Annotated in this window: 51 protein-coding genes, 2 tRNA genes and 1 pseudogene (2 of these 54 running past the window's edge); 21 read left to right on the top strand and 33 right to left on the bottom strand. The window is 72.7% G+C overall.

Features of this window, described 5'->3' with window-relative positions; all coding sequences use genetic code 11:
- Positions 1–550, top strand: the 3' portion of a protein-coding gene (locus ACOJVX_RS21405; RefSeq protein WP_418155708.1) for a PD-(D/E)XK nuclease family protein. It extends 1,109 nt beyond the left edge of the window; only the last 550 of its 1,659 coding nucleotides appear in the window; the start codon falls outside the window, past its left edge; its stop codon occupies positions 548–550.
- A 242-nt stretch (positions 551–792) separates the two neighbouring features.
- On the opposite strand, the pseudogene ACOJVX_RS21400 reads toward ACOJVX_RS21405, so the two are convergent.
- Together ACOJVX_RS21400 and ACOJVX_RS21395 are read right to left on the bottom strand one after the other, a co-directional pair.
- Positions 793–1,251, bottom strand: a pseudogene (locus tag ACOJVX_RS21400) (TetR/AcrR family transcriptional regulator); the annotation flags it as partial.
- Between the two features lie 127 nt (positions 1,252–1,378).
- Positions 1,379–2,575 (bottom strand): alpha/beta hydrolase, encoded by a 1,197-nt coding sequence (locus ACOJVX_RS21395; protein ID WP_035292200.1) that lies wholly within the window; start codon positions 2,573–2,575, stop codon positions 1,379–1,381.
- Positions 2,576–2,652: 77 nt separating this feature from the next.
- Between ACOJVX_RS21395 and ACOJVX_RS21390 the strand changes: the two genes are divergently transcribed.
- On the top strand, positions 2,653–3,294 hold the full coding sequence (locus ACOJVX_RS21390) for a TetR/AcrR family transcriptional regulator (RefSeq protein ID WP_051314013.1): 642 nt from the start codon (positions 2,653–2,655) through the stop codon (positions 3,292–3,294).
- Positions 3,295–3,373: 79 nt separating this feature from the next.
- Here ACOJVX_RS21390 and ACOJVX_RS21385 read toward each other — a convergent pair whose 3' ends face one another.
- From ACOJVX_RS21385 to ACOJVX_RS21340, 10 genes are all read right to left on the bottom strand, one after another.
- A complete protein-coding gene (locus tag ACOJVX_RS21385; RefSeq protein WP_026419081.1) occupies positions 3,374–4,051 on the bottom strand; it encodes a response regulator in 678 nt (225 codons plus the stop codon).
- Positions 4,048–5,235 (bottom strand): histidine kinase, encoded by a 1,188-nt coding sequence (locus ACOJVX_RS21380; protein ID WP_155886149.1) that lies wholly within the window; start codon positions 5,233–5,235, stop codon positions 4,048–4,050. Before ACOJVX_RS21380 ends, ACOJVX_RS21385 begins: the two co-directional genes overlap by 4 nt.
- 128 nt (positions 5,236–5,363) lie before the next feature.
- Complete coding sequence (locus tag ACOJVX_RS21375; protein ID WP_035292198.1) at positions 5,364–6,326, bottom strand: DUF418 domain-containing protein; 963 nt, start codon at positions 6,324–6,326, stop codon at positions 5,364–5,366.
- A gap of 510 nt (positions 6,327–6,836) precedes the next feature.
- Entirely contained in the window at positions 6,837–7,058 is a 222-nt protein-coding gene (locus ACOJVX_RS21370; protein ID WP_418153708.1) for a ferredoxin, read from the bottom strand.
- 55 nt (positions 7,059–7,113) lie between these two features.
- On the bottom strand, positions 7,114–8,322 hold the full coding sequence (locus tag ACOJVX_RS21365) for a cytochrome P450 (RefSeq protein ID WP_422647055.1): 1,209 nt from the start codon (positions 8,320–8,322) through the stop codon (positions 7,114–7,116).
- 426 nt (positions 8,323–8,748) lie between these two features.
- Positions 8,749–9,690, bottom strand: a complete 942-nt coding sequence (locus tag ACOJVX_RS21360) for a DUF5996 family protein (RefSeq protein WP_026419079.1) — start codon at positions 9,688–9,690, stop codon at positions 8,749–8,751.
- A gap of 389 nt (positions 9,691–10,079) precedes the next feature.
- Positions 10,080–10,709 carry a hypothetical protein gene (locus ACOJVX_RS21355; protein WP_051314011.1) on the bottom strand — a complete coding sequence of 210 codons (630 nt, stop codon included), beginning with the start codon at positions 10,707–10,709 and terminating at the stop codon, positions 10,080–10,082.
- The gene (locus tag ACOJVX_RS21350; RefSeq protein ID WP_422647054.1) at positions 10,706–12,490 is read right to left on the bottom strand and encodes a DEAD/DEAH box helicase; all 1,785 of its coding nucleotides are present in this window, start codon (positions 12,488–12,490) and stop codon (positions 10,706–10,708) included. The genes ACOJVX_RS21355 and ACOJVX_RS21350 overlap by 4 nt, the downstream gene beginning before the upstream one ends.
- Positions 12,487–12,936 (bottom strand): MarR family winged helix-turn-helix transcriptional regulator, encoded by a 450-nt coding sequence (locus ACOJVX_RS21345; protein WP_422647053.1) that lies wholly within the window; start codon positions 12,934–12,936, stop codon positions 12,487–12,489. The genes ACOJVX_RS21350 and ACOJVX_RS21345 overlap by 4 nt, the downstream gene beginning before the upstream one ends.
- A gap of 125 nt (positions 12,937–13,061) precedes the next feature.
- On the bottom strand, positions 13,062–14,873 hold the full coding sequence (locus tag ACOJVX_RS21340) for an NPCBM/NEW2 domain-containing protein (RefSeq protein ID WP_026419078.1): 1,812 nt from the start codon (positions 14,871–14,873) through the stop codon (positions 13,062–13,064).
- Between the two features lie 224 nt (positions 14,874–15,097).
- Here ACOJVX_RS21340 and ACOJVX_RS21335 point away from each other — a divergent pair, with 224 nt between their 5' ends.
- From ACOJVX_RS21335 to ACOJVX_RS21320, 4 genes are all read left to right on the top strand, one after another.
- A complete protein-coding gene (locus tag ACOJVX_RS21335) occupies positions 15,098–15,526 on the top strand; it encodes an MmcQ/YjbR family DNA-binding protein (RefSeq protein ID WP_422647052.1) in 429 nt (142 codons plus the stop codon).
- Positions 15,527–15,759: 233 nt separating this feature from the next.
- The gene (locus tag ACOJVX_RS21330) at positions 15,760–16,791 is read left to right on the top strand and encodes an AraC family transcriptional regulator (protein WP_418153714.1); all 1,032 of its coding nucleotides are present in this window, start codon (positions 15,760–15,762) and stop codon (positions 16,789–16,791) included.
- A 500-nt stretch (positions 16,792–17,291) separates the two neighbouring features.
- Entirely contained in the window at positions 17,292–18,077 is a 786-nt protein-coding gene (locus tag ACOJVX_RS21325; RefSeq protein WP_026419076.1) for an AfsR/SARP family transcriptional regulator, read from the top strand.
- A gap of 372 nt (positions 18,078–18,449) precedes the next feature.
- A complete protein-coding gene (locus ACOJVX_RS21320) occupies positions 18,450–18,746 on the top strand; it encodes a hypothetical protein (RefSeq protein WP_026419075.1) in 297 nt (98 codons plus the stop codon).
- A 573-nt stretch (positions 18,747–19,319) separates the two neighbouring features.
- On the opposite strand, the gene ACOJVX_RS21315 is transcribed toward ACOJVX_RS21320, so the two are convergent.
- Positions 19,320–19,395: transfer RNA gene (locus ACOJVX_RS21315), tRNA-Lys, on the bottom strand.
- A gap of 381 nt (positions 19,396–19,776) precedes the next feature.
- On the opposite strand from ACOJVX_RS21315, the gene ACOJVX_RS21310 reads away from it, so the two are divergent.
- Positions 19,777–21,015 (top strand): L,D-transpeptidase, encoded by a 1,239-nt coding sequence (locus ACOJVX_RS21310; protein ID WP_026419074.1) that lies wholly within the window; start codon positions 19,777–19,779, stop codon positions 21,013–21,015.
- A gap of 118 nt (positions 21,016–21,133) precedes the next feature.
- Here the strand turns inward: ACOJVX_RS21310 and ACOJVX_RS21305 are convergent, their stop codons facing one another.
- A complete protein-coding gene (locus tag ACOJVX_RS21305) occupies positions 21,134–21,583 on the bottom strand; it encodes a MarR family winged helix-turn-helix transcriptional regulator (protein WP_026419073.1) in 450 nt (149 codons plus the stop codon).
- A gap of 767 nt (positions 21,584–22,350) precedes the next feature.
- Between ACOJVX_RS21305 and ACOJVX_RS21300 the strand changes: the two genes are divergently transcribed.
- Positions 22,351–23,316: an ATP-binding cassette domain-containing protein gene (locus tag ACOJVX_RS21300; RefSeq protein WP_026419072.1), complete on the top strand. Its 966-nt coding sequence runs from the start codon at positions 22,351–22,353 to the stop codon at positions 23,314–23,316.
- A 59-nt stretch (positions 23,317–23,375) separates the two neighbouring features.
- Entirely contained in the window at positions 23,376–24,131 is a 756-nt protein-coding gene (locus tag ACOJVX_RS21295) for an ABC transporter permease (RefSeq protein WP_026419071.1), read from the top strand.
- Between the two features lie 115 nt (positions 24,132–24,246).
- Here the strand turns inward: ACOJVX_RS21295 and ACOJVX_RS21290 are convergent.
- From ACOJVX_RS21290 to ACOJVX_RS21260, 7 genes are all read right to left on the bottom strand, one after another.
- A tRNA-His gene (locus ACOJVX_RS21290) sits at positions 24,247–24,322 on the bottom strand.
- Positions 24,323–24,460: 138 nt separating this feature from the next.
- Positions 24,461–25,108 carry an oligoribonuclease gene (gene orn / locus ACOJVX_RS21285; RefSeq protein WP_026419070.1) on the bottom strand — a complete coding sequence of 216 codons (648 nt, stop codon included), beginning with the start codon at positions 25,106–25,108 and terminating at the stop codon, positions 24,461–24,463.
- Positions 25,109–25,118: 10 nt separating this feature from the next.
- Positions 25,119–26,942 (bottom strand): PH domain-containing protein, encoded by a 1,824-nt coding sequence (locus tag ACOJVX_RS21280; RefSeq protein WP_422647051.1) that lies wholly within the window; start codon positions 26,940–26,942, stop codon positions 25,119–25,121.
- A complete protein-coding gene (locus ACOJVX_RS21275; protein ID WP_030105197.1) occupies positions 26,939–27,463 on the bottom strand; it encodes a PH domain-containing protein in 525 nt (174 codons plus the stop codon). Before ACOJVX_RS21275 ends, ACOJVX_RS21280 begins: the two co-directional genes overlap by 4 nt.
- A 193-nt stretch (positions 27,464–27,656) precedes the next feature.
- Positions 27,657–29,426 carry an AMP-binding protein gene (locus ACOJVX_RS21270; protein WP_051713373.1) on the bottom strand — a complete coding sequence of 590 codons (1,770 nt, stop codon included), beginning with the start codon at positions 29,424–29,426 and terminating at the stop codon, positions 27,657–27,659.
- Positions 29,427–29,564: 138 nt separating this feature from the next.
- Complete coding sequence (locus ACOJVX_RS21265) at positions 29,565–29,768, bottom strand: hypothetical protein (RefSeq protein WP_030105195.1); 204 nt, start codon at positions 29,766–29,768, stop codon at positions 29,565–29,567.
- Positions 29,769–30,305: 537 nt separating this feature from the next.
- A complete protein-coding gene (locus ACOJVX_RS21260; RefSeq protein ID WP_035292193.1) occupies positions 30,306–30,821 on the bottom strand; it encodes a GNAT family N-acetyltransferase in 516 nt (171 codons plus the stop codon).
- A gap of 192 nt (positions 30,822–31,013) precedes the next feature.
- On the opposite strand from ACOJVX_RS21260, the gene ACOJVX_RS21255 reads away from it, so the two are divergent.
- Entirely contained in the window at positions 31,014–32,147 is a 1,134-nt protein-coding gene (locus ACOJVX_RS21255) for a hypothetical protein (protein ID WP_422647050.1), read from the top strand.
- A 407-nt stretch (positions 32,148–32,554) separates the two neighbouring features.
- Here ACOJVX_RS21255 and ACOJVX_RS21250 read toward each other — a convergent pair whose 3' ends face one another.
- Complete coding sequence (locus ACOJVX_RS21250) at positions 32,555–34,048, bottom strand: LVIVD repeat-containing protein (protein ID WP_372493021.1); 1,494 nt, start codon at positions 34,046–34,048, stop codon at positions 32,555–32,557.
- A gap of 467 nt (positions 34,049–34,515) precedes the next feature.
- On the opposite strand from ACOJVX_RS21250, the gene ACOJVX_RS21245 reads away from it, so the two are divergent.
- Complete coding sequence (locus ACOJVX_RS21245) at positions 34,516–35,196, top strand: DUF305 domain-containing protein (RefSeq protein WP_155886147.1); 681 nt, start codon at positions 34,516–34,518, stop codon at positions 35,194–35,196.
- A gap of 168 nt (positions 35,197–35,364) precedes the next feature.
- Entirely contained in the window at positions 35,365–36,120 is a 756-nt protein-coding gene (locus tag ACOJVX_RS21240; protein WP_026419066.1) for a S1 family peptidase, read from the top strand.
- A gap of 745 nt (positions 36,121–36,865) precedes the next feature.
- On the opposite strand, the gene ACOJVX_RS21235 is transcribed toward ACOJVX_RS21240, so the two are convergent.
- On the bottom strand, positions 36,866–37,897 hold the full coding sequence (locus ACOJVX_RS21235) for a LacI family DNA-binding transcriptional regulator (protein ID WP_026419064.1): 1,032 nt from the start codon (positions 37,895–37,897) through the stop codon (positions 36,866–36,868).
- Positions 37,898–38,266: 369 nt separating this feature from the next.
- On the opposite strand from ACOJVX_RS21235, the gene ACOJVX_RS21230 reads away from it, so the two are divergent.
- Together ACOJVX_RS21230 and ACOJVX_RS21225 are read left to right on the top strand one after the other, a co-directional pair.
- Positions 38,267–39,589 carry a Gfo/Idh/MocA family protein gene (locus tag ACOJVX_RS21230; protein WP_026419063.1) on the top strand — a complete coding sequence of 441 codons (1,323 nt, stop codon included), beginning with the start codon at positions 38,267–38,269 and terminating at the stop codon, positions 39,587–39,589.
- A gap of 103 nt (positions 39,590–39,692) precedes the next feature.
- The gene (locus ACOJVX_RS21225; protein ID WP_035292191.1) at positions 39,693–41,729 is read left to right on the top strand and encodes a beta-galactosidase; all 2,037 of its coding nucleotides are present in this window, start codon (positions 39,693–39,695) and stop codon (positions 41,727–41,729) included.
- A 38-nt stretch (positions 41,730–41,767) separates the two neighbouring features.
- Here the strand turns inward: ACOJVX_RS21225 and ACOJVX_RS21220 are convergent, their stop codons facing one another.
- Both ACOJVX_RS21220 and ACOJVX_RS21215 read right to left on the bottom strand, forming a co-directional pair.
- Positions 41,768–42,409, bottom strand: a complete 642-nt coding sequence (locus ACOJVX_RS21220; RefSeq protein ID WP_418155719.1) for a DUF3558 family protein — start codon at positions 42,407–42,409, stop codon at positions 41,768–41,770.
- Positions 42,410–42,542: 133 nt separating this feature from the next.
- Entirely contained in the window at positions 42,543–43,664 is a 1,122-nt protein-coding gene (locus tag ACOJVX_RS21215; RefSeq protein WP_026419060.1) for a LacI family DNA-binding transcriptional regulator, read from the bottom strand.
- Between the two features lie 383 nt (positions 43,665–44,047).
- Here ACOJVX_RS21215 and ACOJVX_RS21210 point away from each other — a divergent pair, with 383 nt between their 5' ends.
- The 5 genes from ACOJVX_RS21210 (at position 44,048) to ACOJVX_RS21190 (ending at position 49,883) form a co-directional block, all read left to right on the top strand.
- On the top strand, positions 44,048–44,371 hold the full coding sequence (locus ACOJVX_RS21210; protein WP_026419059.1) for an L-rhamnose mutarotase: 324 nt from the start codon (positions 44,048–44,050) through the stop codon (positions 44,369–44,371).
- An 82-nt stretch (positions 44,372–44,453) separates the two neighbouring features.
- Positions 44,454–45,635, top strand: a complete 1,182-nt coding sequence (rhaI, locus tag ACOJVX_RS21205; protein WP_030105186.1) for an L-rhamnose isomerase — start codon at positions 44,454–44,456, stop codon at positions 45,633–45,635.
- Between the two features lie 95 nt (positions 45,636–45,730).
- Positions 45,731–47,851 carry a bifunctional rhamnulose-1-phosphate aldolase/short-chain dehydrogenase gene (locus tag ACOJVX_RS21200; protein ID WP_051314005.1) on the top strand — a complete coding sequence of 707 codons (2,121 nt, stop codon included), beginning with the start codon at positions 45,731–45,733 and terminating at the stop codon, positions 47,849–47,851.
- Between the two features lie 64 nt (positions 47,852–47,915).
- The gene (locus ACOJVX_RS21195) at positions 47,916–48,191 is read left to right on the top strand and encodes a LuxR C-terminal-related transcriptional regulator (RefSeq protein WP_308208866.1); all 276 of its coding nucleotides are present in this window, start codon (positions 47,916–47,918) and stop codon (positions 48,189–48,191) included.
- 189 nt (positions 48,192–48,380) lie between these two features.
- Positions 48,381–49,883: a rhamnulokinase gene (locus tag ACOJVX_RS21190; protein WP_103057067.1), complete on the top strand. Its 1,503-nt coding sequence runs from the start codon at positions 48,381–48,383 to the stop codon at positions 49,881–49,883.
- 225 nt (positions 49,884–50,108) lie between these two features.
- On the opposite strand, the gene ACOJVX_RS21185 is transcribed toward ACOJVX_RS21190, so the two are convergent.
- From ACOJVX_RS21185 to ACOJVX_RS21155, 7 genes are all read right to left on the bottom strand, one after another.
- Positions 50,109–50,702 carry a DUF3558 family protein gene (locus ACOJVX_RS21185; protein ID WP_418155717.1) on the bottom strand — a complete coding sequence of 198 codons (594 nt, stop codon included), beginning with the start codon at positions 50,700–50,702 and terminating at the stop codon, positions 50,109–50,111.
- Positions 50,699–50,863, bottom strand: coding sequence for a hypothetical protein (locus ACOJVX_RS21180; RefSeq protein WP_418155716.1), 165 nt, complete (start codon positions 50,861–50,863; stop codon positions 50,699–50,701). Before ACOJVX_RS21180 ends, ACOJVX_RS21185 begins: the two co-directional genes overlap by 4 nt.
- 215 nt (positions 50,864–51,078) lie before the next feature.
- Entirely contained in the window at positions 51,079–51,672 is a 594-nt protein-coding gene (locus tag ACOJVX_RS21175) for a DUF3558 family protein (protein ID WP_418155715.1), read from the bottom strand.
- Positions 51,669–52,106, bottom strand: a complete 438-nt coding sequence (locus ACOJVX_RS21170; protein WP_422647049.1) for a hypothetical protein — start codon at positions 52,104–52,106, stop codon at positions 51,669–51,671. Before ACOJVX_RS21170 ends, ACOJVX_RS21175 begins: the two co-directional genes overlap by 4 nt.
- 151 nt (positions 52,107–52,257) lie before the next feature.
- Entirely contained in the window at positions 52,258–53,109 is an 852-nt protein-coding gene (locus ACOJVX_RS21165; protein WP_103056147.1) for a hypothetical protein, read from the bottom strand.
- Between the two features lie 249 nt (positions 53,110–53,358).
- The gene (locus ACOJVX_RS21160; RefSeq protein ID WP_030107623.1) at positions 53,359–53,898 is read right to left on the bottom strand and encodes a hypothetical protein; all 540 of its coding nucleotides are present in this window, start codon (positions 53,896–53,898) and stop codon (positions 53,359–53,361) included.
- 2 nt (positions 53,899–53,900) lie between these two features.
- Positions 53,901–54,554 (bottom strand): hypothetical protein, encoded by a 654-nt coding sequence (locus ACOJVX_RS21155; RefSeq protein WP_418155712.1) that lies wholly within the window; start codon positions 54,552–54,554, stop codon positions 53,901–53,903.
- A 232-nt stretch (positions 54,555–54,786) separates the two neighbouring features.
- Between ACOJVX_RS21155 and ACOJVX_RS21150 the strand changes: the two genes are divergently transcribed.
- Together ACOJVX_RS21150 and ACOJVX_RS21145 are read left to right on the top strand one after the other, a co-directional pair.
- Complete coding sequence (locus tag ACOJVX_RS21150; RefSeq protein WP_035274619.1) at positions 54,787–55,992, top strand: IS110 family transposase; 1,206 nt, start codon at positions 54,787–54,789, stop codon at positions 55,990–55,992.
- 275 nt (positions 55,993–56,267) lie between these two features.
- Positions 56,268–57,539, top strand: coding sequence for an ABC transporter substrate-binding protein (locus tag ACOJVX_RS21145; protein WP_418156084.1), 1,272 nt, complete (start codon positions 56,268–56,270; stop codon positions 57,537–57,539).
- 70 nt (positions 57,540–57,609) lie between these two features.
- On the opposite strand, the gene ACOJVX_RS21140 is transcribed toward ACOJVX_RS21145, so the two are convergent.
- Positions 57,610–57,671 carry the end of a helix-turn-helix transcriptional regulator gene (locus ACOJVX_RS21140; protein ID WP_422647048.1) on the bottom strand. Its footprint extends 3,136 nt past the window's final position, so only the last 62 of its 3,198 coding nucleotides appear in the window; its start codon lies off the right edge, out of view — the gene reads right to left on this strand; the stop codon is at positions 57,610–57,612.

The following is a 57,671-nucleotide window of genomic DNA, read 5'->3' as shown; positions in this document are numbered from 1 at the left end:
CGTTGACCGGTGCCCGCTGCGCGGTGAGGCGGTGGCGTCGGTTCGGGTGGAACCGGTCCACCGGGTCCACGACTCGACGGCGGACGTCGTGGTGGCCGCCAGTCCGGACCTCGTCTACCGGGCGGGTGCGGCACGGCGGTGGCGGGAGACCAAGAGCACCCTCGGGCATCTGCCGGCCGGCGTCGAGGACGCGATGGTCCGTTACCTGGCGCTGGCGGTGGACGTGCTGATGCTGGCGGCGGTGGTGCGGGCCGACGCGCACCAGGGTGGGGCAGCGGTGGAGCTGGAGGTGTTGGGTCGGGAGGAGGCTCGGGTGTACACGGTCGACGTCACCGATGAGGCCCTACTCGCGGCCGCCCGTCGCCGGGTGGCGGACGCGGCGGCGCCCTGGAGCCGTGATCTCGACTTCCGGCCTCGCCCCTCGTCCGCCTGTGGGACCTGCCCGGTCGGCGGGTGGTGCCCGAGCAGGGGGGAACGCCCGGCGGAGGTGGCCTCGGCGTCCCGCGCGAGTGGCGCCGCCGCCGTCGCCGTGGAGGCGCCGCCGTTCTGACCGCGCCGGGGGCGGATCGGGGCTGGCGGGTTCGGGAGCGCGGTCGGTGGGTGCCGCCGCCGCGTGCCAACGGGGACGTCCGAGGGCGGCGAGGCGGCGTCAGGCCGGTCGGAAGGCGGCGCGGACCGCGGTGACCAGCGCGTCCGCGTACTCCGGGCGAGCGGTCCGCTCCGCGGCGGCCCACGATGGTGGACGGGCGCGTACAGCAGGTCGAGCACCAGGTCGAGGTCGGCGTCCGCCGCGAGTTGTCCGGCCCGCCGCGCGGATCGGAGGCGCTCCCGCTTCGCCCGCTCCAGGGGCCCGCCGAGCCGTTCCCCGTAGGAGGCCGCCAGCTCGGGATCGTCGGCGATCTCGGTGTTCAGCGCGCGGCTCGGCGGCTCGAAGGCGGGGGCGGCGAACTCGGCGACGGTCGCCCGCGACACGGCGCGGAGGTCGGCTTCGAGGTCCCCGGTGTCGGGGAGCATGACCTGGTCTTCCTCGTCTGGCGAGCTGAGGGCCAGGATCGAGTGGAGGACGACCGCGCCCTTCGTGGGCCACCACCGGTAGATGGTCGCCTCGCCCACCCCGGCTCGTGCCGCGATCGCCTCGACGGTGACCCCGGGGTAGCCGAGCTCGACGATGAGGTCCCTTGTCGCGGACAGGATCGCCTGGCGGGACCGTTCGCCGTGCCGCCGGGAGTCGGGCGCCTTCCGGGTGCTCATCCGCGCACAGGGCACGGGGAGCGGGACGAGACGAACCGTCCTGCTCCCCGTGGCGTTCACGGCCCCGGAACCGGGCCGTCGGGTGCTCCAGCCGGGTTGGCCGCCTCGGCCGCCCAGCTGAGCGCGCTCACCCGTGGGTGGTCAGGAACTCGCTGATGGCGTGTCGGGCGAGCTGGCTGCCGAAACCGCCCCAGCTGAGGTCGAACTGGTGGTCGGCGTAGGGGATCTCCACCAGGGTGTGGTCGACGCCGGCCTCCTCCAGCAGGTCGGCGAACGCCCGGGTCCGCTCGGCCCGTTGGAGGACGTCCCGCCCGCCCTGGATGAGCAGGGTGGGCGGCAGGTCGGGGCGCAGGTAGCTGCTGGGAGAGGCGGGCACCCAGTCCTCGTCGGCCAGTCGCCAGGTCTCCTCGCTCAGCTGGCGCCACACGCCCTCGCCCAACCTCGGGTGCTTGCTGATCTCCGCTGTCGCGTCCCCGGGCGCGTACCAGGCGATGACGGCGGACACCTCCGCCGGCTCCGCCGGGGCGTCGCAGGTCGGCCCCAGCTCCTCGGTGGTCGTGTACGAGGCGAGCAACCCCAGGTACCCGCCGGCCGACTGGCCCATCACGGTGATGCGGTCCGGGTCCGCCCCGTACCGTTCGGCGTTGGCCGCGATCCAGCCCAGCGCGCACTTGAGGTCGCCGGGCGGCGTCCGCCAGTCGCCGTCGCGGAAGAACCGGTAGTCGACGTCGAAGACCACGTGGTCGAGCTCGGTGAGCCAGACGTCCCACCGGGGGAAGGGGCTCTGCGGGGCGTCCTCGGCTCCACCGTGGACGTTCACGACGACGGGGTGCGGGCGGTCGGGTGCGGGTTCGGTGGTGGGCCGCCACACGTCCAGCATCAGGTCCTCGCCGTCCACCTCCGCGTAGCGGACGGTCGCGTCGGGGCCCCGGTCCGCCTCGCCGCTGAGCCCGTCGAGGTAGCCGCCGAGGGTCAGGGGGGCGCCGAGGTCCCGCGCGGTGGACCAGGCGGACAGGCCGGGTAGGGCCCCCGAGACGACCAGCGCGAGGTTCACCGCGACGACGGCGGTGGCGGTCCAGCGCCTCCCCCGGCCGCTGGCGCGTCGTCCGCCCAGGAGGCCGAGGACCAGGCCCAGGACTCCCGCCGCGCTGACCAGCAGGCTGAACTCCAACACCAGAAGACCCACCGCCCACCATTCGAGGCTCGGCATGGGGAGGAGCGCGGTGGCGGCGGCCGCCGCCCCGGCCAGGCCCGTCGCCGCGCCACCGGTGAGGGCGAGCCACCGGCCGGCTTGGCGTGAGCGGCCGCTCGCGGTGTTGGACATGGAACCTCCCACGTAGGAATACGTTCGTATCGAATACGACTGTATTCCTACGTGGGGGTATGCGCGAGACTGGGGGTATGCCGAGGCACGTCGACCGTGAGGAACGCCGCCACCACGTGGCGGACGCCCTGCTCCGCATCATCGAGCGCGAGGGGTTGGAGGCGGTCAGCGTCCGAACCGTCTCGGCGGAGGCCGGGTGCTCGGTCGGCGCGGTCCAGCGCTACTTCCGCAGCAAGGACGAAATGTTGCGGTTCGCACTGGAGACCGCCATCAGCCGGGCCGCCAGCCGCATGGCGGAGATCCGCCTCGGCCCCGGTCTGATGTCCTTCCCCGACGCGCTCCGGGCGGCCGTCGTCGAGTACCTCCCCCTCGACGACGGCCGGCTCGCCGAGTCCCGGATCTGGGCCGCCTTCTCCGCCCGCGCGGTCGTGGACCCCGCGTTCCGGGCCGTGATCACCGCACTCGACCGCCCGGCCAGGGACCAGCTGGCCCGGGTGTTCGCCTACGCGGAATCCGTGGGCGAACTGCCAGCCGGCCACGACCACGAGGCCCTGGCGTGCCTGGTCATCGCGTTGATGGACGGGCTGATGTGGTCGCTGCTGTTGCGACCCGCACCCGAGGAGCGGGCGGTGCACCTGGCGGCGGTGGACGCGGCGGTCCGGGCGTTGACCACGAAGGTGGGGCGACCCACCACCGGTGGGGACGAGACCGCGCACTGACCCTTCCCCGGCACCCCCGGCACCCCCGGCACCCCCGGCACCCCCGGCACCCCCGGCACCCGACCTGCCCTGTCCCGGGCTAGCCGCCGGGACGGACCAGACCGTGTTCGTAGGCGAGGACGACCGCCTGCACCCGGTCGCGGCAGCCCAGCTTGGCCAGCAGGTTCCCGACGTGCGTCTTCACCGTGGACTGCCCCACGACCAGGGTCGCGGCGATCTCGGCGTTGGACAGGCCCCGCGCGACCAGCACGAGGATCTCGCGTTCCCGTTCGGTCAGTCCCGGGTGCGCGGGCAGCGGCGTGGGCTCGCGTGGTGGTGGGTCGGTCGACCGACGGGCGAACTCGGCGATCAACCGGCGGGTCACCCTCGGCGAGATGAGTCCCTCGCCGCGGGCGGTGGTGCGCACGGCGGCCACCAGCTCGTCCGGTTCCACGTCCTTGAGCAGGAAGCCGCTCGCCCCCGCCCGCAACGCCGCGAAGACGTACTCGTCCAGGTCGAAGGTCGTCACCACCAGCACCGACACCGGAGGATCGAGCCCGGCGTCCGCCAGCCGTTCCAACGCCGTGATGCCGTCGGTGCCCGGCATGCGCACGTCGAGCAGGAGCACGTCCGGCCGGGTGCGCAGTGCCTCGCGGACGGCCTGGTCGCCGTCCGCGGCCTCGCCCACCACCGCCAGGTCCGGCTCGGCCTCCAGGATGGTGCGCAGCCCTGCGCGAACCATCGCCTGGTCATCGGCCAGCAGCACCCGAACCGTCACTCCCGCCCCTCCGGTTCCGTCGGGAACCACGCCGTCACCAGCCAACCCCCGTCCGCCGTCGGTCCGACCCGCAGCCGACCCGAGGTCTGCCGCACCCGTTCCCGCATACCCATCAGACCGTAGCCACCGGAGCCCGTCGCATCCCCACCGGTGGTGGCGGCGCCGTTGCGCACCGCCACCTCGAGACCCTCGGGAGACCGGACCACGACGACCGCCACCTCGGCGCCGGGGGAGTGCTGGCGGGCGTTGCTGATCGCCTCCTGCACCAGCCGGTAGGCGGCGACGTCCACCGCCACCGGGAGCGGTTGCTCGGGGCCGGACACCGACAGCGTGACCACCGTCCCGGCTCGCCGTGCCTCCTCCACCAGCTCCTCGACCGACCCCATCGAGGGCAGCGGGCCCTGGTCGTCCTCGGGGGCGTCGGTGCGCAGGATGCCCACCAGCTGCCGCATCGCCGACAGCGTCGCCCGCCCCTGACCTCGGATGCCCCGCAAGGCCTCCCGCACCAGGGCGGGGTCGCGGTCCACCAGCCGGTCCGCGGCCCCAGCCTGGACGACGATCGCGGAGAGGTCGTGGGCCGCGACGTCGTGCAGTTCCCTGGCGATCCTGGCGCGCTCCTCCCGCACCGCGGCCTTGGCGCGTTCGGCGCGTTCGGCGGTCAGCCGGTCGACCCTGGCGGCCAGTTCGTCGAGGTAGTCCCGCCGTGTCCGCGTGTAGAGCCCGAGGAGGCCGGCCAGGCCGTAGGAGAACAGCGACGCCAGCAGCAGGTTGCGCGCGTTGGTGCCGTCGTTGCCCCAGAAGGTCGGCAGCGGGGTGATGCGGCCGTCGAGCACCGCGACCGACAGCAGACCACCCACCGCGTGGACCAGGGCGAGGACGGCGAGTGTGAGCACGACCCGCCGGCGGGGCAACAGGCTCCCCACCGTGTAGGCGCACACCACCAGCCCGAGACCGGTGCCCGGGTAGACGAAGGGCGGTAGCGAGGCCACCAGGACGACGACGGTGGCCAGCACGAGCGCGGTGCGGGGCACGAGCCGCCGAATCGCGAGGACCGCCACGTCGGCGCTGGCGACGAGGTTCATCAGGACGACGGTCCACAGCGGCTCCGGCAGGATGCCGCCGTTGACGGCCAGCGCCGCCCCGACCCGGACCACCACGAGCAGGAGCGCCAGTCCCAGGGCCACGACCGCGTCCCTGGCGACGGGGGTTCGTGCCCCGGCGGCGGTCAGGGCCCGCGTCCACCACCGGACCCGCCGGGTTGGTGCCAGCGCGGGCCGGCCGCCCGCCGGCCCGCGCCGCCCACCGGAATTCCTCACCGGGAGGCGCCGTCCGCCGGTGCCACCCGTGCTGGCAGCCACCGCCAGTAGGTCACGCAACGCCACGCCCACTCAGCTGGGCCGTAGCGGAAGTGGCGGGTCCACAGCGGGCTCCAGACCGCCTGGGCCAGCAGGATGCCGGCCCCGAGCGCGGTGGCGACGGCCCAGTGGGAGGAGCCGGGGAGACCGAGCGCCGTTCCCAACGCCACGAACAGCAGGGTCGCGGAGAGGTAGTTCGTCAACGCCAGCCGGCCCAGCGGGGCCAGCAGCGCGGTCAGGGCCGACCCCAGCACGGGGACCGCCAGCAGTGCGAGGAACGCGGCGGCGTAGGCGGCGGCCATCGAGAACGAGAACAGCAGACCGACGCGGCGGGTCACCCCCTCGGCGGCGCCGCTGTGGACCACCACCCAGTACGAGCCGGCGGCGACCACCGCCGCGACCACCGAGGAGACGACGAGCGCCGTCGTCCGTTCGGGGAGACGGGTCGCCACCCCGAGCTGCGCGAAGGCGAAACCCAGCACGAAGAGGCCGGGCAGCAGCCCGAGCCCTCCGACGCCGGCCACCAGCCCCAGGACCGTCAACAGGAGACCGACGACCAGGTTGACCCTGCCGGAGCAGAAGCTGAGCGGCAGCAGCACCAGCAGGCCCGTGACCGCGAAGGGCAGCAGCACCTCACCGGGTTGCAGCAGGTGGTGCAGGGCTCCCACCACGCCGAGAGCCACCAGCCGGCGCACCAGCAGCGGCCGGGGACGGTCGGTGCGCTTGGCCGCCGAGCGCAGGAAGAGGCCGAAACCCACGCCGAAGAGCAGGAAGAAGATCGGGTAGAACCTGCCGACCACGAACAGGCGCAGGACTTCGGGTGCGTCCCCGAGCACCGGCATCATGTCGAGGGTCTGCGGGATGTTGACGAAGATGATCCCGCACAGCGCGAAGCCTCGAAGCGCGTCGAGGGCGTGCACCCTGCCCTGGGGACGTACCGGGGCGGGCGGTGCTGACTCCGTGGTCGTTGTGGAGCTAGGACGTGTTGGGAACGAGGACATGCGTGGATGGTGGCGCACCGCGCCCGCGCCCGCCTCCCCCGCGATGACGAGATCCGGCTCCTCCCCGAGGCGGAGGCACCGTCCGAGGTGGCGGCGGTAGCCGACCCCCTCGGCCTGCTCGGGGCCGGGGAAGTCGTCGGGGTGTCGGGGGCCCGGACCCGCCGCGCGGGGAGGTCACGACGCGCCCGCCCCGGACGGGAGCCGAGGTCCCGGGCACCACCCGGGGCTGGCCGGACGCCGGGGCGTCCCGCCGCGCGGGGCCGGGGAAGTCGCACCGGGCAGCGTGCGGCGTCACGCTCCGGTCCGCCGTGTCCGCTGACACGGGGTCCCCGCCAGCTGCTGTGCCGTTCGGGTGGCCGCGCCGGCCCGGCGGCCGCCGGCGACGCGCTGGCCCCACGCCGCCGGCGTGGCCGATCGGCATGGACGACGTCACCGGAGTGCCGGTCCTCCGCTCGGATGGGCGTGAGCCGGATGCGGGGCAGGGCAGGGCAGGCGACGGTGGCCCTCCCGAACCCCCGCCGCCAGTGCCTCCGCCGGGGCGGCGAGCGGGATGACCCGCCCGGCCTCCGCCGACTGGTCGACGACGTCGGGCGCGAGCACCACGCACTGCCCGGCGGTGCGACAGACGTCCACGTCGACGTTGACCCGCATCACGGACCCCCTCCCAGACACCGGGGTGCTCACCCCGTCACGACGTCGAACCCGGTCACCAACGGACCGGGAGCGCGTGCACCCCGTAGATCTGGGCGTCGTGCTTGAACGGGATCCGCTCGAGCGGGGTGGCCAGCCGGAGACCCGGAAACCGCTCGAACAGCGAGCGCAACGCGATCCGCAGCTCCGCCCTCGCGAGCTGCTGCCCCAGGCACAGGTGGTCCCCGTGGCCGAAGGCCAGGTGGTGCCGTGCCCGCCGCGTCACGTCCAGCCGGTCCGGCGGGGAACCAGGGAAGGCCGAGGGGTCCCGGTTGGCCGCCGGGAGCGACACCACGACGCCGTCGCCCGCGCGGATCGTGACACCCCCGAGGTCGACATCCTCGGTCGCGAACCGGCGCTGGCCCGCGTGGATGATCGTCAGGTAGCGCAGCAACTCCTCCACGGCGCGCGCCGTGGAGTCGTCGTCGGCCACCACCAGGGGGATCTGGTCGGGGTGGTCCAGGAGCGCGGCCACCCCCAGCCCGATCATGTTCGCCGTGGTCTCGTGCCCGGTGTTGAGCAGGAAGACACCCAGGTCCGCCGCGTCCCCGGCGGTGAGCTCGCCGGCCCGCACCCGGACCGCGAGGCGGCTGAGCACGTCGTCCTCCGGGGCGCCGCGCTTGTCGTTGACCACGTCACGGAGGAAGGCGCGCAGGGCCTCGAAGGACCGGAGCTTCTCCTCCATCGGAACGTGCAGGCTGATGACCGTCGACGCGGCACGTTGGAAGAAGTCGTGGTCCTGGTAGGGGACGCCGAGCAGATCGCAGATGACCAGCGAGGGCAGGGGCTGGGCGAACCGCCCGACGAGGTCCACCGGGGGGTTCTCGCTGGCCATCTCGTCGAGCAGCTGGTCAGCCAGCCGCTGGATCGTGGGGCGCAGTGCGGTCACCCGCCTTGCCAGGAAGTCCCGTGCCACCAGGGAGCGCAGGGCGCCGTGTTCGGGCGGGTCCTGGGAGGAGAAGAAGACACGGGGCCGAGGGGGTTCCGCCTCGAACCTGCTCGGGTAGCAGGGGTGGCCGTGCGCCGCGCTGAAGCGGCGGTCCCCGAGAACGACGCGGGCGTCGTCGTAGCGGGTCACCAGCCACACCGCGAGCCTGCCGTCCCAGATGCTCACCCGGCCCACGGGCTGGTCCCCGTACTGGGCGGTGTGCTCAGCCGGGGGGTCGAACGGGGCGCCGGGCGCCCGGGACAGGGTGTAGGGCGGTAATCGGAGTTCCGGCGACATGGTGGCGCTCCCTCGTGGCGGCACCGGGACCGGCAGCCGCGGCCGGACTGACGGACGGGAACCGCCTGGTCGTGATCCGACGAGCGCGGGGACGCCCGGACGCCGCTCCACCAGCCGCTGCCACGGGCGGACCGTGGTGGTGGCGCTGGAGTACCCCGTCCACTCGGGACGGAACCCTAGGTCAACGCCGCGCGGGGCGTCCATACCCGAGGTGGGTGCCTGGATTCCGGGAGCGCGCTCACCGCCGCCGGGTGCGTCGTGGCCGGGGTCCCGATCCGCCCGGGCCGCCGCCCCTCGTCCGGTGTTGCCGCCCCCGGCTGCCGTCGTCGCCCCGAACCGGACTCGACTGGTCTCGACTGGTGCTCCTCGGGGTGGGGCCCTCGGGGGGCCACCTCGATCCCGGGGGCCGGTCGTGGTCGGCCGGCCTCAGCTCCGGGCCAGGACCGGGTCGGTGATGCCAGCCGGGCAGGCGAGCTGGTCGACGTCCCACCCCGCGCTGGCCGCGCCTGCCCGGTACGCGCCGCGGTAGAAGGCGAGGACCTGGTCCTCCGCGTCCGGTGCGGTGCGCACCGCGTCGTAGGGCAGGACCGCGAGGTGACTCCCACCGCCACCCTCCACCCAGCGGGCGGCGGCCGGTTCCAGGGGGTGGCCCGTCAGTCCCTCCGGTTCTGGTGCCGTGTACGAGTAGAAGGTGGGTTCGGGGACCCGGTCGTCGCCGAACCAGAACCCCGCGCTGATGACCTCCTCCGAGTACGCCTCCCTCGTGACCGGGTCCGTGTCGGCCGACTGGGGGACCGGTCGTCCCCGGAACCGGGTGACGGCGATGTCGAAGGTGTGCCAGAAGTGGTGTACCGGGCTGATCTTCCCCCGGAACTCCGCGCTGAACCGCTCCAACAGCAGGTTGACCCGACTCAGGACCTGCCAGTAGCGCAGGGCGTGCGCCGCCTCGTACACGCGGTGCTCCGTGTCCTCGGTGAAGGGGCGGTTCTGGTCCGGCAGGTCGAAGGGGTGGTCGAGGGGGATGCGCACCGGAACGCCCAGCTCGTCGAGCGCCGACAGGGTCTGGTCGTGGAACGATGCCACCGACCGCCCGACCAGGGAGAAGCGGACCGACCGGCCGTCGAGCGCCGCCACCTGGAGCTCGTGTGCGACGAGGTCGAGGTCGATCGTGAAGATCCGGTCGTCCTCCCCGCCGCTCATCGGCCTCGTGGTCAGGCCCCGCCCCGTCAGGTGGAAGGGGACGTTCCACCAGTGGTTGCGGCGGGCACTGGCGGCCAGTCGGATCTTGCCGACGACCTGGAGGTAGCGGTGCAGGGTCTCCTTGGTCGGCCGCCACTCCGCCAGCGGGATCGCGGGAAGGGTCTCCATGTCCCGACGGTAGGCGCGGGGACCGGGGGACGCATGTCGGTCAGTCCTGGCAGGGTGGTGTACCGAGACCAGTCGAGACAGGGCGGCACGTGCTGTGCCGTCGTCCGCCCCGACCTCCTCCGGCGGGTGGGCTCCGTCGACGTCTCGGCTGGTCAACGAGGTTCCGGGTACTCATCCGCCAGCGTCACCCCGGCGGGGAGCCCGTGGGGCGGGCGGGGAGGGGCGCGGCGGACCACGCCGCCGGAGGCGCCGAGGCGCCGGTCACGCCGGGGACGAGGCACGTGGTCGGGATCCGACGCGGCAGGGGCGGGACGTCCTCCCGCCCGGCCCACCTCCGGTGGCCGGAAGTGGCCGTCCTCGGGCCGGGGTCTTGCGGGTGGGCGTGCCGGTCACCGGGCGCGGGGACCACCGCCACCAGACCGCGAATCCAGGCCCGGCCGACTGCCACCCGGTGGGGGCGGGTCGTAGAAGTCGTGCGGGTCGAGCTCGGCCAACGGGACCATCGAGGACCGCGCGGGAGCGGGTGGGGCGAGTACGTCCTGGATGGCGGGCGTCCGCAACCGGACCGCCAGAGCCGGCTCCTCGTCGACGCGTTGGACCAGGGCGTAGCAGACGGCCAGCAGGTGGGCGCGTCGAAGGGGGCCGGTCGAGCTGGTCGCGGTGAGCTCGCCCAGGTCGGGCGCGATGCGCGGGCCGGCGGTCTCCAGCTCCGCGGCGAGGTCGTCGGGAAGGTCCTCGTGGAGCCCCCCGGGCGGTCCGACGGACGACCGCAGCCGTCGGCGCGCCGTCCGGACCTCGTCCGGCGACCACGCGGGCACGGTCAACGTGATCGCGTGGTCCCGACCGCGTTCGCTGAGCACGGCGCTCACCTGGTTGTCCCGGATGCGCAGGTCCCGCACGGCCCGCCTGGCGAGGCCGCGGGCGCGAACCCGGTCGGGGTCGGGCCCGGCGCTGGTCACGGGTTCGAGGCGCCGCAACCACGCCCTCCCCCATGCGGTGGAACCGAACTCGGCGGTCACGACGGGGCTCCCGGGCGGAGGGCGAGGACATCGCGGAGCTGGTCGTCGGAGAGGGCGAGCAGCTCGGCCTCACCGCCCGAGGTGACCGCCTCCGCCAGACCTCGTTTGCGCTCGTGGACGGTGGCGATGTGGTCCTCCAGGGTCCCGGCGGTCCGCAGGGTGTAGATCGTGACGGGCTGGGCCTGTCCGATGCGGTGCGCCCGGTCGGATGCCTGGTCCTCGACGGCGGGGTTCCACCAACGGTCGTAGTGGATGACGGTGCTCGCCCTGGTCAGGGTGAGGCCGAAGCCGGCGGCCCGCAGGGACAACACCAGTACCCCCGGCCCGCCGCCGCCCTGGAAGTCACCCGCGATCCGGTCCCGGGCATCCGAGGTCAGTCCGCCGTGCAGGAACGGGACGGTGACACCGTGGCGCCGTCCGAGGTGGTCGACGAGGAGGCGGCCCATGCTCGTGTACTGGGTGAAGACCAGGCAGCCGGTGCCGCCGCCCAGGGACTCGTCGAGCATCTCCACGAGCCGGTCGAACTTGCCGGACCTCTCGGGCAGCGGGCCGCGCTGGCCGAGGGCCTGGGCGGGGTGGTTGCAGATCTGCTTGAGCCGGGTCAGCAGCGCCAGCACGCTGGCCCGCCGCCCGCGACCGGTTCCCAGGCCGTCGGTGAACGTCTCGTCCAACGCCGCCTGGTAGAGCCGCCGCTGTTCCCGGCTGAGCGGGCAGGGCAGGTCCACGACCTGCCGGTCGGGCAGCTCCGGGGCGACTTCCGCCTTGGTGCGGCGGAGCACGAACTCGCGTGTCAGCGCCGCCAGCCGCGCGGCGGCGGAGGGTGAACCCCGGTGTTGGATCGGGACCACGTAGCGGTCGTGGAACCGGCGGCGGGTGCCCAGCGAGCCCGGGGTGGCCAACTGGGCCAGCGCCCACAGGTCGCCCAGGTCGTTCTCCACCGGAGTTCCGGTCATCACCAGCCGGTACCGGGCGTCGAGCCCCGCGACGGCGCGGTGCGCCAGCGTTCGGGGGTTCTTGACCTGCTGGGCCTCGTCGCAGACCACGATCCCCCACCGGCGGTCGCCGAACGGGTGGGGAGCTCGGCGCAGGCGGGCGTAGGAGACGATCGTGAGGGTCCCCGGTCGCGGCTCCTCGCCGTCCCGGAGGACGCGGAGCTCGGGCGTGTGGCGGGCGGCCTCCCGCCTCCAGGTCGGGGTCACCGAGGTGGGGCAGACCACGAGGTGCGCCTCATCGAGGTGGTTCGCGATCAGGGCCAGCGCCTGCACCGTCTTGCCCAGGCCCATGTCGTCGGCCAGGAGCGCCCCCGACCGCCGACCGGCGAGCCATCGCACACCGGCCAGTTGGTAGCCACGAAGGCTTCCGGTGAACCCACCGCCCCGGAGGCCGTCGAGGAGCGCCAGCGCGCCGAGGACGTCATCGCGGGTGGCGGCCGCCGTGCGGACGTGCCCCCCGTCCGGGGTCGGGGCGCAGTGCGCGGCGACCGGGAGCGGGAGCGCCGAGCGCGTCGGGTCGCGGGCCAGCAGGGTCCACCCGGCGAGGGACCCCGCGTCAGCGGGGTCCGCCCGGCGAGTGCCCAGCCAGTCCCACCCGGCCAGCAGCGGAACCTCCACGCCCTGGACGTCCCGGGGTGCGACCGCGTCGCCGTCCGGGACCGCGAGGGTGGTGGTGGCCCGCACCGAGGGCAGGTCCGGGGAGGGCGCGGCCGGGCCCCCGCCGTTCGGCGACCACACGAACCAGCAGGCCCGGTCGGGGAGGTAGGTCCACTGGGGAGAGGTGGTCACGCGTCACCGTCCACCAGGGTTCGGGTGGCCCCGAGGCTGCCTTCCACGAAGCGGGCGATGACGGCGAGTTCGTCGGCGGTGAACTCGGAGAGGGTGGTCCGGGTCGTCCGGTCGAGGGGCGCGTAGCTGGCCATCACCCGTTCCCCGGTACCCGGCAGCGCCTCGACCAGCACCCGGCGCCGGTCGGTGTCGTCGGGGAACCGTCGAACCCAGCCGGCCCGCACCAGCCGCTCCACCAGGTGCGTGATGGCGCCGGTGGTCAGCCGGAGGCGCCGGGCGAGCTCGCCGGCCGGGAGGGGCCCGTCGACGATCACCTCGTGCAGGCAGGCGAGGTCGGAGGCGCTGATCCCCGCCTCGCGGGCGATCCCGTCGTTCACGGCGTCCACCGCGGACATCCAGAGCGGGAGTTGCCGGACGATGCGCTCGACCTGGGCTTCGCGATCCACGGTTCGCGATGATAGCTTAATCGTCAAGAATCTTAGTGACTAAGGTTTCCTGTCGGGGCAGGGTATGAGGAGGCCCGGGCCGGCGCGCGGGGCTCACCCACGGGCCGGTCCGGGCCACGACCACGTCAGACGCGACCGGCGCACTCCAGGGTGGCCTCCGCCCAGTCCGCGTAGTCCCACGCCGATCCGTCACCGGCGTCCTCCACGACCAGCCGCAGCCGCTCGGCGCCCTCGACGGGGACCTCGATCCGCTCGGGGGCCTCACCCCGGCGGAGCACATCGGACCGGTACACCTCCTCGCCGTCGGCGAGCACCACGAAGACCGCGGTGCCAGCCGGGGTGCCCACCGGCAACGGCCGGCGCTGGCTGCCCTGCGGAGCGGCGTCGTCCAGCCCGACGACCGCGTTCAGCGACGAGCACCGGCCACCCGCGTACAGCGAGACCTCCGCCGGAGCCAGCATGCCGAGACCGTGGTCGTACCGAACGCCGTCCAGCTGGATCGGCCCCCCGTCTCCCCGGCCCATCGCACCGTTGGTCGAGTCCCGTTCCACCGGGCCCTTGCCGTTCTCCTCGGCGAGGAACGGCAGGCTCGACACCCGGGTCTCCCCCTCGGGAGCCGCGGCGACCGTGATCTCCGCCTCGTCGACGACCACCGGTACCTCGGCGCCCCGGACCTCGGCGGTCACCCCGACGGCCGCCTCACCCGGCTCGTCGGCCGCCCGCAGCCGCCAACTGACCTCCGCGTCCTCGCCCCGGCCCACTCGGCCCACGATCCGCTCGGCCTGATCCACGACCTCCCAGCCCGCCGGCGGTTCGGGACGCAGGACGCTCTGCGGCAGGGCGCGCGCACCGTGGTTGCGCAGCCGCGCCGTCACCACCACCTCGTCGCCCGGTGCGACGGTGCTGGCCTCCGCCCGGACCCCGACCACCGCGAAGGTGTCCCTCGGGTCCACCGAGTGCACGCGGACCTCGTTCGGGTAGTCGCCGGTGCGGGCGTCGCGGGCGCGGATCACCGCGCCCTCGGGGCCGGTGGTGACCTGGAGGTACTGGTGGTTGAGCACCGCCGCCGTGTCCACCGCGAGGAACCCGTCCGGGTGCCCACCGGGCACCCGGACCCTGGTGGCCCACCGGTCGTGGGTGACCTGGGCGTGGGTGTGGCCGCTGAAGAGCACCGACTGCGGGTAGTCACCCAGGATCGACCGCAGCTCGGCGTCCTGGAGGTGGTAGCGGCCGGCGTCACCGTCGGACTGGGTGACGGTGCGCGCCAGCGGGTAGTGCGTGAAGACGAAGATCGGCCGCCCGGTGCGACCGTGGTGGGCGAGCCTGTCCCGCAGCCAGTCCAGCTGGGTGTCGCTCAGGTACACCTGGTCGTCGAAGTTCGGGTTCTCCCACCACATGAGCCGCTCGGTACCCAGGGTCAGCATGACCGCGTCGTCGATGACCAGCTCCTGGTAGACGCTGTCGGTACCCGCGAAGTCGTGGAAGGACTCGTACAGCCCCTCCTCGGTGAAACCGTTGGGCCAGGTCGGCTGGCAGAGGGTGTGCTGGTCGCACCAGGCGGGTGCGTACGCCTCGTGGTTGCCGATCGCCGCGAGCAGCGGGAGGTCCCGCCCGTGCGCGCGCAGCACCTCGCTGACGGCCTCGTACTCGAAGTCGTAACCCCGGTCGACGATGTCGCCGTTGATGACGGTCGCCACCGAGTCCGGGTTGGTCAGCGCCGCGTCGGCCAGGACGTCGTCCCAGTCGTCGAGGTGGCCCTGGATGTCGCTGAACACGTCGAAGGTGGTGGTGGGTGGCGCCGAGGCGGATCGGCTGACGTTCGTGACGCCCGGGGCGCCCTCGGCTCCGTCGGAGGGAGTGGCGGCGGAGGGCACCGCCAGACTGACGGTGGCGGTGAGCGCGAGGCCGCTCGCCGCCACCCTGGTGGGCAGGCGCATGGTGGTCCTCTCCGGCCGGCGGAGCCCCGCCGGCCACCTGACAGGTCGATGACCAGCCGACGGTGCCAGTCCGGGGTGGCGACTGGTCACCGGTCGGTGACCGTCCAGCACACCGGAATGTGAACGGGACGTGAACCGCCGCCGGAGTGGTCGCGGGCGCACCCGTGCGGGCACCCGACGGACCGACGTGGTGCCCGTCGGTGGGCAGGGGCAGGATCACCGCCATGACCACACCACCGGAGGGGACACCGCGGCAGGACCCGGACAACGGCCGGGGACTCGACCCACGTGACCGCGTCCTGAGACTGTGCGAGGAACTGCCCGGCGCGCGGCGGGAGTACCCCTTCGGGGAGGACACCGCCGTGTTCAAGGTCGGCGGCCGCATCTTCGCCCTGGTCGCGCTGGGCGGCGAGCACGGCCGGGTCACCCTCAAGTGCGAGCCGGAGTACGGGGCCCTCCTGGTGGACCGCCACCCCGGCGTCATCCCCGGGTACCACATGAACAAGCGGCACTGGATCACCGTCGACCTCGCGCACGCACTCCCGGACGACCTCCTCGACGAGCTGGTGGAGGACTCCTACGACCTCGTCGTCGCGGCCCTCCCCGTGCGCGCTCGACCCGGCGTGGCGAGCGGCCGCCCGACCGGGGAGTGAGCGTCCCCGCCGTCCCGAGCGTGCGGAGCCGGCAGGGGCCGCTCCCCGCCGCGGCCGGCGGGAGCTCGGGACCGGGAGGGGCATGGGCGGGATGACCAACACGCTCGGAGGACGCCGACCGGTTGGGAAGATCGCGGTGCCCACCGTCGTTCTTCTGGTCACCCGTTCCGGAAACGGTGCCCCGGTGCGGACGTGACTGCCGACGGCGTTGAGGCCGGGGCGAAGGGGGACGCATGAGCGAGACGGTGTTCCGCAGCGAGGAGCTGCCGGAGGCGGAGCGGTTCGAGCGCTGGCGTGAGTTGATGGCCAGCACGCACGCCCCCATGGAGCTGTCCAGCGAGTACGCCGGGTCCTACCGGGTCACTCGTCGGCTGATCGAGCTCGGCCCGGTGGTCGTGTGGCCGGTCGCACTCCAACCGGTGGTCATGGACCGCACGGCCAGGCTCGTGCGCCAGTCCGACCCGGGGGGTTACCACCTCTCCTACATGTTGGGCGGGACGCTCGGCGTGTCCCGTGCCCGCCAGGAGGAGACGGAACACGGGCCCCACCACTTCCACACCACCAACACGTCCCACACCTACCGGGTGCACGTGCGGAACGGCAGCGGTTCGCTGATCCACGGCGTCGCGGTGGAACTGCCGCAGGACAGCCTGCCCATGCCACGTCGGCAGTCCGAGCGGGCGATCGGACGTCGGATGACGGACCAGGACGGCATGGGCGCGATGCTGGGCGCGCTCCTCCGCCAGCTCGCCGCCGCCCCCACGGAGTTCGGCCGGGAGGAGGCCGCCCGGCTGGGGGGCGTGCTCGTCGACCTGGTGGCCGCGATGTTCGCCGGCGTGGTCGACGGGGGAGAGCTGTCCCCGGAGGCCAGACGGCGGAACCTGGTCCTCCGGGTCAAGGCCTTCGCGCGTCGGAACCTCGGCGCTCCGCTGACGCCCGCCATGCTCGCCTCGGCACACCACATCTCGGTGAGCTACCTGCACCGCCTGTTCCGGGACGAGGCGGAAACGGTGTCCGAATGGGTCCGGCGGGAGCGTCTGGAGCGGATTCGGCAGGAGCTCCGGGACCCGCGCAACGCCGGCGTGCCGATCCACCACCTCGCCGAGCGCCGAGGGTTCGGGCACCACGCGGCCTTCAGCCGGGCGTTCCGGGCCGCCTACGGGATGACGCCCAGGGACTACCGGAACAACCCCGGGGCCGAGGTCGAGCGGCCCGGCGACCACCGGGCGGATCCCGGCTCCACTGGCGGAGCGCTCGACCGCTGAGGGTGGGGTCACCCGCCGGGGGAACACACCACAGGGGCGTGTCGACCACGGCGGCGGCAGCCGGTGAGGCGATCCGAACGGCCAGTGCCCGTGCCCCGGTACGGGTCCGGAACCTTCCGGGACCGCCGATCATGCCGAGGGAGCGAGTCGTCTCGCTGTCCTGCCGTCCTCGGAACGTCATGATCTCGTCCACTGTCCGTCAAGGACACTGAGCCGTTCGCCGGTTAGCGTGGTCCCTGCCCGAGGGGAACCTTCCATGGGCGGGGGAAGGGGCCACGTCGTCGCGGTCGCATGGCCGGCGGCGACGCGGCCCCGTCAGCCACGAGGCCGGAGCGCGACGGTGGTCGCCCGTGCCCGGTGACGGCGTGGCTGTCGGTCGGACGCCCGCCTCGCACCCCCGACCACCCGATCCGGCCTCACGGTCTGGCGCGGCCGAGTGGCCGGCACGGTTCCCGAACTGGCGTTCCCGCCCGTCAGTGGCCTGTGCCGGAGGAGTGACGATGTGGTTCGGTGTTCTCGGCCCGGTGACCATCCTGGGCCCCGGCCCGGCGGTGGCCGGCGGGATGCGCCCCCAGCAGCGGGCGCTGCTGGCCGCGCTGCTCGTCGACGTCGACCGCGTCGTGCCAAGGGACCAGCTGCTCTACCGGGTGTGGGGTGAACACCCCCCACCGCAGGCCGGCCGGACCCTGCACACCCACGTCAGCCGGATCAGGAAGGTGCTCGCCGCGTTGCCCCGGACGGGCCCCGTCGCCGTGGCGAGTCTGTTCCGGCACGACGGCGGCTACCGACTGGCCACCGATCCCCTGCACGTCGACGCCGTCCGGTTCGAGGCGCTGGCGGGCTCGGCGGCCCGCGTCCACGACCTCGACCACCGGCGCGTGCTCCTGGAGGAGGCGAGGACGCTGTGGCGGGGAGAGGCGCTGGCCGGGGTGACGGGACAGTGGGCCGCCCACCGCAGGTCCCGGTTCCGACACCGCCACCTGGCCGTCACCCTCGACTGGGCCGAGACGATGCGGGCCCTGGGCCACGGCGCGGCGACGGTCGACCCGCTCACGGAGCTCAGTGAGCGGCATCCGCTGTCGGAGCCCCTCGTCGCGGCACTGGTGCGGGCCCTGTACGCGACGGGTCACCGTGTCGAGGCGGTGCACCGCTACCAGCGGCTGGAGTCGGAACTGGTCGCCGCGACGGGTGTCCGCCCCGGGCACGAGCTCAGACTCCTGCACGAGGTGGTACTGCGGGGAGAGCCGCTGGGCCCCGAACCGGTCGGGGCGTTGCCCCGGCTCTGACCCAGGTCACGGCCCCGGGGGGCCGGCGCTGGCCGCGAGCACCGTCCTGGGCCGAGCCCCCCCAGGGCGGGGCGGCGTCCAGAAACCGCCCGGGGACCCCACCGGGCGTGGGAACGGCGGTCAACACCCGGCGGCATGACCACGGCGGCCGCGCCGCGCCGCCCCACCGAGCGCCCGCCGGACCCGCCCCGGCCGGCGGCCCCCTCGGGGACACGTGGCCGAAGGGATCGCCGCGCCACCCGCCGCCCGGGGTGGTTGGCGGGAACGGAGGAACCGGACCCACGACGTGGCTGCCCTGCCACAATCGGAGGCCAGGGGCGGTGGTCGTCCTCGGCCGCGGACGGGCGGCCGGATCCCCTTGGGAGGAACGGCGTGAGTGACGCGCGTCCGCGGTCGGATTCGGACCTGGGCCTGTTCGTCGGCGGTGCGGTCAGCGCGTTCGCCGCGCTGGTCACGCTGATCGCCAGTTTCCCGCTCGCTCCCGTTCCCGCCCTGGTCGCGATGGCGTTCGGGGCGGTGGGGCTGCGGAGGGGGACGCGACGAGGCTTCTCCCTCCTCGTCCTGATCACCGGAACGGCGGTCGTCGTGCTCAGCATCGTCGGGATGCTGACCCTGCTGAGCGCCACCGAGGGGATCGAGAGCCACGTCGTCACCGTCGTCGACGAGTGACCCTCGACCGTGGTCGAACTCCCGGCCCCGCGACGTGGCGGCCACGGCGCGGCCCCGCGGGGGCGGGGCTGGCCCGGAACCGGGGTGACCGCCGGCCACCAGGCCGCGCACGCGGAACGGCCGGCTCGTGGTCCCGCCGCTCACCGGGCATCGGCCGCCCAGCGAGGCCCCGGTGCCGAACCCGCGCGGTGCGCGGCCGGTGGAGCTCGCGGACCTCGGTCGACCAGGTACGTCCACGCTCGGTCGGCCCCGGTTCCCCCCGGACTTCGACCGGAAGTACCCGGCCCGCTGCGCCTGGGGTAACGGCGTCCCGTGGTCACCGGCCGTGGCCTCGCCCTCGCCCCGGTGGCGGGGGTGCTCGCGCTCGCGAACCTCGTGAGCTGGTCGCGGGGCTGAGGTCGAGGACAGTGCGACGGCGGTCGTGAGCGGGACACCACACCGGAGCGGTCGGTCCGGGAGGTCGCGAACGGCCGCACGTGGAACGACGAATCCCCGTGGGCCACGAGGGCTCACGGGGATTCACCTGGTATCGTCTGCTGGTCCGTTCGCGCTGGTCGAACGGGTTGTGCCAGCTGGTGCGCCATCAGGGACTCGAACCCCGAACCCGCGGATTAAGAGTCCGCTGCTCTGCCAGTTGAGCTAATGGCGCCTGTGGGGTGCTGACTGGCTGGCTGCCAGTGCTCCTCCAGTATTCCTCGCCGGTCTGGTCGCTCTCCCCGACCGGCGAGGAAACTCTAACACAGCCCCGTTCGTGGCCCCCGCACCGGCCCCCCGCCCAGTGCCCGGAGGGGTCCGACCCCAACGCGATCTTCACCCGGATGCCTGGTCGTGCTCCGAATGGATGAAGAGGTGCGTGCCTTCGCCCCTTCTGGCAACCGATTCGGCCGTACATACGTCTACCTGGGTAAAGGCAGGTTCAGGGCGAGTCCGTGCGTGGCGGTCCTCGTCGTGTCACCGAACCGCCTGTTACTCCGTTGAGCGCAATGGCGGTCCACCATTGGTGGGCCTGGGGGAACGAGGACGAACGACTATGCACAGGATCACTGGCGTCGCGAGCGGCAGGCGGAAGTCGGGGCGTGTCCGACTGCTCGCAGCGGTGCTGGGTCTTACCGCGGTGATCACCGCGAGTTGCACCAGCGGCAGCGCGGCCCCGTCCGGGGGCGGCGCCCCCGGGAGCTCCGCGCCGCCGGAGAACGAGCCGCTGTCCCTGGTCTTCAGCACCGAGGACGAGGCCACCGACGTCGCACCCGGGGAACCCGTCACCGTGGCCGCCGAGGGGGGCGTGCTCACCGAGGTGACGATGCTGAACCCCGACGGCGTCGAGGTGGACGGGGAACTGGCCGAGGACGGCAGCGGGTGGACGACGGCCGAGCCGCTCGGCTACGGACGGACCTACACGTTGTCGGTGGCGGGGGAGGGTGACGACGGCCAGGAGCGGTCCGAGGAGATCACCTTCACCACCGTCCAGCCCGCGCAGCAGACCTACGTCGGCTTCTCGCCCCTCCCGGGGGAGACCGTCGGCGTGGGACACCCACTGGCCTTCTACTTCTCCGAGGGGGTCCCCCTGGAGGACAAGCAGGCGGTGGAGGACTCGATCACCATCACCACCGACCCCGAAGTCGAGGGTGCCTTCTACTGGTTCGACGACACACGGGTGCACTGGCGGCCGGAGGAGTACTGGGAGCCGGGCACGAAGATCAGCATCGACGCCGACATCTACGGCAGGCACTTCGGCAACGGCGTCTACGGCAAGGAGAGCCGCACCTCCGAGCTGACGATCGGCGACTCCTTCGTCGCCCACGCCGACGGCTCCACCTACCAGCTGACGGTGGAGATCAACGGCGAGGTCGTGAAGAAGTTCCCGATGTCCCTGGGCAAGCCCGACTTCCGGTCCTGGGACGGGGTGCACGTGGTGACCGAGAAGCACGCCGACTACCTGATGGACTCCTCGACCTACGGGCTGCCGCTGGACCAGGGGGGCTACCAGACCCAGGTCAAGTGGGCGACCCGGATCGCCAACAACGGCGAGTTCGTGCACGCCGCGCCCTGGTCCGTGCCGCAGCAGGGCAAGGAGCACGTCAGCCACGGCTGCATCAACCTGTCCATGGAGAACGCGAAGTGGTTCTACGACAACGTCAAGCGGGGTGACGTCGTGCTGATCACCGACTCCGGCGGCCGGGAGCTGCCGGGGGACGGCGGCCGAGGGGGCTTCAACGACTGGCAGATCCCGTGGGAGGAGTGGCTCACCGGCGGCGTGCGCGCCGGCTGATCCGCGAGCGCGACGGGCGGAGGCGCGGCCCGGGCCATTCGGCCCGGGCCGCGCGTCGTTCCAGGCGGCGGGCGGTGGACCGAGCCGGTCCGGACCCGCCGGGCGACCCCGCTCCGCGTCACGGAGTACCCAGCCAGCTCTCGTCGTCGGTCGCGTGGGCCAGCAGCCGCCGCAGGAGTGTCCGCAGCGTGTGGATCTCGGAGGCCCGAAGGCCGCCGAGGAACTCCTCCTCCACCAGGCGGAGCCGGTCGTCGACCTGGTTCATCAGCCGTCGCGTCCCCCTGGTCAGTTCGAGCCGCCGGGTGCGGCCGGAGGAACCCGGGAGCCGGCGGAGGTAACCAGCCTGCTCGAGCGCGCCCACCATCTCGTGCAGCGACTGCCTCGTCACACCGAGCTGGCGGGCCAGGTCGGACATCGTCAGTTCCGGCTCGAGATCGAGCTGGACGAGCACGCCGAACTGCCGAATCGTGAGGTTGTGCTGGCGCAGCGCCTCGTTGGCCTGGCGGGTGGCGACGGTGAAGGCGTAGGCGAGGAGGTACGGAACGGCGGGCGCCGGCTGCTCGTCCATCGCGCCGACGATACGGGCGGCGTGACTCGACTGGCGCCGCCCGTCGCCTCCCGGTCCGGTCTCCCGTGCCTGCCGCCGTCGACCGGCGCCCCCGGGTTCACCGCGCCGTGCCGTGGGAGGTGTTGTTCACCAGCGGGTGCGCGGAGCCCGGCCGAGGGGGCGTGACCGAGGTCGTGGTCGACGAGGACGCCGTGCGGCACGACGTCGATCGATCGGTGACCACGCCGAGGCGGCGACCCCGTGATCCCGTCGGGGCGCCACGGCGTCTCGACCGGTCGGCCTGAGTGCACGGGTGCGGCCCGGCTCCGGGCGCCGGGGCGTCGCTGTCAGTGGGACCCCGCGCACGGTCGCGCCGCTCCAACCGGTCGGGACTTCCGGGGTCGGGTCGGCCGTCCTGCCGTGCGCGGTCGACGCGGCCGGGTGGGCCGGGATCCCTGCCCTGGGGCCGCCCGGTGGCGGAGCGCGTTCCCGTGCCGGGCTCGGCCGTGCCACGCCACGCCCGGGCCCTGATGCCCTGATGCCCTGATGCCCACCGGGGACACGGGCGGTGCGCCCGCCTCGGACCGGAGCCGTGCTCGGTCCCGGTCGCGGGCCGCCGAACCGGCAGTTCTCCGTTGATCGTCAGGCACCCTGACGATCAACGTGTTTTCCGTCCTAAGCTTTCCGGGCTCCGGGGCCCGGCGGATGGTCGTGGCCCCCTCTCCACCAGTGCGTACCGACCCCGCGTCGGCGAGGACGCATGCCCAAATTTGAGTATCGGAGGACCGATGATTCACGCCCGACAACTGGCCAGGACTTTCCAGGTCAAGGGCGAACGGGTCGAGGCCGTGCGCGGCATCGACCTCGACGTGGAACCGGGGGAGCTGGTCGCCTTCCTCGGCCCGAACGGGGCCGGCAAGTCGACCAGCCTGCGGATGCTCACCACGCTGCTGCCGCCCACCTCGGGCACCGCGCTCGTCGCTGGTCACGACGTGACCCACGAGGGCGCGCGCGTGCGCCAGCGGATCGGCTACATCGGGCAGGGCAGTGGTTCCGGCGAGTACATGCTGCCCCGCGACGAGCTGATGACGCAGTGCCGCGCGTACGGGCTCAGCCGCACCGAGGCCGTGCGGCGCACCGGGGAACTGATGGCGATGCTCGACCTGGAGTCACTGGCGACGAGGCCCGCGGGCACCTTGTCCGGCGGGCAGCGGCGGCGGCTGGACATCGCCCTCGGGATGGTGCACCGCCCGGCCCTGCTGTTCCTCGACGAGCCGTCCACCGGCCTGGACCCGCAGAACCGCGCCCACCTCTGGGAACACATCCTCCGGCTCCGCCGGGAATCGGGCACGACCCTGTTCCTCACGACGCACTACCTGGACGAGGCCGACGCGATGGCCGAACGGGTGATCATCGTCGACCGGGGCGCCATCGTCGCCGACGACACCGCGGAGAACCTCAAGGCCCAGCTCGCCGGCGACCTGATCACCCTCACCCTCGCCGACACCGACCACGCCGGCACCGCCGCGGCGATCGCCAGCCGGATGCCCTCGGTGTCCGAGGCCACCGTGGACGGGACCACCGTCCGGGTCCGCGCGACCTGGGGGGTCGCCGTGCTGCCCGAGTACCTGCGCGCCCTGGACACGTCCGCCGCGCCCGCGCTCACGGCCGAGGTGCGCACCCCGACCCTGGACGACGTCTTCCTGGCGCTCACCGGCCGTCGGCTGCGGGACGGCGACGCGCCGGAGGAGTGAGGTCCCCCGACCACGTCCGCCCCCACCAACCACGTCGTACCGACAGGAGTACGGACACCGTGAACCTCGTCAGCCACACCGGGATCGTCTTCGTGCGGGAGATGCGCCCGGGACTCCGGAACCCGCTCGGGCTCGTCTTCCAGATGGCCGAGCCCCTCGTCTTCCTCGTGCTCTTCGGACCGCTGCTCGCGGTCATGCCCTCCGTCGGCGACGGATCCACCTGGCAGTGGTTCGTGCCGGGCATCGTGGTCATGCTCAGCCTCTTCGGCGCCAGCGGCGCCGGGTACCTCATGCTCACCGAGGCCAGCGCCGGCACCCTGGAACGGCTCCTGGCCACCCCGTTGCGCCGGACGGCCATCCTGGCCGGGCGCACCGGGAAGGAGGTGGCGACCCTGCTGGTGCAGGCGCTGCTGATCGTCCTGGCCACGCTGCCCGTCGGCTTCGACCCGCACCCGCTCGGAGCGCTGGTCGGCCTGCTCCTGCTCGCCGTGTTCGGGGTCGGGCTCGGGTCGCTCTCGATCAGCCTCGCCTTGGCCATGCGGGACCAGCCGTCCACCTTCTACGGAATCCAGCAGGGGCTGCTCTTCCCCCTGCTCCTGCTGTCGGGTGTCCTGCTCCCCATGGACTTCGCTCCCGACTGGTTGCACACCGCGTCCCGGTTCAACCCGCTGACCTACCTGGTCGAGGCGGAGCGGGCGCTGTTCGCCGGTGACCTGGCACATCCCTCGGTGCTGTGGGCGGCGTTGACGGCGGTGGCGGTGGCCGTCGTCGGCCTGGCCGTCGGCGCGCGCACGATGCGGCGCGCCTCGTGCTGATCGCCGTCTCCGGCGATTCCCGCTGACGGCGCGGCACCGGGCCCCTCCGCGGCGCGTCCGACACGCGGAAGGCCGGGTCGACACTCCGAGGAGTACCGGCCCGGCCTTCCGTGACTGGGGAGGATGACGGGATTTGAACCCGCGACAACTGGGACCACAACCCAGTGCTCTACCTACTGAGCTACACCCTCCATGCCGTCGTGGTCTCGGCGCACCGCGCGGATGCCCTCCGACCACCGTGGTGCCGACAGCTTAGCGTGCGGCGCGAACGGACCGCGCGGTGGGGCCGGTGTCCGGGTTTCCCGAAGCCCGGAGCCGGTTTCGCCGGATCAGGCGGTACCGCCGCGGCGCGCCAGTTCGGTGCCGCCGACCCCGCCTTCCCCGCTCAGGATCTCCTGGGCGATGACCTGGAGTTCGTCCGTGGTCGGGCCGGGTTGGGGAACGAACGCGGACCGCCGGTAGTAACGCAGCTCCTTGATCGACTCCAGGACGTCGGCCAGGGCCCGGTGGGCCAACCCCTTCTCCGGCTGGGCGTAGTAGACGCGCGGGTACCACCGCCGGCAGAGTTCCTTGATGGAGGAGACGTCCACCATCCGGTAGTGCAGGTGCGCGTCCAGTTCCGGCATGTCCCTGGCGATGAAACCCCGGTCGGTGGCGATCGAGTTGCCGGCCAGCGGCGCCGTGCGCGGATCGGGCACGTACTCGCGCACGTAGTCCAGGACCAACCGCTCGGCCTCGGCGATCGTGACGGTCGACCGCCGCACCTCCTCGGTCAGCCCGGATCGGGAGTGCATGTCCCGCACCACCTCGGGCATCGACTCCAACGCGGCGTCGTCGGCGTGGATGACCACGTCGACCCCGTCGCCCAACACAGTGAGTTCCGAATCGGTGACGAGAGCGGCGATCTCGATGAGCGCGTCGGAGCGCAGGTCGAGACCGGTCATCTCGCAGTCGATCCATACCAGCCGGCCGTTCACTGTGGCGATTCTAGTTCCGCCTCCCGTCCCGTTCGCTCAGGTCGTCGGCGTGGTGCTCGACCGGCGGCCGTGGCCCCTCGGTCAGGAACGGGGTGAGCAACCCCGGGACGGCCGCCTCCGCCACCGCCAGTCCCCGCGCCACGTCGACGTCCTGGATCTCGTAGTGACCCGCACCGGCCGCGGTCGTGGCGACGACCGTGGCCAGTCCCGCCCGCCGCTGGAACAGGGACCTGCGGACCTTCCAGCCGATGATGCCGTCCGTCCGCAACGCGAAGGTGCGCCGCACCAGCGAACCGCGTCGACCGACCAGGTACCGGTCCGCCAGCTGGTTGCCCAGGTTGCGGTAGCGGTCCACGCCCAGCAGCACCGCCAACGGCAGCGCCACCAACCCCAGGTACCCGGCCCACATCGGGACCGGGCCTTCCACCACGGCCCACGCCAGGCCCCCGAGGAGGCCCAGGGTGGGCACGACCGTTCGCACGAGCCGTCGACGGCGCGCCGCCGAGGGGTGCCGGGCCAGCCCGGTCAGGGTGGGGGCGGGACGTGTCCTGGTGACGAGTTCGGCGACGCGGTGCGCCTCGGTGACGGGAGCCGGCGGCAGCAGCAGGTCGCGGTCGCCGCTGAGCGCACCGAAGCCCGTGACGATCGCGTCCGCGCTGCCCCCCTTCGCGGAGCGCAGGAGCAGCGGTTCGACGACCTCGACCCCTCGGAGCCGTTTCTCCTCGATCGAGACCGAGCGGGTGGTGAGCAACCCCCGCCGCACCCGCAGCGTCCCGTCGTGTTCCCGGCTGAGCTCGTACTTCCAGTAGCGCACCACGTAGACGACCAGGGCGCCGCCGACCATGACGACGAGGAACGACAGCGCCGCGACGGCCACCAGCACGGGGGCCGGCAGCGCGGTCACCCACTCCTGGATGCCGGCGAGCACGGAGGAGTCGGTGATCTCGACGTTCAACCCCTCCAACGCCTGGTAGGAGGTGCCGAACAGCACACCGAACGCCGCCAGCCCGGCCAGCGTCAGCGGCGCGAAGCGCAGCCAGGACCGCCGGAGCCGGGAGAGCTGGTCGGGTGGAGGGACGGGCTCCCCGTCCTCGCGCGGGGTCGCCCCAGCCGGCGAGGTCTCCCCGACCTCGTCCCCGTCGGGAGGTGCCCCCTCGGCCGCCCCCTTCGTGGCAGCCGCCTCCCCACCGGCCCGGGCGCGCTGGAGCAGGAGGACGCGGAGCTGTTCGGCCTCGGCGGCGGTCACCGCGTTCAGGGACAGCTCGTCGGGGCTCGTGGCGCTGTGGCCGGTGCCGACGGTCACCACGACCAACCGGAACACCCGGTGCAGCAGCGGGGAGGTCAGGTCGACGGTGCGGATGCGATCCCTGGGCACCGACAGGTGTTTGCGGAAGACCCACCCCGTGTGGAGCAGGACCTGGTCCTCGGTGATCCGGTAGCGGGTGGTCAGCCAGCGGATCAGACCGTTCACCCCGAGGATCACGATCACCACACCCGCGATGCGCAGCTGCCACCCGTTGTCCCCACCGACGAACAGCGCGACGACCAGCAGCCAGAGCAGGCCCGCCGCCTCCCCGAGCGGTCGTGCCGCGATGATCCGGGGGTCCAGCCGTCGCCATTCGTCCACGTCCGGGTCGGACAGTTCGGGCGGAGGGGGCGCGTCCGGCCCGAACGGGCACTGGTCGACGTCCTCGTCCTTCGGCGGGGAGATCGCGTCCTCCTGCTGGGACGGGCCCACCCCCGCCGGGCCGAGGTGGGGGCCGGTCGGTCCCTGCGGGCTCGGCTGGTCCGGCGTGGGACCCCCGCCCGGAGCGGTGCCCTCGGGTCCGGTCACGTCGCGTCCCCCGGGACGGCCTGGGTCGTCGCCGTCAGCTCCTCGACCAGCGTCGCGGCCAGCTGGTGCTCGAGTCCCTCGATGTGCAGGGGGCCGGCGGCCGAGGCGGTGGTCACCGTGACGGTGGACAGGCCGAGCAGCTGTTGCAGCGGCCCTCGTTTCGCGTCCACGGTCTGGATGCGCGAGGCCGGCGCGACGCGCCACTCCTGCGTCAACCAGCCCGTCTGCGTGTAGACGGCGTCGGCCGCCACCTCCCAGCGGTGGACCCGGTAGCGCCAGCTGGGCATGATCGCCACGTGCAGGACCCCGACGGTGACGCAGGCCCACAACGCCCACATCGCCCCGATGGGGGCGTCGTCGGTGAACAGCAGCAGGCCGGCCTGGGGCAGGGTGACCACCAGCCAGCCGATCAGGGCCTGGAGGGACCACCAGAGGATCGCCCTGGGAGCCACGCGGTGTTCGGGCGCGCGCAGCCGGAGGTCTGCCGGTCCTCCGCCGGAGGAGGGGTCGATCGAAGTCACCCGCCTACCCTGCCTGACCGGGGTGTGCTTGTCGAAGACGGCGGGGGCCGGGCGATCCCGGGCGGGTCCTCCTCCGGTCTTCCGGTGCCGCGGCCTCCCCCCGGTGGGAGGCCGCGTTCCTCGCTCGCCTGGCGCGGGGCGGTGGTCACCACGTCCGCCCGCCGGCGCGGGAGGCGGGGCCCGGGACGCGGGTTCAGTCCCGTTCGCGGCCCCGGACGAACAGCCGGCCGCTCACGTCGACGTGCCCCAGGTCGCCGGTGAACACCAGTTCCGGGAACGGTGGTTCCCCACCGACGTCCTCCCGGTGCCGGCCGTGGCTGGCGTGGGTGCCGACGTGGATCCGCCCCTCGCGACCGGCGGGCAGCGGGTTCCCGTCCTCGTCGAGGATCGCGATGCGGATACCCCGCGGCGGCCTGCCGACCGTGCCGGGCGCGGCGGACAGGTCGGTGGGCGTCGCGATGCTGACCCAGGACACGTCCGTGGAGCCGTAGAGGTTGTAGAGGAGGGGGCCGAACTCGCGCTGGAAGTCCGCCGCCAGGTCGGCGGGCAGGGGAGCACCGGTGCTGACCACGGCCCGCAGGCTGCCGAGGTCGTGTTCGAGGCGCTCGGCGGGCGGCAGGTCGAGCAGGCCCCTGAGCAGGTCCGGCTGGACGAACATCGAGGTGCACCGGTGCTGCGCCGCCTCGCGCAGGGCCTGCCCGGGGGAGAAATCACGTCGGAGCACCAGCGTCGCCCCGAGCACCGCGCACAGGTGCAGTGCTGACAGACCACGGGTGTGGGCCAGGGGGGCCGCCATCAGCGTGCGTTCGCCCTCGCGGAGCGGGACGCGGGTGAAGACCGTGGCGGCCGGGGTGACCCGGGGCGGGTCCTGCCACGGCACGGCGCGGGCGACTCCGCCGGTGCCCGAGGTGAGGACGATCGTCGTGCCCTCCGCCGCCTTGCGGCCGAGCGGGGTGGCGGGGAAGTCCGCGATCAGCTGTTCGACCGTCAGTGCCCGGGTCGGGGCGTCCACCCACGCGGTGATCCGCTGGCAGTTCCTCGGGGCTCGCACCAGGAGCGGCCGGTACTCCGCGTCGGCCACCACGGTCCGTGCGCGCTGTTCGCGGAGCAACCCGCTGACCTGGTCCGCGTTCAACCGGGGGCTGAGCAGGACGGTCCTGACCCCCAGCTTGCTGCACGCGATCAACAGTTCGACGAGCAGGCGGTGGTTCCCGCAGAGCAACGCGACCGCGTCGGTCTCCCCCAACCCCCGGTCGGCCAGGGCGTTGGCGAGCCGGGTGGTGCGCTCGCTCAGCTCGGCGAAGCTGACCGCGCCGTGTTCGTCGATCAGCGCCGCCCGGTCGGGGTGGCGGACCGCCGCCGCCGTGTAGCCGAGTGGGAGGGACGTGCCCCAGCGCCACCACGCGCCGGCGAGGCGGACCATGCGGTCGGGTCGGTCGGGGCGCAGCACACCGTTGTTGACCAGGACGCGCAGGTCGCGCCACCGCTCCACCAGGTGGTGCCCCCGCCGGGAGGCCCGTGCGTCGTGCCCGGCCGGCCAGCCCTCGGCCGCGTGGGACAGCCGCACCAGCGCCCGGGTCGCCCAGCGCCGCAGGACGGGGGCGCCGGCGCTGTCCAGGAGTCGCCGGACGGGCCCGCTGACCAGCGTCTCCACCCCGAAACGCACCTCGGTCCCGCCGCCGTGCAGCGGGCGGAGCCGGAACTCCAACCGTCGGATGTCGCCGGGTCCCTGGGAGAGCACGATGCGACGGGCGGCGTCCCGGACCTCCACCGTCAGGTGGGTGGCGGGTCGACCAGCCGTGCCACGTCGGGACAGCTGGTAGCGGTCACCGGGAGCGTGCTGTTCGTGCCCGACGGGCTGCAGCCGGGTGACCTCGGGGAGGAAGCTGGGGTAGGTCGTCGGCTCGCCGAGCCAGGACCACAGGCGGTCCGGTGACTGCGCGAACGTCCGGCGAACCTCCACCCGTGTCAACGGCGCCTCCCTCCTGTGTCGTCCCCGACCCGCCGGGCGGCCGGTCGTCGTGCGCCGCTGGTCCGGGCCGACGCCGGAGCGTTCGGAGGCGGGCGCGGCGCGGTCACCTCCCGGCAGCGGGGTACCCGCTCACTCCTCGGGGGATACCGAGGCGGCGACCACCGCGTCCCGCAGGGCGGCGCGCAACCGTCCCACCTCCAGCGGGCTCAGCACCGCGGTCTCCCCTGGGGGCGCTGTCAGCACCACCTGTCCCTGGTCGACGAAGACGACCACGTCCCGTCGCCGCCCCGCGACGTCCCGGCAGTTGACGGACCACTCGTTGCGCACTACCACTCCCCCCACTCCTCCGCCGGTGACCGGCGGTCTCCTGCACTCGGTGCTCGCGGTGGTGAGACGCCACCGCCGCCGGGGTCATGACGCCCGTCGTGGCCGCTTTCCGAGTGTTTCTCGCCCCCAGGCGAGGAGATCGACACCCACCGCGCCGGTGACGACGCTCAGATCACCCAAACTGGTGGAGCGTTCAATCACATCGGGATACTAGCCGCGATCGTGGCCAGGGGGACGCGATCGGCCCGTGACAGGGGCGAACGCCGTGCTGGCACACCCCTGACGACCGGCGCCACCATCCGCCCGGGTGATCGCGGCGCGCGGTCGGGTGGATCTGGGGGACAGACCGGCTCGACGGCCCGAGGACCGCCACCAGCCGCCGCCCGACCACCCCGCGCGCGTCCTCGGGCAGCGGTGGGGGAGCACCGCTCGCCGCTGGGGAGTCCGAGTCCGCCGATCTCGGCCGGGTCCGTGGTCGGGGTGAGCGGTGGACGGTCACCGAACGAGGGAGCAGCCCCGCGTCCGGGCGGAGCGGACGTCCGCTCAGCTCCCCGACCCCCCGGGCACCGGGTCCGCCCACGCGATCATCACGACGCGGGGCGCCACCGCGATGCCCGCGCCCCGCTCCTCCTCCCAACGCGCGCGGAGCTCCGGTCCCCAGTCGGACCGGGGCAGTTCCACGAACCCGCGCCGCCGGTACCAGGGAGCGTTCCAGGGAACATCGCGGAAGGTGGTCAGGGTGACGGCGGGTGAGCCCCGGCGGCCGGCCCGGGCCAGCACCTCGGCCAGCAGCGCCCCACCGATACCCCGGCCGCCGAAGGCGGGGTGCACCGCGAGCTGGTCCAGGTGCGTCCTGCCGTCGAGCTCGTCCATCGCGGCGAAACCGACGGGTGGCTCTCCCGCCACCAGCACCTCGCCGGCGGAGCGCAGCGCGTGTTCGGGGTCGTCCGGTGGCAGGACCAGTCCCACGTCCTCGAACAGCCGGTCCGCCGCCCTGCTGACCTCGCCGAGGACGGGGAGGTCCTCGGCGCGCGACACGCGGATCGGTGGTGGGTGCATCGTGCTCCTCTGGTCGCGGGGTTCGGACGACGGCCGAGGCCGATCCTGCCGCGCGCCCCCGGCCTCCCACAACGCGGTTCCGGCCCAGCCGCCCGAGGAACAGGGGCACGGGGAAGCGGGGGTCGACGGCACCGGGACCCGCTCGTCGCCGAGCGCTGGAACGGGCTCGCGGGGAGCTGAGAGACTGGGGTGGTGCCCGACGTCACCGCCACCCTGCGCCGCGCCGCCGAACTGAGCGGTTCCGGCAAACACCGCGAGGCGGTGCGCCTGCTGTCCGACCTGGTGTCCGAGCACCCGGGGAACGCGGCGGTGCTCTGCCAGCTCGCGGGCGAGCAGCTGCACGTCGGTGCCCCGACGCAGGCACTCGCCCTGGCCCGCCGCGCGATGATCGTCCTGCCCGGCCACCACTCCCCGCACCTGCTGGCGGCGCTGGCCCACACCGACCTCGGGGAACACGACGACGCGGTCGCCGCCGCCCGCACGGCGGTGGCGGAGGCACCACGGGTCTGGCAGTGCCACTCCGGACTGGCCGAGGCGCTGACGGCCCAGGGCGGGGAGGGCGCCCTGCGGGACGCCGAGGACAGCGCGGCGCGTGCCGTCGAACTCGCTCCGGAGGAGGGCCGGCCGTACGAGGTGTTGGGCGACGCCGCCCTGCTGCGCCACGACTGGGGCCGCGCCGAGTGGGCCTACCGGACGGCGTTGCGGCTCCGCCCGAAGTCGGCGGTGGCGGAACGGGGCCTGCGCGTGGTCCGCAAGGAGCGCGACGCCCGGGCCAGGGCGGAGCGGAGGTCGGCGCGCGGTGGTGGGCCCGTCGCTCGCCGCTGGCGGAGGAACGGCGGGTCGGGCGAGCCCGAGGTGGGCGGGACAGGGACGCCGGACGAGGGCCGGGACGAGGAACGGATCGAACGGGACACCCGCCGGCAGGAGCTCGGCCGGGGTGTCGAGGCGGTCCTGTGGCCGCTGTTCCGGAAGATGTGGCTCGTCCAGGCCGGCGGGGCGCTCCTCCTGCTGCTGACCTCGATGCCCGACTCGACGCGCATCCACGGACTCGCCGGGCTGATGGTGGCGATCGCCGTCGTCCTCCTGCCCGCCCACGGACTGCGCCGCGTGCCCCCAGCCCGCCGAGGCGAGGTGATCGGCGCGTTGCGGGGGAGGGCGCTCCTCCTGGTCTGCGGTGCGGTGCTCGGTGCGGGGACGGTGCTCCTGGCCGGGTGGTCCCTGCTGGTTCTCGTCTCGCCGGGAACCGTGCAACCGCTGTCGATCGTCGTCCTCGTCTCGGCGGCCGCCGGCCTGCTCGGCCTCGCGCGGAACGCGGCTCGGCGCTGAGCCCCGCCCGGTCAACCCTGGTCCAGGGGTGGGTGGGGCGAACCGGGTGCGTCAGGCGCACGTCCCGCCAGGCCTCGACGTCCTCGGGGCGCGGGAACACCGGTCCTGTCCGCCTGGTGCCTCGTCGCGCCGAGGAGGCCCGCGCGTCTGCCGGAGCAGTCGGCCCCCGCCGGTCCCCAGCGGCGAGGTGGTCGCCGCCGGGTGGGTGGGGGCAGGGGTTCCGCTGGCGGCTGAGGGGCCCGAGGTCGGCCCGCCCGGACTGGGGCGGGTGGCGCTGGTCCCGCCGCGGTGGGCCGGTCCGCTCGGATCACCCGCGTCACCCGGGCAGGGCCGGACGAGGAACGGGCCCGGCGTGTGCCGGGCCCGTTCGCGTGGGGGCAGCCGGAACGGCCGCTGGTCCGGTGGTGTCAGTTGCCCGGCACGACCAGGCCGTTCGGCCAGTCGTACACGTACTGGGTCTGCGGGTTGAACTCGTCGAAGGTGACGCGCTTCGCGGTGTTCGTCCTCGGGTCGTCGAGTTCGACGACGTCGAGGCCCCGCTGCATCCCGTTGGAGTAGATGTAGCCGTTGTAGTAGTAGGCGGACCACGAGCCGCCGCCCTGGAGCCGGTCCGGGTTCAACGGTCCCCGGTCGAAGTAGGCGATCTCCCTCGGCCGGGCGGAGTTGGTGAAGTCGAAGACGGAGATGCCGCCCTGGTACCAGGCCTGCACCATGAAGTCGCCGTGCTTCGTCGGGATCAGCGACCCGTTGTGGGCGACGCAGTTCTCGGTGTCCTCCTGGTGGCGGGGGATCTTGTAGTAGCTGCGGAACTCGAGCTTGGGCTCGCCGCCCCGGTCGACCACGTCGTAGATGCCGTTCGCTCCGCGCGTCGGTCCGACCTCCTCGTTGCAGGTCGCCGCGCCGCCTCCGCCGAGCTCGTCGGTGAAGACCACCTTCGTGCCGGCGTTGTTGAAGGTGGCGGAGTGCCAGAAGGCGAAGTTCACGTCGTCGCGGACCCGTTCGATGACGACCGGGTTCACCGGGTCGGCGATGTCGATGAGGATGCCGTCACCCATGCAGGCGCCGGCCGCGAGATCCCTGGCCGGGAACACGGTGATGTCGTGGCACCCGGTGGTCCTCCGCTGGCCGGCGGGCGGGCCGGGGTTGCCGGTGTCCCCGGGGAAGAGCACCGGCTCGGCGATCAGCGCCGTGGCCGCCGGGTCGTCCAACGGCACCTCGACGATGGAGATCTTGTTGTGCGGCGGCTGGCACTGGGGGAAGTTCGCCGACGGCGCGTACGAGGAGATGTACAGGTAGGCGACCTCACCGCCCTTGTCCGGTACGAGGGTGTGGGTGTGGGAGCCGCAGTCGGTGCGGACGTCGGCGACGTAGCGGGGGCTGGTCACGTCGCTGATGTCGAAGACCCTGATCCCCTCCCACCCGTTCGGGTCGGCCGCGGTCGTCGACTCGGAGTCGCAGGTGTTGTTGGTGCGCGGGTAGTCCACCGACAGGAAGAGCAGGTCCCCGTGCACGGTGATGTCACCCTGCCCGCCGGGGCACCACACCTGGGAGACGATCTGGGGGTCCTCGGGGTCGGCGATGTCGTAGACGACGAAACCGTTGTAGTTGCCGAAGAACGCGTAGTCGTCCCGGAAACCGATGTCGCTGCCGACGCTGTCGGTGTTGTCGAACGGCGCCTGCTTGGGCAGGTGGGCGACGTGGCGGATGTTGTCGCTGTGGAAGACCTCCTCGTCCACCGACTGCGGGAGGACGCCCTCGGTGGCGAACGGGTCCGCCTCGAGCGGGTCCGCGGACTGCGCGTACGCCGGGACGGCCAGCGTCGCGGCGGCCGCGAGACCGGCGGCCGCGACCAGAGCCGCCCGGGCTCTGCGCGCACGGGAATGGAAAGCCTGCCTCACAATGATCTCCCCTCGGGAATGCGCCCCCCCGGTGGCACGTCGAACCACCTAGCAGTATGTGGAGGACCGTCGGGGCGAATGTATCCGCCGAAAGAGTGATGATTTCACGTGGATCTCATGCGGGTGGCAACGCTGGGTGAGGAGGGAAATCAGTGCTGGTGAGCGCGGTGCTGTGGGGTAGTGCCGTGTCATCGTCCCGTTGTCCCGCGATTCTCCCAGGCCGTGGACGGGATTCCGTGACGGGAATGTGAATGATGTGTTTCACCCGTCCGGCGGTGGTTTGGGAGGAGGAATGGTCGAGGGCGCGGCAAATCGGAGGAGGGCGTGATTCCGGCCTAGGAATCGACGGTGACCGCGCCTAGGCTGGCTCCCGAGTCGCATCGCGTTCGGTGCGCGCGCCGGCGGTTCCACCGTGGACCTGGACGGGTCCGCGTACCGCCCGGTCGGTGACGAGATGACGGGAGAGTCGGGTGCGGGTGCGGGGAGTGGGCGGACCGGGGGCGTCGGGCATGGGACGGCTGGCCGTCCTGGTCGTCGGGGCGGTACTCCTCGCGGGATGCACCGGATCCGGTGTGGACGAGCACACGGGTACCGAGGCGCCGCCGCTGGTCGCCCCGGGCGGGCCGGGTGACGAACCACGCCGGGTCGCCCCCGACGGTCCGCTCAGCGCCGGACAACCCGAGGCCAACGAGCACGACCTCACCTTCGTCGACATGATGGTTCCCCACCACGAGCAGGCGCTGGAGATGGCGGCGCTCGCCCCCAGCCGGGCAGCGGACCCCCGCATCGTCTCGCTCGCGGGGCGGATCGAGGGGTCCCAGGGGCCGGAGATCGGGGCGATGCTGGGGTGGCGCGACGGGATCGTCGACGCGACCGGGCATGCCCACCACGAGGACCACCACGGGGGCCACGACCACGCCGACATGCCGGGGATGGCCACCCCGGAGGAACTCACGGCGCTGGCCGCCGCCGAGGGATCGGACTTCGACCGGCTGTTCCTCCGTCTCATGATCGCCCATCACGAGGGGGCGCTGGAGATGACCGACGAGGTCCTCTCGCGTGGGTCGGACGTCGCCCTCCAGGCGATGGCGGCGGACATGATGGTGGGGCAGACGGCCGAGATCGACACGATGCGCGAACTCCTCGGCTGATCTCGCTCGGTGACGACCCGCTGCTCCAACCGGGTGGCGAGGTGGACATCGCCGGACAAGGTCCAGGTTAATCCTTTTCGTCCTCACTCGATCGTGTGAAACTCACCGCGAGGTTGGATTCCTCGTTCCCTGCCCAAGGCGGGCTGGTCGCCCGCCCAAGCCGAGGAGTTGAGTTTGCGCCCACTACGAGTTGTCGCCGCCGCGGCCTGTCTCGCGATCAGTGGTCTGGTCGCCCCCCTGGCGGGTGCCGCCACCGCCGAACCGGCCGAACTGGACACGGCCAACCAGCCGATGATCATCGACGGGAACTTCGCCGAGGAGACCCGCGGCGCGGCCCGGTTGTTCCGCAACGGCGCCGAGGTGTGCTCGGCCACCGTCATCGCCCCTGAATGGGTTCTCACCGCCGAGCACTGCGTCGCCAGCAGCGGCAACAGCGTCCGGTACGGCGACCTGGACCAGCACGCCGGCACCCTGGTGGACCAGGCTCCCAACGGCGTCATCACCCACCCCAGCGCCGACCTGGCGCTGATCAGGCTGGCGAACGAGGTCGACACCGAGTTCACGCCCCTCGCCCCGAGCCAGCAGGTCGCGGTCGGCGACACGGTCCAGACCTACGGGTGGGGCGCCACCTGCATCCCCGCGCCCGGCCAGGGCGAGGCCAGCTGCCAGTCCCAGTACCTCAAGTACGCCAACGTCGAGGTCACCGGGGTCGACGGCACCTGCCGCGGTGACTACCGGGGCGGCCTGGGTGTGTGCGGTTCCCGCATCGACGGCATCCCCGCCGGTGGTGATTCCGGCGGCCCGATGTTCGCCGAGTCCGGGTACCAGATCGGTGTCGCCTCCACCAGCGACCGCCGCAGCGTCACCGTGTACACCCACATCACCCCGTACCGGGACTGGATCACCCAGCACACCGGTGTCTGAGCGGTGACACGCCCCGCCGTGCGTCCTCCTGAGGAGGGCCGGGTGTGAGCCGTCGGCGCCCCGGGTCGTACCCACCGGCCCGGGGCGCCGCGCCGTACCGGGGCTCGGCCCGCCGAGCACGCAGTCGTCGGCGGGCCACGGGTACCCCGTGCGCTGCGACGACCTCGACAAGAACAGCGGGTACCCGGGTGGAACAGGCCGTGCCTGGGCCTCCCATCCCGCGGCCGATGTGGCCCTCGCCCAGTTGGCGAAGCCCGTAGGCAGCGATCCCGCCTCCGACCCCCGAGCCCGACGTCTCGGTCGGTGACGCCGTCCAGGGCTACTGCTGGGCGCGACCCGCGTGGCGGGGTCGGGCCGCTCGCGGCACCTCCGTAGTCGGGTCAACCCTCGGGTGCCGGGTGCCGGATGGCCTGTGCCGACGACCTGGGCGGTGCCAGGGTGCGCGAGTCCCGGATCGCCGCGATGCGGGCGCCCAGCGACTCAGGTGAACCGGCGTTCTCGGGATCCGGTTCGGTGCGAATCCCCCGGTCACCTCCACCCGCGACCGTCGCCGGGTCACCGTCCACACGCACCTCGTTCCGTGCCGGCGGTGCGACCAGGACCACGCGGGCGGCTGGAGCGGGCCCACCGGTCACGCGCCTGGCGGTAGGGATGCGGGCCGGGAGTCGTCCCGCCTCGACTCGCGCCTCCGCCACCCGTCCGGCTCCCTGGTGCGTGGAGCCGGGTGTTCCCGGGGTCGACGCCCTCAACGGGGCGGCGGGGCCGTGCTCTGCCGGAGCACCACCTCGGCCCGGGTGCGCACCGTGCGCGTCCCCCGGATGGGCTGGTCGCCGAAGGCCAGCCGCGCGGCCTGCTCGCCCATCTGCTCCAGGGGCAAGCGGACCGTGCTCAACGAGGGCACCAGGTCCCGCAGGGTGGGGATGTCGTCGAAGCCGGCCACCGAGAGGTCCGAGGGGACCCGCAACCCCTGGTCGCGGATCGCCGCCATCGCCCCGGTGGCCATCACGTCGTTGACGGCGAACAGGCAGGTGATGCCGCTGTCCCTGGCCAGCATCTCCCGGGTCGACTGGTAGCCACCGTCCCGGGTGAAGGCGCCGTGCACCAGTACCGGCTCCGGCAGCGGGTCGTCGCGGTTCGCCAACCCCTCCAGGAAACCCGTGGTCCGGTCCACCGCGCTGACCAGGTCGGCCGGACCGGCGAGGACCCCGAACCGCCGGTGACCGAGTTCGGCCAGCCTGCTCGCCAGCGCGCGGGCCCCGTCCTTGTTGGCGGGCACCACGGTGTGCACGGGCAGGCGGTCCTGCGAGATGCACGCCACCCGACCGCCCTGCTCCATGAAGGCCACCATCTCGGTGCTCAGCCGTTCCGTGTGCAGGGACTCCGTCGTCCGGCTGCCGGCGAGCACGACGGCGCGGGCCCGGTGGGCTCGCAGCGTGGAGAGCAGCGACAGTTCCCGGTGCGCCTCGCGGCCCGTCACGCCGAGCACCACCACCAGACCACGGTCCTCGGCGACGCGGCTGACGCCGGCGGCGATGCTGGAGAAGTAGGGGTCGGCGATGTCGTGCACCAGCAGCCCGACCACGGGGGAAGCGCTGCGCGCCAAGGCCTGCGCCGAGGCGTTCACCAGGTAGCCCAGTTCGGTCGCCGCGACCACGACCCGGTTCCGCAGCTCCTCGCCCACCCTGCGGTTCGAGCCGTTGAGCACCCGGCTCGCGGTCGCCAACGAGACCCTGGCGTGTTGGGCCACCTCGACCAGGGTTGGTTGTCGTCGTGCCACCGCCCCTCCCGCCCTCGAGCCTCGTCGCTCCGCGCCCCGCACCAGCCTGGCCACACACCGCCCGAGTGGTTGGGAAAGCACTTTCCGCCATGCGGATGATGGCAGAGGCTGCTCCGGTCGGGTAGGCGGTCCCGCCTCGCCGACCGCGCTGGCCGGAACCGGTCAGCGGCCTGCCGGTCGGGCCGGTAAGCGCTTGCTGGGCGAGTTGGACACAGGTTGAATCCGCACAGGCAGCGGTCGAGACCGGCACGAGAACGCCGGGGCGGCGGCCGGACGGCCGGGGTGGCGGCAGGAGGTGCGGAGCGACCCGTCCACGCGCACCCGCCCCGGCGAGGACAGGCCCAGCGCCTGTGGAAGGAGCACCTCAAGGTGAGTGACGGCAACCAGCGGACCCGGTACGCCCTCGTCGGGCTGGGATCTCGGGCCGAGATGTACGTCAACGCGCTGGCCAGCGGGTTCCCGGACACGGCCGAACTGGTCGCTCTCTGCGACTCCAACCAGACGAGGATCGCCGCCTACAACGGCTGGCTGACCGACGCCGGCCACCCGGCGTTGCCCGCCTACACCCCCGACCGCTTCGAGGAGATGCTCACGGCCGAACGCGTCGACGCCGTGATCGTCTGCACCACGGACAGCGCGCACGACCACTACCTCGTCTCGGCGATGAACAACGGGCGCCGCGCCATCACCGAGAAGCCCATGACGGTCGACGTGGCGAAGTGCCGCGCCATCCTCGACACCCAACGCCGCACCGGCGTTCCCGTGGAGGTCACCTTCAACTACCGCTACAACCCGGTGCACCAACGGGTGAGGGAGCTCCTCGCGGACGACACCGTCGGACGCGTCGGCTCGGTCACCTTCGAGTGGCTGCTCGACGTGCAGCACGGAGCGGACTACTTCCGCCGCTGGCACCGGGAACGCGAGCACTCCGGTGGGCTCCTCGTCCACAAGTCCAGCCACCACTTCGACCTCGTCAACTGGTGGCTCGACGACCGGCCCGAGCTGGTGTTCGGCATGGGGCGGCTCTTCTTCTACGGCGAGTCCAACGGCGCCCGGCACGGGCTGGCCCGTGACTACGCGCGCGCCGCCGGCTCCGAGGAGGCCAGGAGCGACCCGTTCGCCCTCGACCTCGCCGCCTCGCCCCGCATGCGCGCGCTCTACCTCGACGCCGAACACGAGGACGGGTACCTGCGGGACCGCAACGTGTTCGGCTCCGGCATCACCGTCGAGGACGACATGTCCGTGCTCGCCCGCTACCGCTCCGGGGTCTCGCTGAACTACCAGCTGCACGCCTACTCGCCGTACGAGGGCTACCGGGTGTGCTTCAACGGGTCCGGCGGCCGGCTCGAACTCGCCGTGCGGGAGAACGACTACGCCCGCTCGCCCGTCGAGGACGGCTTCCGCCTCGAGCGCCCGCCCGGCACGGACGCCGCCGACTTCACCAGGGCCACCATCACGCGGTACCCGTTGTTCGCCGAGCCGGAGGTGCTGCTCGACGAACCGCTCGAACCGGGGCACGGCGGTGGTGACGAGCTGATGCTGCGCGCCCTGTTCGGCCCGCCGGCCGCCGACCCGCTCGGCCTGCGGGCCGACCACGTCGCCGGTGCGAACGCGCTGGCGGTGGGGCTGGCCGCCACCGAGTCGTTCCGGACCGGCGCGCCGGTCCGGGTCTCCGACCTGCTCCCGCTCTGACCGGCCCCGGCCCCGGCCCACGCCCAGGCCCACCCCCACGACCGTCCAGACCCGACAGCGCGACGACCGGCGGCGGCAGCCGCGGAAAGGGAAGCAGCGACTGATGACCAGAAGCATGGAGGCTGTCCGAGCACGCCTTGGCGGCTTCGCCTACGGCGGCGACTACAACCCCGAGCAGTGGTCGGAAGATGTGTGGGTCGAGGACCTCCGGTTGATGCGGGAGGCCAAGGTCTCCCTCGTCAGCGTCGGGATCTTCTCCTGGGCCAGGGTCGAACCCCGTCCCGGCCAGTTCGACTTCGCGTGGTTCGACCGGGTCCTCGACGGGCTCGCCGAGAACGGGATCGGCGCCTGCCTCGCGACCATGACCGCGTCGCCCCCTGCCTGGCTGGGCCGTCTCTACCCGGAGACGCTGCCCGTGACCGTCGACGGCACCCGCCTCTCCCACGGTTCCCGCCAGCACTACTGCCCCTCCAGCCCGATCTACCGGGAACGCGCCGCCGAACTGGTGCGGCGGATCGGTGAGCGCTACGGCGACCACCCGGCCGTCGCCCTCTGGCACATCAACAACGAGTACGGCTGCCATCTGCCCGCCTGCTACTGCGACGAGTCGGCGGTGGACTTCCGGCGGTGGCTGCGCAGCCGCTACACCGACATCGACGAGCTGAACACCGCCTGGTACACCGACTTCTGGGCCCAGCGGTACACCGACTGGGACGAGATCCTGCCGCCGAGGGCCGCTCCCTTCCACTCCAACCCCGGGCAGCGCCTCGACTTCGCGAGGTTCACCTCCGACGCCTTCCTGGCCTGCTACCGCATGGAGGCCGACATCCTCCGCGCGGCCGCGCCCTCCGTGCCGGCGACCACCAACTTCATCAGCTCCGGCGCCTCCATCGACGCGTTCGCGTGGGCGGAGGAGATGGACGTCGTCTCCTACGACGCCTACCCGGACCCGTGGGACCGCCAGAGCCAGCGGGAGATCGCCTTCAACTCGGACCTGATGCGGTCACTGCGGGCCGGTCAGCCCTGGCTGTTGATGGAACAGGCCACCAGCGGCGTGAACTGGCGGGACCGGAACTCGCCCAAGGCCCCGGGCGTCATGCGGCTGGACAGCTGGCAGGCCGTGGCGCAGGGCGCCGACGCTGTCATGTTCTTCCAGTGGCGGGCTTCCCAGGGCGGCACCGAGAAGTTCCACGCCGCGATGGTGCCGCACGCGGGGGAGAACACCCGCATCTTCCGCGAGGTGTGCGCACTGGGTGACGAACTGGCCAGGGCCCGGGAGGTCGCCGGGAGCCGAGTGGTCGCCGACGTGGCGCTGCTGCTGGACTGGTCCAGCTGGTGGGCGTTGGAGATGGACTCCCACCCGAGCGTCGACGTCCGGCAGGTCGAGTCCAGTCTGGCGCACTACGCGCCGCTGTTCGAGGCCGGCGTGGCCTGTGACGTCGTGCACCCGGAGTCCGACCTCAGCGGGTACCGGCTGGTGATCGCGCCCAACCTCTACAGCGTCAGCCCGCAGGCCGCCAGGAACCTCCGCGAGTACGTCCGGGGCGGCGGCCACCTGGCGGTGTCCTTCTTCTCCGGCATCGTCGACGACCGCGACCAGGTCTACCTGGGCGGCTACCCGGGAGCCTTCCGCGACGTGCTGGGCGTCTGGGTCGAGGAGTTCTGGCCGCTGCCGGAGAACGGGACGGTCCCGGTGCGGGGCCTGGGAGACCAGGACACGGAGGTCCTCGGCACCGTCTGGTCCGAGCAGATCCACCTGGAGGGCGCCGCCGCCGTCGCGTCGTTCGCCGGCGGGGAGCTGGCGGGGTCCCCGGCGATCACCCGCAACGAGTTCGGCTCCGGGGTCGCCTGGTACCTCGGCACCCGGCTGCCCGAGGACGCCATGCGCGGCCTCGTCGACGGCATCCGGGCCGAGGCCGGGGTGGCGCCGGTGCTGCCCGACCTGCCGGCCGGCGTGCGGGCCTGGGAGCGTGTCGCGGAGAGCGGTGAGCGCTACCTGCTGGTGCTCAACCGGGGCGAGGAGCCGGTGCGGATCCCCCTGCCCACGCCCGGGACCGACGTCCTCCAGCCCGGGGACCCGCTGACCGAGGTCGCGGTGGAACGGCGGGGAGTCGCCGTGCTGCGCCTCGCCCGCGACTAGTCGCACCGGAGCCGCCGCCAGCGCCTCCTCCGCGAACGTCAGCCCAGGTCGCGGGGGAGGCGCGGCTCCACGGTGGCGGCGACCGCCTCCGCCAGCGCGCAGGCGGTGTCGGTGTTCTCCGAGCTGCGTGCGCGCACGAGCGCGTGCGCATCGGCACCGAGGGCGATCGTCAGATCGCAGGCGTTGCCCTCGGTCGACCGCATGGCGGGCCGGGAACCCACCTGGGTCTCCACCGCGTCGTCGGGAAGCAGGGTGGGGTCGACGCCCCGCAGCGCGGAGATGCCGAGCAACAGGGTCGGGCCGCCCCGCTCCAGGGCGGGGATACGGCAGGAGGCGACGTCGGTGCCCGGCATCGACTCCGCGGCGGACCCGTCGACACCGAAGGCGGTGGTCTCCTCGGCCGTCAGCAGTTCACAGGCCTGGATCATCGCCGCGTCCTCCGTCGAGGGCGGCTGGTCGCCCTCGGGACCAGCTCCGGGGGAGACCGGGGTGCCGGGGGCGTGCTCGGGACCAGCTCCGGTGCTCTGGTCGGCCGGTGGGCCCTCGGAAGCGCGCGACGCCGGCGGTTCCTCGGCTGGCAGCGCGCGACCTCCCTCCACCGTGGTGCAGGCGGTGAGGACGGCGCAGGCGAGCAGGGCCCACAGCGGTGTCGCGACTCGCGGGCGCGAGGATCCCGTCATGTCTGGTGCCTCCCGGTGATCGGACGGTGGCATGGAGTACCGCGGCGGGCCAGCGTACGGGGTCCGTCGAGGAGGGCAGGGGGGACCTCGCCCGCGTCGCCGGTGCGCCCGCCCGGGACACCCGGTCAGCCTGTCAGCCCGCCGGTTCCGGCTCCTGCGCGCCGACGCGGCCGCCGAGCTCGCGCACCGGCCGCAGCAGGGCGCCCCAGGCGGGGCCGCCCGTCGCCCGGCCCCTGTCCTCCCGGTGTCCGGTGGACTCGCGGACCACCAGCTCCGGCGTGAACATGACCTGCTGGTGCTGGTGCCCGGAACCGGTGCCCTCCGCGATGACGAGGTCGGCGGCCGTCCGTCCCAGCAACGTCGCGGGTTGTCGGACGGAGGTCAGCGGGACGGCGGCCGCGGCGGCGAAGTCGATGTCGTCGTAACCCACGACGGCCACGTCGTCCGGCACGGAGACGCCGGCGCGCAGCAGCACCTGGAGCAGTCCGAGCGCGACGAGGTCGTTCACGCAGAACACGCCGTCCGGTAGCTCCCCCCGCGCCAACAGCTGTTCCGCGGCTCGTTGGCCCGCCGCGACGTCGAGGGTGGCCACCTCCAGGAACTCGAGGTCCGCGGGGTCGTGGCCCGCCCTGCGCAACGCCTGCCGCCCACCGGCGTGCCGTTCCGCGCACTGCCGGGTCGCGGGTGAACCGGCGATCATCGTCAGGTGGCGACGTCCGGTCGCCAGCAGGTGGGTGACGGCGACCTCCCCGCCGACCCGGTCGTCGACCGCCACCGAGCACAGGTCCTCGGATTCGGCCGGATGTCCGACCAGGACCACGGAGACCCCCCGCGCGGCCAACTCGCGCGCCGAGGACAGGTCGTCCTCCACGGGGGACATCAGCACCCCGTGCACCTGCTGCTGGGCCAGCAGTTCCAGGTGGCGGGACTCCCGGTCCCGTGATCCGTCGCTGTTGCACAGCATCACGGCGTGCCCGGCCTCCGTCGCGGCCGCCTCCACGCCCTTGGCGAGGTCGGTGAAGAACGGGTTGCCGACGTCGAGGACGACCAGGCCGATGGTGCGGGCGGTCCCCGACCGGAGTTGCCGCGCCGACTCGTTGCGGACGAAGCCGAGTTCGTCGATGGCGGCGAGGACTCGCCGGCGCGTGGCGGGCGCGACGACCGACGGGCGGTTGAGCACGTTGGACACCGTCCCCACCGACACCCGGGCGGCCCTGGCCACCTGCCGGATGCTGGCTGCTGCCTGCTGTCCCACCGCACCTCCCGCTGGGCAGACGCCGAGACGCTGGCTGACGTCTTGAAACGTGTCAATCACCGTGATGGAGTCGCTTCCCGCACCGTGGGGAAGCCTGGAGGAAGTATGCCGCACTGGTGGGAATGCTCGGGCAAAAAGTCCCGCACGAGAGGTTGACACCGCGAAGAGGCGTGCTGCAAACTCAGCACAAGCGCGTTGTTGAAACGATTCATTAACCCGGTGGCAACCCAGGACGAGGGGGCGGCCGGCGTTTGTCGGGACGACCCACTCAACGAGGAGGCCGGGCGCATGATGCGGTCGCGCGCAATGACGGGTTTTCGGCACGTTCGGGCCGAGTTGGCGACAGCCGTCGCTCGGGGCCCCGTGGTTCGTGGTGGTCGCTCGTGACCCAGCGGATCTGCTTCACGCTCCAGGTGCGCCCTGACCGCCTGGAGGAGTACCGCGAACGGCACGCGGACGTCTGGCCGGACATGCGGAAAGCGCTATCCGAATCCGGGTGGCGCAACTACTCCCTCTTCCTCCGCGAGGACGGCCTGCTGATCGGCTACCTGGAGTGCGACGACTTCGACGCCGCCAGGGAGGCGATGAACCGCACCGAGGTCAACGCACGCTGGCAGGCCGAGATGGCCCCGCTGTTCGCCGAACTCGACTCCGGCGCCGCCGACGAGGACATGAGTCCACTACCCGAGGTCTTCCACCTTCCCTGACGGTCCCTCCCCCGCGTCCCACGCACTCCGCGTCCCCTGGTCGCGGTGGTCGCCGCCGTCCACATCCGCAAGGAGCCTCCTGATGACCGAGATCAGTCCCAGTCGCCGCGCCACGGTGAAGTCGATCCTGCGCGGCCTGCGGATCGAGACGCCGTCCTGGGCCTACGGCAACTCCGGGACCCGGTTCAAGGTGTTCGCGCAGGCCGGAGTGCCACGCACCCCGCAGGAGAAGATCGACGACGCCGCCAAGGTCCACGAACTCACCGGAGCGGCACCCAGCGTGGCCCTGCACATCCCCTGGGACAAGGTCGACGACTGGGCCGGGCTCGCCGCCCACGCCCGCGACGCCGGCATCGAACTCGGGGCGATCAACCCCAACGTCTTCCAGGAGGACGACTACAAACTCGGCAGCATCTGCAACCCGGACCCCGGCATCCGCCGCAAGGCCACCGACCACCTGCTGGAGTGCGTGGAGATCGCCGAGCAGACCGGGTCGAAGATCCTGTCGATGTGGGTGGCCGACGGCACCAACTACCCGGGGCAGGACGACATCCGGGCCCGGCAGGACCGGCTGGCCACCGCGCTGCGCGAGGTCTACGACCGGATGCCGGAAGGCATGCGGCTGCTGCTGGAGTACAAGTTCTTCGAACCCGCCTTCTACACGATGGACGTCCCCGACTGGGGCACCTCCTACGCGCACTGCGCTCAGCTCGGACCGGCCGCGCAGGTCCTCGTCGACACCGGGCACCACGCCCCGGGCACGAACATCGAGTTCATCGTGTCCTTCCTGCTGCGGGCCGGGATGCTCGGCGGCTTCCACTTCAACTCCCGCTTCTACGCCGACGACGACCTCATCGTCGGCCTGGCCGACCCGTTCCAGCTGTTCCGCCTCATGTACGAGGTGAACCGGGGCGGCGGCCTCGCCGCGGACTCCGACCTCGCCTTCATGCTCGACCAGTGCCACAACATCGAGCCCAAGATCCCGGCGATGATCCGATCCATCACCAACGTGCAGGAGGCCACCGCCAAGGCGCTCCTCGTCGACACCGACGCGCTGCGCTCGGCCCAGGAGGCCGGTGACGTCCTCGGCGCCAACGAGGTGCTCATGGACGCCTACCACACCGACGTGCGGCCACTGGTCGCCGAACTCCGCACCGACATGGGCCTCGACCCCGACCCGATCGCCGCCTACCGCCGCTCGGGGTACCAGCAGCGCATCGAGGCGGAACGGGTCGGCGGCAACGCGATGGGCTGGGGAGCCTGACCGCACCAGGGCACCCGGCCACACCGGGAAGCGCCAGCAGCCAGTGGAACACCGTCCCGGCACCGGGGCGCACGAACAGGGAAGAGTGGAACGCAGTGTCGAGTTCAGCGTCAGGCGCCCCGGACACCGGACGGGGAACGCACCCGGAGGTCAGCGCGCTCATCGCCCGCTGCCACGACCTCGGCTCCGACCCGCGCAACACGAACTACGCCGGTGGCAACGCCTCCGTGAAGGCGTCCGGTACGGACCCGGTGACGCGCGAACCCGTCGAGCTGATGTGGGTCAAGGGCTCCGGTGGTGACCTGGGCACCCTGACCGAGGAGGGCCTGGCCGTGCTCCGGGTCGACCGCCTCCGCTCCCTCGTCGACGTCTACCCCGGCGTGGACCGCGAGGACGAGATGGTCGCCGCGTTCGACTACTGCCTGCACGGCAAGGGTGGCGCCGCGCCGTCCATCGACACCGCCATGCACGGCCTCGTCGACGCCGCCCACGTCGACCACCTGCACCCCGACGCGGGCATCGCGCTGGCCACCGCGGCCGACTCCCGCGAACTGACCGCCCGCTGCTTCGGCGACCGCGTCGCCTGGGTGCCGTGGCGGCGACCCGGGTTCCAACTCGGCCTGGACATCGCCCAGATCCGCCGCGAGAACCCCCAGGCCATCGGCGTCATCCTCGGTGGCCACGGCATCACCGCCTGGGGCGACACCTCCGAGGAGTGCCGCGCCAACTCCCTGGAGATCATCAGCACCGCCCAGGAGTTCATCGACAACCACGGCCGGCGGGACCCGCTCGGCGCGGTGGTGCCCGGCTGGGAGCCCCTGCCCACCGAGGAACGACGCGCGCGAGCGGCCGCGCTCGCCCCCGTGCTCCGGGGACTGGCCGCCACCTCGCAGCGGGAGACCGGCGAACCCGCCCCGGGCCGCGGCCCGCTCGGCCACTTCACCGACACCGACGTCGTCCTCGACTTCGTCTCCCGCGAGCGGATGCCCGAGCTCGCCGCGCTCGGCACCTCCTGCCCGGACCACTTCCTCCGCACCAAGGTGCGGCCGCTCGTCCTGGACCTGCCCCCGACGGCTCCCCTCGACGAGACGATCGCCCGACTACGGGAACTCCACGCCGCCTACCGCGACGACTACCGCGCCTACTACGAGCGGCACGCCACCCCCGACTCCCCACCGATGCGCGGCGCCGACCCGGCCATCGTGCTCGTGCCAGGAGTCGGGATGTTCTCCTTCGGCGCCGACAAGCAGACCGCCCGCGTCGCCGGCGAGTTCTACGTCAACGCGATCAACGTCATGCGCGGCGCGGAGGCGCTGTCCCGGTACCAGCCCATCGACGAGAACGAGAAGTTCCGCATCGAGTACTGGGAGCTGGAGGAGGCCAAGCTGCGGCGGCGGCCCAAGCCCCGGCCCCTGGCCGGGCGGATCGCCCTCGTCACGGGTGGCGGCAGCGGAATCGGGCGGGCCACCGCCCGTCGGCTCGCCGCCGAGGGCGCGTGCGTCGTCGTCGCCGACCGGGACGGCGCCGCCGCCGCCGAGGTCGCCGACGAACTCGGGGCCAAGGCCCTCCGCACCGCCGACGTCGCCGTTCCCGTCACGGTGGACGTCACCGACACCGACGCGGTGGCGGCGGCGGTCGACGCCGCGAGCCTCGCCTTCGGCGGGGTCGACCTGGTCGTCAACAACGCGGGACTGTCCATCTCCAAGCCCCTGCTGGAGACGACGGACGCCGACTGGGACGTGCAGCACCGGGTGATGGCCCGGGGCTCCTTCCTCGTCGCCCGTGCGGCCGCGGCGGCCATGGCGAAGCAGGGCATCGGCGGGGACATCGTCTACGTCGCCAGCAAGAACGGTGTGTTCGCCGGACCCAACAACGTCGCCTACGGCGCGGCCAAGGCGGACCAGGCGCACCAGGTCCGACTGCTCGCCGCCGAGCTGGGCGCGCACGGCATTCGGGTCAACGGCATCAATCCGGACGGCGTGGTCCGTGGTTCCGGCATCTTCTCCGGCGGGTGGGGCGCGCAGCGCGCCGCCGTCTACGGGGTGCCCGAGTCCGAGCTGGGTGAGTTCTACGCCCAGCGGACCCTGCTCAAGCGCGAGGTGCTCCCCGAGCACGTCGCCGCCGCCGTCCACGTCCTGGTCGCCGGCGAGCTGACCAGGACCACCGGGCTGCACGTGCCGGTGGACGCGGGAGTCGCCGCGGCGTTCCTGCGGTAGGGCGCCGAACGGCGCCCGTCGGAAGCGTTTCCGGGGTCGGTCGAGGACACAGGAGGAGGTCCCAGTGGTTGCGGTGGCTATGCGCGCGACGGCACTGAGTGCGGAACGGGTTCGTGCCGAACAGATCAGGACCGACTGCGTCGGGGAGGTGCGGCTGACCCGGGAGGAGCGCCAGATCCTCGCGCTGCTCGCGGAGGGCTACCTCCTGGACGGCATCGCCAGGCGGATGTGCACGTCCAACCGGACCCTGCGCCGCAGGATCAGGGGCGTGTGCGACCGACTCGGCGTGCAGACACCCATCCAGGCCGTGGCCTGGGCCGCCCGGCGCGGGCTCATCTGAGCCCACCCACCACGGGCGACGACCGGACGCGGCCGGCGGCAGCCACCGCGACCACCGCCCCCACGGGGGGCGGCAACCGACACGACGAGCGCGGCGGGGCACCGGACCAGGTGCCCCGCCGCCCTGCGAGGAGAGGAGGACGCGGTGACGGCCACCAGGGCCACCAGCGACCCGACAGCGGGCGGAGCCGTGCACTGCGCCGCCGTGGACCTGGGCGCCTCCAGCGGCCGGGTGCTGCTGGGCAGGATCGGCGGCGGTGAGCTCTCCGTCACCGAGGCGGCCCGGTTCCCCAACGACCCCGTCCGCACCGTGGACGGCTCCGGGGTGTCCCGACTGCACTGGGACGTCCTCGGCCTCTACCAGCGGACGCTGGGCGGCCTCGCCGCCGCCGCCCAGCTCGGCGGGACGCCGTTGTCCAGCGTCGGCATCGACTCCTGGGCGGTGGACTACGGCCTGCTGGACGCAGAGGGGGCCCTGCTGGGCACCCCCTTCCACTACCGGGACGCCAGGACCGAGGACATCCTGCCCGAACTGCTCGACGACGTCCCGGCCGAACGGATCTACGACATCACCGGCATCCAGTTCATGCCGATCAACACCCTCGTCCAACTGCGGTCGAGGACCGGCCGCGCCCAGCTCGACCACGCCAGGACGCTCCTGCTCATCCCTGACCTGCTGGGCTACTGGCTGACCGGCGAACGCGTCGCCGAGGTCACCAACGCCTCCACCACCCAGCTGTTCGACGTCCGCGCCCGCCGCTGGTCGCCCGAACTGGCGGACGCGGCGAGGATCCCACCCGGCCTCCTGCCGCCGGTGCGGGAACCGGGCCTCCCCCTCGGTGCCGTCCACGACGAGGTGGCGTCCCACCACGGCCTGCCAGCCGGGCTCCCCGTCGTCACCGTCGGCTCCCACGACACGGCATCGGCCGTGGTCGCCGTGCCCGCCACCACCGAACGGTTCGGGTACGTCTCCTGCGGCACCTGGTCCCTCGTCGGACTCGAACTCGACCACCCCGTCCTCACCGACGACAGCCGGCGGGCGAACTTCACCAACGAACTCGGCGTGGACGGCACCGTCCGGTACCTGCGCAACGTGATGGGGCTCTGGCTGCTCCAGGAATCCATGCGGGCCTGGCGAATCGCCGGGCAGGACCACGACATCGAACGCCTGCTCGCCGACGCGAGCCGAGAACAGCCCTTCCGTTCCGTGCTGGACCCGGACGACCCGGTGTTCCTCGCTCCCGGGGACATGCCCGCCCGCATCGCCGACGCCTGCCGGCGCGCCGGGCAACCCGTGCCCGAGACCCCCGCCGCGCTCACACGGTGCGTGCTGGAGAGCCTGGCCCTGGCCTACGCGCGCACGCTCCGGACCGCCTGCGAACTCGCCGACCGGCAGGTCGACGTGCTGCACCTCGTCGGAGGCGGCTGCCGCAACGAACTGCTCTGCCAACTCACCGCGGACGCCTGCGGGATCCCCGTCGTGGCCGGGCCGGTGGAAGCCACCGCGCTGGGAAACCTCCTCGTCCAGGCCAGGGCCGCCGGGCGGAGCGAACTGGCCGGCCTGCCGGAGATGCGCGCCCTGATCACCAGCACCCAGCCGCTCCGGCGGTACGAGCCGGACCGCTCCGCCGCCACCACCTCAGCCTGGGCCGAGGCGGCCCGCCGGGTGCGCGCCACGAGCTCGGCGAGCTGACCGGGACCGGCCTCCCCGCTCGGCTCGCCCTCGGCACCCACCCCGCCACCGCGGGGGCCGTGACCGTCGTCCAGCCCGAGGTGCGCTTCCAACGGGGACGACGTGTCTGTGGCAGGACATCGGCAAACCTCTGGGCGAGGGCGAGGGGCCGGGAGGGGATCGTCTGCCCAGGGGGGCCAGAACCGCCGGGATGTGGCTTCAGCCCCGACCTCGGAGGCCCCGCCCTCAGCTCCGCTCGCGGGGAAGCTCGGGTTCCACGACGGCGGCCACCCGCTCGGCGGCCTCGCAGGCGGCCTCCTGCGATTCGGCCCAGCTGACCGTGACAGTGGCGTGGGCTGTTTCTGCGAGTTCCATGGAGATCTGGCACATGGTCGGGTCGCGGTCGTCGGTGATGAGGAGTGCGCGAAGTGGTCCGATCTGGTGTTCTGTGGAGTTGTAGTTGGTGAGGTTCAGCTCGTCCAATGCCCAATCAGCGTCGAGGCCGATGGTCATTGTTGGTGTTTCCATGGGCGCCGCTCGATAACGGCACCAGTAGATGATGCCGACATCCTCGAACTCGGCGGTGGTGGGGTCGAATCCGAGGTCGGTGATCTGGTTGTCGTCGAGTACTTCGCAGGGCAGGACGTTGGCGATGTCCTCGGCGAAGGTGGTGTTGTCGGGGTTGGTGGTCGTATCGGGTGTGGTGGAGTTGGTGGTGTTTGGGGTGGTGGGGGTATGGGCTTGTCCGGTGGTTTCGGTGGTGCAGCCCGTCAGGACGGTGAGCAGGGTGATTCCCGCGAGTGCCGTGGTGTGGCGGTGTGGGGGTGTCCGACGGGTCATGTGAGGTGGTCTCCGGTGTTGTTGAGCAGGGTGGCGTTGTTGGTGTCCTGTTGTTGGGTGTTGCGGGCGGAGGTGCGGATGGCGGCGGCGAGGTCCTCCAGCGCCTGGATGTAGAGCACGAGGTTTTCCTTGGCCGAGGTCGGCGCGCCGACCGCCGTCACCGGGGTCGTGCCTGGGTGGTCGCTGTCGCCACTGTCAGTGGTCGGGAGGAGCGTTTCCCTCCTGGCTGGCGACCGCTGCCCAGCCTCGCGTGGTGGGGGTGGGGATGGCCGAGCAGCGCGGTGGGGCGGCATGAGGTGGTTCAGCGTCCGTGAGTTGGCTCGCCGTGTGCTCTGTGCTGGGCCGGCTTTGGGTCGCCCTTTCAGCGGAGGTGTGCTCAGCTCTGCTCTCGCGGGAGTTCGGGCTCCACGACGGCGGCCACCCGCTCGGCGGCCTCGCAGGCGGCCTCCTGCGACTCTGCGAAGTCCACGGCAACGGTCGCATGAGCGGACTCGCTCAGCTCCATGGAGATCTGGCACATGCTCGGGTCGCGGTCGTCGGTGATGAGGAGTGCGCGAAGTGGTCCGACCTGGTGTTCCGTGGAGTTGAAGTTGGTGAGGTTGAGTTCGTCCAGCGCCCAATCCTTGTCAATGTTGATGGACAGGAGCGGGCTTTCCAACGGCGCGGGTCGGTAGAGGCACATGTACGCCACACCAACGTCATCGAATTCGGCGGTGGTGGGGTCGAATCCGAGGTCGGTGACCTGGTTGTCGTCGAGTACTTGGCAGGGGAGGACGTTGGCCAGTTCCTCGGTGAAGGTCGAGTTGCCCGGGGCGGTGGTTCCCTCCGCGGTGGTGGAATTGGTGGTGTTTGCGGTGGTGGGGGTGTGGGCTTGTCCGGTGGTTTCGGTGGTGCATCCCGTCAGGACGGTGAGCAGGGTGATTCCCGCGAGTGCCGGGGTGTGGCGGTGTGGGGGTGTCCGACGGGTCATGTGAGGTGGTCTCCGGTGTTGTTGAGCAGGGTGGCGTTGTCGGTGTCCTGTTGTTGGTTGTTGCGGGCGGAGGTGCGGATGGCGGCGGCGAGGTCTTTGAGCGCCTGGATGTAGAGCACGAGGTTTTCCTTGGCCGAGGTCGGCGTGCCGACCGCCGTCACCAGGTCCTGCTCAGCCATCGTCAACGCCACCGGACTCGAGCCCAGTCGAACGCGTTCCTCGAGGAGGCGAAACTTCCGCAGCCGCTCCGTGGCACGAACGGCGATGGCGTCGATTTTGGTGGCCATGCTCTCGGCGCTCTCGGGGTTGATCGAGACCTTTCCCGCCGCGGCGGCCGCGCTGAACGCCGCGATGCTGCCCGTCATCTTCGCCGTCGAGGGAACCGCGGAACCGGTGCCGCCGCCGTCGCTTTCGATGTGCACGCTGCCTCCCACGTTCTCTTCGCGGAGCGGCGTCAGCCGGACTCCGCGGCACTGGTCAACGCTACCAACGGGGAAACACACCGCAGGTATGAATCGGTGCACCGACTCCGAACGGAGCAGGAACGCGTCAGGACGAGGCGAGAAGCGAGAAGTAGGACGTGTTTCAGCGTCCTCGGCGCGCGAGGCGCCATTGGACCGCCGCCACGAGGAGGAACACGACGGTGGACACGAGGGGGATCCACCCGTGACCGTCCTCGCCCATGCCGTCGCCGTCCAGCTTCTGCCGTAGGCAGAGTGCCAGCACGACCGCGCAGCCCAGCCCGCCCAGGGCGAGACCTCGTCGCCGGGATCCTCGTCGACCACCCTCACGTGGCCCGAACGCGGCGTCCATCGCGGTCGCCGCGACGACCACGGCGAGCACGATGGCCCCGTAGGAGGCGATGCTGGCCGGCCAGCTCCCGAAGACGACGGACAGCATCGTGACCGAGGCGCCGAAGGTGCCGGCCACGACGCCGAGCAGTGCGGCGCCGAGCAGGTGCGACGTGCGCCGGGACGTGCCGCCTTCCGAGGTCTGCGGCGGGTCCGGGGCTGGGACGTCCCGGTCAGGGCCGCGTGCCGTCCGCCCCGGGGTGAGAATGCGTCGCGCGAGCAGGAGCAGCCCGGCCACGCCGCTGGCGGCGGGCAGGGGGAGCATCACGGTGAGGACCAGGGCCAGGCTCGGGGAGATGTACTCGGTGACCACGGGCGCGATCTCGCCGGGAACCTCGTGGAAGGTGCAGGTCGCCCGAGGGGGGAGCAGGGTGGTCCTGACGACGACCCTCGTCGTGTCGATGTCGAACCTCGCGGCGCAGGCGGCGCCCTGGTCGAGCCACACCGGCATCGCCGCCTGCACGACCAGCATCCAGACGAGGAAACCGACCAGGCTGAGGCCGAGCAGCGTCCAGTGGAGACGGCGCCCCAGTGCGGTCCAGGTTCGCCGCTGCCGGTTTTCTCCGTGATGTCCGCCCTCGCTCACATCGGTTCATCCTGCCAGCGCGCCGTAGCGGACATTTCGCCGTGGCGCACCAGCGGTCCCTCGTTCGGGCAGGAGGGCTTGCGCTCGGTGATGAGCGGGGGAGCGCGCAGCCGCGCTCCTGGGGCCACCTCCGGCGGGGTGGGGCCGTCTCGGGCCGCTCGCCGGACGGGCGGTCCCGGGCGGACGGGAGCTGGCGGTCGTCGGGTACCGGCGAGGACGAGGGCTTCGGCGGGCACGGGTCGCTCGCGGCTATCCGGCGGCGGCCAGGTCCTCCTCGCCGAAGCTGAGCGGGTTCGCGTCGTGGACCGGTTCGAAGGCGCCGTCCCCAACACTGCGGTACACCCCCTGAACGGGACTGATGAGGGACAACGGCAGGTCGTCCCTGGAAAGTTCGGCGAACAGGAGGTAGGTGTCCCCGACGACCATCCGTGTGGAGTCGGCGTCCGAGGGTTGGCCGATGCGAACCGTCTCCCCGACGGCGCGTTCTCCCAGCACGACCCGTTCGACCTCGAGTTCGTGGACGGTGTACGAGATGACGGCCGCCGGTTCTCCGCCGGCCCGCTCGGTGCCCGAGGCGAGGGCGACGTCGATCCGCCGCTGGGACGTGGCGAGCAGCCGACCCTCAACGACGACATCGGCGGCTGAGCGGAGTCGCGCCAGGGAGTCGAAATGCGGCCAGTCGCCGGCCGGGGGAGCGGTCGCGGGTCCGCAGCCCGCGCCCAGCAGGGCGGCCACCGCCGAGGCGAGCACCGCCGGTCCGCGTCGAACGTCCGATCGTCGGGAGGCCACGGTCAGCGGCCTCCGGTCGGCTCGTCCGGTGCCGTCTCGTGGACACCGAGGCCGGGGTACCGCTCGGGCAGTTCGGGAACGCTGGTGACGGTGACGCCGGCGATGCCGGACACCGCCTGTTCGGCCTCGTCCACGTCGGTCCCCGCGACCTCGACCAACACCCGGTTGTCCATGGGGTGCACGCCGATCCCGCCGAGCACGCCCGCCTCAATCAACGCCTCCTCGGCCCGGGCCCTGGCTGCCTCGAGTTCCAGCGCCGCGAACTCGACCCGGGTGAGGGTGACGTGGTCGACGAGGTCGGGGAAGTCGTCCAGCGCGGTGGGGCGCGGGTCGACCTCGGTCAGCGCGACCACGACGCGGAACTCCGGCTCGTACCCGCCGATCCACGCTCCGCCGAAACGGTCGGGTTCCTGGGCGACGAGGGCGGCTTCCAGCTCGCCCACCTGGTCCTGGGCGGGGTGGTGGTGCGCGCCCGCTTCGGCTGGCCCGTCCTCGGCGCTCGGCCCACCGGACCCGAGGCGCGGTTCCGGGTGGGTCGAGGACGCCGAGGGGTATGGCGGTCCACTGGTCGCGGGTGTCCCGGTTCCCGCGCATCCCGCGAGTGCCAGCAGCACGCAGGTCGCGGTCACCCCGGTTCTGAACGCCCGTGTCGTCATGTCCGTGTCCTTATCTTCTAAGTCGGGTCTGTTCTGGTCAGTCGTAAGATCGGGAGGGCCCGGGGACTTCGGGTGTGGCTGTCATGTGGTCGCCGTTGGTGTGGCTTGAAAGGATTGGCCGCCCGAGGTCCCGCGACGACTCGACCGCTGATTGGGATGAGCGAACCGATCGCTGCATAAGGACGTGCCGGCGAGGTCGTCTGCCGGGTGTTCCGCACGAACGACGACGGAGGTGGCCGTGCCCGAACTCTGGGCCGGCGTGGACGCGGGCAAGGCCGCGCACCACTGCACGGTGATTGATACCGACGGCACGAAGGTGCTTTCCCGCCGGGTCGCCAACAACGAGGCCGACCTGTTGGAGCTGATCGGTGACGTACGGGCTTTGGCCCCGGACGTGCTGTGGGCGATCGACCTGAACTCCGGCGGGGCCGCGCTGCTGATCGCATTGCTGGTCAACCACGGACAGAAGCTGCTCTACATCCCCGGTCGCACCGTCCACCGCGCCGCCGGCACCTATCGTGGGGACGGCAAGAGCGACTCCAAGGACGCCTTCGTCATCGCCGACCAGGCCCGGATGCGCCGTGACCTGCACCCGGTGACCGCCGGCGACGAGATCGCGGTGGAGTTGCGGATCCTCACCGCCCGCCGCTACGACCTGGCCGCCGACCGCACCCGGGCGATCAACCGGCTGCGCGCCCAACTGCTGGAGTACTTCCCCGCGTTGGAACGGGCCTTCGACTACAGCACCTCCAAGGCCGCCCTGGTCCTGCTCACCGGCCACCAGACCCCCGCCGCACTGCGTGAGCGCGGCCGGGAACAGCTCGCCGACTGGCTGCGCGCCCGGAAGGTCCGCAACAGCGCGACGGTCGCCGCCGCCGCAGTCGCCGCCGCCGAAGCCCAGTTCACCACCGTCCCCGGAGAGATGACGGCCGCGGCCATGGTGGCCCGGCTCGCCAAGGGGGTGATGGCCCTCGATGACGAGATCGCGGAGACCGACGCGCTCATCGAGGGCCGGTTTCGCCGACACCGTCACGCCGTCGCGGTCCTGAGCATGCCCGGCGTCGGGCCCCTGCTCGGAGCCGAGTTCATCGCGCTGACCGGCGGCGACATGGCCGCGTTCGGCAGCGCCGACCGGCTGGCCGGTGTCGCGGGCCTGGCGCCGGTGCCCAAGGACTCCGGACGAGTCCGGGGCAACCTGCGCCGGCCACGCCGCTACAACCGGCGCCTGCTGCGCATGTTCTACCTGTCCGCGCAGGTCGCCGCCCGCTGTTGCCCGACGTCGAAAGCCTTCTACGACAGGAAAAGGCGCGAAGGCAAGGCGCACAAACAGGCCGTCCTCGCGCTGGCCCGCCGACGCCTGAACGTGTTGTGGGCACTCATCCGCGACAACCGCGCCTTCCAGACCGGCACGCCGCAACCCGAAGCCGCAGCGGCCTGACGAGCTCACGGCCCGACACCTTCACCGCTTGACAACTTCATTGGGAATCCTTTCCTCGGCCCGGGTCGAGGAACCCGGCGCGGAAGGGGAGTGCTGGGTGGACGGTGGAACCGCGAGGTGGGGTTGCTCCGCGCCCGCGGCCGGCTGGGCGGGTACTCCCGACGGCCCAGTCGACTCCCCGACACGGCGGCCCACTCCGGCCAACCCGCGTCGTGGCCACTGTCCCCGCGGGTGCCGGTCGCCCTACCGTCCGGCGTGACCGGAAGGAGTCCCACATGTCGACGACCGGGAGAACCCGGGTGGCGGGTGTCCTCGGGGTGGCCGTCCTCGGGGCGGCTCTCGTCGCCTGCGGGGACAGCGGCGGCGGGAGCGGCGCCGTGTCGCTGCACTTCACCTGGTGGGGCAACGAGGACCGCGCCGAGGCGACGCAGCGCGCGGTTGACCTGTTCGAGGAACGCAACCCGGGTATCACGGTGACGACGTCGTTCGCCAGCTACGAGTCGTACGTGGAGAAGCTGTCCACCCAGGTGGCGGGTGGGGCCGCGCCCGACCTGATCCAGATGGACACCTTCTTCCTTCGTGAGTACGCGGAGCGCGGGGTCCTGATGGATCTGACCGAGCACGTCGGTGAGGCCATCAGCACCGAGCACCTGCCGGACACCCTGTTGGAGGGAGCGACCCTCGACGGTGCCCTGTACGCGCTGCCCCTGGGCCAGAACGTTCCCGCCCTCGTCTACGACCGGGAGCTGTGGGACGCCGCCGGGGTGCCGGCGCCGGAGATCGGCTGGACCTGGGAGGACTACCGGAGCGCGGCGGAGCGGGTGGCCGAGGAGACCGGGGAGGCGGGGACGACCGACTTCGGCTGGAACTCGGACTGGTTCGACTTCTGGTTGCGACAGCAGGGCAAGTCCCTCTACACCGAGGACGCCGGTCTGGGGTTCGACGAGGCCGACCTGGTCGACTTCTGGACGGTCGCGCAGGACTGGGTGCGGGAGGGGGTGTCCACCCCGCCGGAGACGACGACCTCGGTGAACGGCGCGCTGGACACCTCGCCGCTGGCCCGGGGCCAGGCGGGGTCTGAGTACAACTACGACTCGACGGCCGGCAGCTACTTCACGGTGTCGGACGACATGGCGTTGGCGCCTCTGCCGACGGACACCGGGAACGGCGGTGCGCACGCCGGGGCCTCCTCGCTGCTGAGCGTGTCGAGCCGCACCGAGCACCCGGAGGAGGCCGCCGCGTTCGTCGGCTTCCTCGTCAATGACGTCGACGCGGGGCGCGCACTGGGCGTGAGCAGGTCGATGCCGGTCAACGGCGAGGTGCGGGCGGCGGTGTCCGGCTCGTTGGAGGGCGCCGACAGCGCGGTGTACGAGTTCCAGGAGTCGGTCGCGGAGGAGCTGAACGAGGCCCCGCCGCCCCCACCGACGGGCGCCAGCACCAACAAGCGGACCTTCACCCGGATCTACGACGAGATCAACTTCGGTCAGCGGTCGGTGTCGGAGGGGGCGGCGCGGTTCGTGCGGGAGGCGGGGCGGGCGCTGCGCTGAGCGGTCCCACCCCTGTGCGTGAACGGGTTGGTGGCCGGGGGCCGGCGGTGCGTCCCGGCACCGCCACGGGTCAGTTCTCGACGGTCAGCAGCCCTTGTTCGTAGGCGCGGGCGACAGCCTCGGTGCGACTGG

Source organism: Actinoalloteichus caeruleus (assembly GCF_049311605.1).
Classification (GTDB): Bacteria; Actinomycetota; Actinomycetes; order Mycobacteriales; family Pseudonocardiaceae; genus Actinoalloteichus_B; species Actinoalloteichus_B caeruleus.
This window is presented reverse-complemented; position numbering and strand designations above follow the sequence as displayed.

What these genes read in the sequence shown, in the direction of transcription:
- ACOJVX_RS21340 (WP_026419078.1), bottom strand. Translation starts at nt 14,873, where the DNA reads ATGCGCCTGCCCACCAGGGTGGCGGCGAGCGGCCTCGCGCTCACCGCC.
- ACOJVX_RS21155 (WP_418155712.1), bottom strand. Translation starts at nt 54,554, where the DNA reads ATGACGACACGGGCGTTCAGAACCGGGGTGACCGCGACCTGCGTGCTG.
- ACOJVX_RS21175 (WP_418155715.1), bottom strand. Translation starts at nt 51,672, where the DNA reads ATGACCCGTCGGACACCCCCACACCGCCACACCCCGGCACTCGCGGGA.
- ACOJVX_RS21370 (WP_418153708.1), bottom strand. Translation starts at nt 7,058, where the DNA reads ATGCGGGTCAACGTCGACGTGGACGTCTGTCGCACCGCCGGGCAGTGC.
- ACOJVX_RS21220 (WP_418155719.1), bottom strand. Translation starts at nt 42,409, where the DNA reads ATGACGGGATCCTCGCGCCCGCGAGTCGCGACACCGCTGTGGGCCCTG.
- ACOJVX_RS21310 (WP_026419074.1), top strand. Translation starts at nt 19,777, where the DNA reads ATGCACAGGATCACTGGCGTCGCGAGCGGCAGGCGGAAGTCGGGGCGT.
- ACOJVX_RS21185 (WP_418155717.1), bottom strand. Translation starts at nt 50,702, where the DNA reads ATGACCCGTCGGACACCCCCACACCGCCACACCACGGCACTCGCGGGA.
- ACOJVX_RS21390 (WP_051314013.1), top strand. Translation starts at nt 2,653, where the DNA reads ATGCCGAGGCACGTCGACCGTGAGGAACGCCGCCACCACGTGGCGGAC.
- ACOJVX_RS21335 (WP_422647052.1), top strand. Translation starts at nt 15,098, where the DNA reads ATGACCACACCACCGGAGGGGACACCGCGGCAGGACCCGGACAACGGC.
- ACOJVX_RS21395 (WP_035292200.1), bottom strand. Translation starts at nt 2,575, where the DNA reads ATGTCCAACACCGCGAGCGGCCGCTCACGCCAAGCCGGCCGGTGGCTC.
- rhaI (WP_030105186.1), top strand. Translation starts at nt 44,454, where the DNA reads ATGACCGAGATCAGTCCCAGTCGCCGCGCCACGGTGAAGTCGATCCTG.
- ACOJVX_RS21260 (WP_035292193.1), bottom strand. Translation starts at nt 30,821, where the DNA reads ATGCACCCACCACCGATCCGCGTGTCGCGCGCCGAGGACCTCCCCGTC.
- ACOJVX_RS21365 (WP_422647055.1), bottom strand. Translation starts at nt 8,322, where the DNA reads ATGTCGCCGGAACTCCGATTACCGCCCTACACCCTGTCCCGGGCGCCC.
- ACOJVX_RS21300 (WP_026419072.1), top strand. Translation starts at nt 22,351, where the DNA reads ATGATTCACGCCCGACAACTGGCCAGGACTTTCCAGGTCAAGGGCGAA.
- ACOJVX_RS21225 (WP_035292191.1), top strand. Translation starts at nt 39,693, where the DNA reads ATGACCAGAAGCATGGAGGCTGTCCGAGCACGCCTTGGCGGCTTCGCC.
- ACOJVX_RS21145 (WP_418156084.1), top strand. Translation starts at nt 56,268, where the DNA reads ATGTCGACGACCGGGAGAACCCGGGTGGCGGGTGTCCTCGGGGTGGCC.
- ACOJVX_RS21330 (WP_418153714.1), top strand. Translation starts at nt 15,760, where the DNA reads ATGAGCGAGACGGTGTTCCGCAGCGAGGAGCTGCCGGAGGCGGAGCGG.
- ACOJVX_RS21360 (WP_026419079.1), bottom strand. Translation starts at nt 9,690, where the DNA reads ATGGAGACCCTTCCCGCGATCCCGCTGGCGGAGTGGCGGCCGACCAAG.
- ACOJVX_RS21325 (WP_026419076.1), top strand. Translation starts at nt 17,292, where the DNA reads ATGTGGTTCGGTGTTCTCGGCCCGGTGACCATCCTGGGCCCCGGCCCG.
- ACOJVX_RS21305 (WP_026419073.1), bottom strand. Translation starts at nt 21,583, where the DNA reads ATGGACGAGCAGCCGGCGCCCGCCGTTCCGTACCTCCTCGCCTACGCC.